Origin of the sequence: Pseudomonas sp. BF-RE-25, from assembly GCF_019956105.1 — a bacterium.
In the GTDB taxonomy this organism is placed as follows: Bacteria; Pseudomonadota; Gammaproteobacteria; order Pseudomonadales; family Pseudomonadaceae; genus Aquipseudomonas; species Aquipseudomonas migulae.
The window spans coordinates 1-48,336 of sequence record NZ_JAHBDB010000039.1 but is presented as its reverse complement, the minus strand read 5'-3'; the positions used below and the strand labels follow the sequence as shown (position 1 = coordinate 48,336).

Sequence of the window (48,336 nt, the reverse complement as noted above, 5' to 3'; positions counted from 1 at the left end):
CGCCAGCAACGCCAGCAAATTCGGATCGCGCTCCTTGGCCTTCAAAAACACCACACCAATGTGCTGCTGCAACCGATACTTTTCCTGCAACGGAATCAGCTTCACCCGGTTCTCATACACCGCTGCAATCCTTCCTGGCAGCAACGCATAACCCACCCCCGAACTGACCATGCTCAGCAGGGTGAAGATGTCGTTGACCTGCATCGCCACCTTTGGCTCGAATCCCGCCTGTTTGAACACCCGATTGCCATCCTGGTGCGTGGCGAAGCCCTGGGTCAGGGTAATGAACGTCTCGTCGCGGACTTCGGCCAGATCGACTTCCGTGCGTTGGGCAAACTTCGAATCCGCCGGGGTGGCCAGGAAAATGTCATCGGAAAACAGCGGGATCTGCTCGCAATCCGGGTCGTTCACGCTCTCGTCCAAAGACACCAGGATCGCGTCGACTTCCATGTTCTTGAGCTTGTACAACAGGTCGAAATTCGAGCCGAGGATCAGGTCGATATTGAGTTCGCTGCGGCGGATTTTCAGGCCCATGATCAGTTGCGGCACGGTCTTCACCGTCAACGAATACAACGAGCCCAGCTTGAAGCGCTCAGCCGAGAACCCGGCGGCTTCGCGGGTCAGGCGCACGGTTTCGACCACGTCCTGAATCAGCTTTTGCGCCCGTTCTTCCAGTACGTAGGCGCTTTCCAGCGGCGTCAGGTTACGGCCTTCGTGCTTGAACAGCGGGCAGCGCAGGGCACTTTCCAGGGAGTGGATCGCCCGGTGCACACTGACGTTGCTGGTCTGCAACTCGGCAGCGGCGCGAGCCAGATTGCCGGTGCGCATGAAGGCGAGGAACACCTCGAGTTTTTTCAGGGTCAACTCTTCATCGATCAGCATGGGCGTGACTCTTATTCGAATGGCTCGATTGTGCCTAATTCCTGAAGCACACGCAGACCTTTGTAGGAGCCAGCTTGCTGGCGATGGCGGCCTTGAAATTATCGTAACGCTTTAGGGCCAATCGCCGGCAAGCCGGCTCCTACAGGGTGCGAGGGTGTACTGAAGAGTTGCGCTTTTACGCTTGAGGCCTGAGCCTTGCGCAACGCTGCATTGGATTGTGAGGTGAGCAACACATGTACCACGGGGAAAGATTGAACGCCTGGACGCATCTGGTCGGGGCGGTGGCGGCGACGGTCGGGGTGGTGTGGATGCTGGTGATCGCCGGCATGGATGGCAGCCCTTGGAAAATCGTCAGCGTGGCGATTTACGGGTTTACCTTGATGGTGCTCTACAGCGCATCGACCGTTTACCACAGCGTGCGCGGGCGCAAGAAAGCGATCATGCAGAAGGTCGATCACTTTTCGATCTACCTGTTGATTGCCGGCAGCTATACACCGTTTTGTCTGGTGACTCTGCGCGGGCCGTGGGGCTGGACGTTGTTCGGGATTGTCTGGGGGCTGGCGCTGATCGGTATCCTTCAGGAGATCAAGCCGCGTTCGGAAGCGCGGATCCTGTCGATCGTGATTTACGCGGTGATGGGCTGGATCGTGCTGGTGGCGGTCAAGCCGCTATTGGCGGCGCTGGGCACGGCCGGGTTTGCCTGGCTGGCCTCGGGCGGGATTTTGTACACCGTGGGGATTATCTTTTTTGCACTGGATCATCGGTTGCGGCATGCGCACGGGATCTGGCATTTGTTCGTGATCGCGGGGAGTTTGCTGCACTTTGTGGCGATTATGTTTTACGTCCTTTAAACCACGTCGCGGCCATCGCCGGCAAGCCGGCTCCTACAGAGAACGTGTTGTGAATACGAACCCTGTAGGAGCCGGCTTGCTGGCGATGGCGTCCTAGAAGTCACCCCACAACTGCTGGGCCACCGCCAATGCCACCACCGGCGCAGTCTCGGTGCGCAAAACACGTGGCCCGAGGCGGGCGGCATGAAAACCGGCGCTCTTGGCCTGATCCACCTCAGCATCGGACAACCCACCTTCCGGCCCGATCAGAAACGCCAGCGTCGCCGGTTTGGCATGACTCACCAACGGCTCAGCCACCGGATGCAGCACCAGCTTCAACTCCGCCTCAGTCTGCTTCAACCAGTCCGCCAACAACACCGGCGGGTGAATCACTGGTACCCGTGAACGCCCGCATTGCTCGCACGCGCTGATCGCCACTTGGCGCCAGTGCATCAGGCGTTTGTCGGCGCGTTCGTCCTTCAAGCGGACTTCACAGCGGTCGCTGAAGATCGGGGTGATTTCGGTCACGCCCAGTTCGGTGGCTTTCTGAATCGCCCAGTCCATCCGCTCGCCACGGGACAAGCCCTGGCCGAGATGGATCTGCAGCGGCGATTCGATTTGCCCAGCGAAGCTTTCGTCGATCTGCACCACGACGCGCTTCTTGCCGACTTCGACCAGCTTCGCGCGAAACTCATGACCCGAACCGTCGAACAGTTGCAACGCATCACCCTCGGCCATGCGCAGCACGCGGCTGATGTAATGGGCCTGGGCCTCAGGCAACTCGTGCTCGCCAATGCTCAGGGGGGCGTCGATAAAGAAGCGGGACAGTCTCATGCGGGTTCTCTGAAAAAGGTGTTGGTCGTCTTTGTGGGAGCGAGCCTGCTCGCGATAGCATCACCGAGGATGATCAGAAAGACCTCGGCGTCTGCATCGCGAGCAGGCTCGCTCCCACATTGATCGCTGTGTGTGATCAATCAACCCGGATCACGGAAACCGGGGTGGAAATCCTGCGGCACCGACACGCTCACACTGTTGCGCGTCGCAATGTCGATCCCTTCACTGGCCACTTCCGCCAGAAAGTCGATCTGCTCCGGGGTGATCACGTACGGCGGCAGGAAATACACCACGCTGCCCAGCGGTCGAAGTAAAGCACCGCGCTCCAGCGCATGCTGGAACACCTTCAAGCCACGACGTTCCTGCCACGGATAAGCTTCCTTGGTCGCCTTGTCCTTGACCATCTCGATGGCCAGCACCATGCCGGTCTGACGCACTTCCGAGACGTTCGGATGATCGGCCAGGTGCGCGGTGGAGGAGGCCATGCGCTGGGCCAGCGCCTTGTTGTTCTCGATCACGTTGTCTTCTTCGAAGATATCCAGCGTCGCCAACGCCGCCGCGCACGCCAGCGGATTGCCGGTGTAGCTGTGCGAATGCAGGAACGCGCGCAAGGTCGGGTAGTCGTCGTAGAACGCGCTGTAGACATCTTCCGTCGTCACGCACGCCGCCAGCGGCAGGTAACCGCCGGTCAGGGCCTTGGACAGGCAGAGGAAATCCGGGCGGATGCCGGCCTGTTCGCAGGCGAACATGGTTCCGGTGCGGCCGAAGCCGACGGCGATTTCATCGTGGATCAGGTGCACGCCATAACGGTCGCAGGCTTCGCGCAGCAGTTTCAGATACACCGGGTGATACATGCGCATGCCGCCGGCGCCCTGGATCAGCGGCTCGACGATCACCGCCGCGACGGTGTCGTGATTTTCGGCCAGGGTCTGTTCCATCGCGGCGAACATGTTCCGCGAATGCTCTTCCCAGCTCATGCCTTCAGGGCGCAGGTAACAATCGGGGCTCGGCACCTTGATGGTGTCCAGCAGCAACGCCTTGTAGGTTTCGGTGAACAGCGGCACATCGCCCACCGACATCGCCGCCATGGTTTCGCCGTGGTAACTGTTGGTCAGGGTGACGAAGCGCTTCTTGTTTGGCTGGCCGCGATTGAGCCAGTAGTGAAAGCTCATTTTCAGCGCGACTTCGATGCAGGACGAACCGTTATCGGCGTAGAAGCATCGGGTCAGGCCTTCCGGCGTCATCTTCACCAGACGCTCGGACAACTCGATCACCGGCTGATGGCTGAAACCGGCGAGGATCACATGTTCCAGCTGATCGACCTGATCCTTGATGCGCTGGTTGATGCGCGGGTTGGCGTGGCCGAACACGTTGACCCACCAGGAGCTGACGGCGTCGAGGTAGCGTTTGCCTTCGAAGTCTTCCAGCCACACGCCTTCACCGCGCTTGATCGGGATCAGCGGCAGCTGTTCGTGGTCTTTCATCTGGGTGCAGGGATGCCACAACACGGCGAGATCGCGTTGCATCCACTGATTATTCAGGCCCATTTCCAGTCTCCTCGAGGCGGTCCGCGACAGGCGCGGACATACAATCGCGCAAGCCTATGCAATGCGTGGCATCGGGACAACCCATTGTGTCGAATGAGCTACTTTGTATAGGGCGATAGACGTTGCTGGCGGGCCTTTGATGGCTGACGTATTCTTCGCGGTTCTTTGAGTCGCCTGACTCGTAAAACTGCTTTTTTCTCGTGTATTTCCGGAGTTCGCTGAATGTCTGCTGGTTGGCTGCGCGCCTGTGCGCTGGTGATGTTGGGGCTGTTCAGCGTGTCTGCGCTGGCCAAGGATAAAACGGCGATCGTGATCGGCGGCGGGCTCTCGGGCCTGACGGCGGCGTACGAACTGCAAAACAAAGGCTGGCAGGTAACCCTGCTGGAAGCCAAGCCGACCCTGGGCGGTCGTTCCGGCATGGCCACCAGCGAATGGATCGGCAACGACAAGACTCAGCCGGTGTTGAACAAGTACGTATCGACCTTCAAGCTGAGCACCACGCCGGCCCCTGAATTCGTGCGCACGCCGAGCTACCTGATCGACGGCGTGTATTACACCGCCGCTGACCTGGCCACCAAAGAGCCGGCTACCGCTGACGCGCTCAAGCGTTACGAGAAGACCCTGGACGACCTGGCACGCTCGATCGAAGACCCGCTGAACCCTGCCGCTACCAGCGCGCTGCATGCCCTGGATCAGATCAACGTCTCCAACTGGCTCGACCGTTTGACGTTGCCAGCCACGGCTCGTCAATTGATCAATCAGCAAATCCGTACCCGTTATGACGAACCTTCGCGCCTGTCGTTGCTGTACTACGCACAACAGAGCCGGGTTTACCGTGGCGTGTCCGACCGTGACCTGCGCGCTTCGCGCCTGCTGGGCGGTAGCCCGGTGCTGGCACAAGCCTTCGTCAAACAGCTGAAAACCATCAAGACCAGTTCCCCGGTCTCGTCCATCACCCAGGACAAGGACGGCGTGACCGTCAAGGTCGGCAGCGTCGGCTATCAGGCTGACTACGTCGTGGTCGCGGTGCCGTTGCGCGCCCTCAACAAAATCGTGATGACCCCGGCGCTGGATGCCCAGCACATGGGCGCGATCAAAGGCACCAACTACGGTTGGCGCGACCAGATCATGCTGAAGTTCAAGACGCCGGTCTGGGAAAGCAAGGCGCGCATGTCCGGCGAGATCTACAGCAACACCGGCCTGGGCATGTTGTGGGTCGAGCCGGCGCTGAAGGGTGGCGCCAACGTGGTGATCAACCTGTCCGGCGACAACGCGCGGGTGATGCAGGCCTTCGGCGACAAGCAGATGGCCGATCAGGTGCTGATTCGCTTGCACACGTTTTATCCACAGGCGCGCGGTTCGTTCACCGGTTATGAAATCCGTCGCTACAGCACCGACCCGTCGATGGGCGGCGCTTACCTGGCCTTCGGTCCGGGCCAGATCAGCAAGTTCTGGCGCCTATGGGAACGTCCGCTGCAACGCGTAGCGTTCGCTGGCGAACATACCGACACCTTGTACCCGGGTACTCTGGAAGGTGCGTTGCGTACCGGTCAGCGTGCAGCCGGTCAGGTTGAAGACCTGGCGGCCGGCAAGTCGTTTGAACCGGCGAAGGTTGTCCCGGCAGCGACTGCTGCTGCAGCCGGCGCAGTGGCGGCGAAGAAAGGCAACTTCTTCAGCAACCTGTTCGGTGGTTCCTCGGACGACGACAAGAAGCCGGAACCCGTGAAAGCGCCAGAGCCAGTCACACCGCCAGCCCCGGCACCGGCTCCAGTAGCAGCCCCGGCCCCTGCGCCAGTGGAAGCGCCGAAACCTGCCGCCCCGGTGAAAGCCGAGCCGGCCAAGAAGGCTGCGGCCAAGGCGCCGGTGAAAAAGCCTGCGGCCGAAACCAAAAAGGCCCCGGCGAAACCGGCGGCAAAGAAAGCTGAAGCGGCGAAGAAACCAGCAGCCAAACCTGCTGCGACCCCGGTAGCTGATACCAAAGCGCAGTAAGCCTCTGGATTAAAGAAACGCGGCGCAAATGCCGCGTTTTTTTATGCCTGAAGAAAAGAATTGAATAAATCTCATGGCATTGGTGTTCTTGATCTGGACGTCATTTTTTTTCACACATTGGTCGTTAATCTTTCCTTAACTCACCGATTTCAGACTCTTGATCGTATTTCTCGATATTTCAAAGCGAAATTTTCCGCTTTAATTCGATAGATAACTCGATAGTCTTGGTCGCAATTCTCACAGGATTTGGGCATGCAGCTACGTAACTCTTCTTCCCGCTACGGTTGGGTCAGCATCTTCATGCACTGGGGCGTGGCGCTGGCGGTCTTCGGTCTGTTTGCGTTGGGCCTGTGGATGGTCGATCTCGACTACTACAGCACCTGGCGCAAAGATGCGCCGGAGCTGCACAAGAGCATTGGCCTGGTGTTGCTGGCCGTGATGGTGCTTCGGGTGCTGTGGCGCTTTATCAGCCCACCACCGCCAACGCTGGAAAGCTATGGCCGGCTGACGCGCATGGGCGCGAAGTTTGGCCATTCGTTCCTGTACCTGGGTCTGTTTGCTGTGATGATTGCCGGTTACCTGATTTCCACCGCAGATGGTGTCGGGATTCCGGTGTTTGGCCTGTTCGAAGTTCCTGCACTGGTTTCCGGACTACCGGACCAGGCAGACACCGCCGGTGAGATTCATCTGTATCTGGCATGGGTGCTGGTAATTTTTTCCGGTCTCCATGCGTTGGCAGCATTGAAGCACCACTTTATCGATCGTGATGCGACCCTTACTCGAATGCTGGGTCGCAAAGCCTGAAGTTCAACCTCGACTCCAAAGGAATAGAAAGCATGTTGAAAAAGACCCTCGCCGCTCTGGCAATCGGTTCCGCTCTGCTGTCCGCCGGTAACGTAATGGCAGCTGATTATGTCGTCGACAAGGAAGGCCAGCACGCCTTCGTTGACTTCAAGATCAGCCACCTGGGCTACAGCTTCATCACCGGTACCTTCAAGGATATCGACGGCAAGTTCAGCTTCGACGCTGCCAAGCCTGAAGACGCCAAGATCGAGTTCAATGTGAACACCGCCAGCGTCTTCACCAACAACGCCGAACGTGACAAGCACATCGCCAGCGGTGATTTCCTGAACGCGAGCAAATTCGCTAAAGCCACCTTCGTTTCCACCAGCGTCAAATCCACCGGCAAAAACGCCGCTGGCAAAGACACTGCGGACGTGGCGGGTGATCTGACCATCGCTGGCGTGACCAAGCCAGTCGTGGTCAAGGCGACTTTCCTGGGTGAAGGCAAGGATCCATGGGGCGGCTACCGTGCCGGCTTCGAAGGCACCACCAACCTCAAGCGTTCCGATTTCGGCAAGCAGAAAGACCTGGGCCCAGCGTCCGACGCGGTTGAGTTGTACGTGACGTTTGAAGGTGTCAAAGCGAAGTAATTTTCGCGCCTGACACAAAAACGCCCCCGATCTCACGATTGGGGGCGTTTTTTATTGCCTGCCAAAATCTGCACGCTAACCACAAATCCCCTGTAGGAGCCGGCTTGCTGGCGATAGCGGAGTGTCAGTCAACGCGGATGTCGACTGACACGACGCCATCGCCGGCAAGCCGGCTCCTACAGGATTGGTGGCAACCGAGCGTTCCCGCTACACGCATGGACTTGTAGGAGCCGGCTTGCCGGCGATGGCGTCCGTGAAATCGCTATCGTCGGCAAGCCAGTCTCCTACAGGTTTGTGTTGATGCATAAAAAAAATGCCCCGGATCGCGAGATCAGGGGCATTTTTCATGGCTGGGTAAAACTCAGCGGTTGCGAGTCAGCAACGCTGGTTTTTCACCGCGCGGACGGCCTGGCAATTGATCAAGCTGTTCAGGTGTCGGGAAACGATCGGTTTTCGACTCCTTGTGAATGATCTTCGGAGCCGGGCCGCGCGGGTTTTGCACGGCTGGTTCCGAACGTGACTGATCGTCACGTGCCGGGCGACGGTTGCGGCCTTCTTCGCGACGGGCCTGACCGTCACGTGGTGCACCGTTGCGTGGACCGCTGCGCTTGGCTGGCGGCGTGCCAGTGGAGGCACCGTCGCTGCTGCGTGGACCGCTTTGGCGACCCTGAGGCTTGCCGCCGGTGCGTGGAGCACCTGCGCCAGCGGCCGTGCCTTGTGCCGGAGCACCCGGACGGCGGCCACGGCCCTGGGCCGGTTTGGCTTGAGGCACGTAGTCGACGCGGTTACCGAAGTTATCGATATCGTCGTCCAGGAACTCGTCCGGAGCGCGATCAGCGGCAGCGCGTGGCGCCGGGCGCTGTTGCTCGCGGGCAGGCGTGCCTTCGCGTGGTTTCTGCTCACGTGCCGGGCGCTCGCCACGGCCGCTGGCCGCCGGTTTTTCCTTGCCGCCCTTGTCCTTGCCCTTGTCTTTACGACCGCCGCCACCGCCGCTGCCGTTCGGGCCGTCGCCGCGCGGGCCACGTGGGTTGCGCGGGTTACGTACGTCCGGACGCTCGCGCACTTCCGGTTTTTCAGCTTCCACGGCGCTGGAATCGAAGCCCATCAGGTCGCCGTCGGCGATTTTCTGCTTGGTCATGCGTTCGATGCTTTTCAGCAGTTTTTCTTCGTCCGGAGCCACCAGCGAGATCGCCTCGCCCGAGCGACCGGCACGGCCAGTACGGCCGATACGGTGCACGTAATCTTCGTCAACGTTCGGCAGTTCGAAGTTGACCACGTGTGGCAACTGGTCGATGTCGAGGCCGCGCGCGGCGATGTCGGTAGCGACCAGGATGCGCACTTCGCCGGCCTTGAAGTCGGCCAGGGCTTTGGTGCGAGCGTTCTGGCTCTTGTTACCGTGGATGGCCACGGCGCTGAGGCCATGTTTATCCAGGTATTCGGCCAGGCGGTTGGCGCCGTGCTTGGTGCGGGTGAACACCAGCACCTGTTCCCAGGCGCCCGCGGTGATCAGGTGCGCCAGCAGCGAACGCTTGTGGTTGGCTGGCAGGCGGAAAACCCGTTGCTCGATACGCTCGACCGTGGTGTTCGGCGGCGTCACTTCGATGCGTTCCGGGTTGTGCAGCAGCTTGCCGGCGAGGTCGGTGATGTCCTTGGAGAACGTCGCCGAGAACAGCAGGTTCTGACGCTTGGCCGGGAGGCGGGCCAGGACCTTCTTCACGTCATGGACAAAGCCCATGTCGAGCATGCGGTCGGCTTCGTCGAGCACGAGGATTTCCACATGTGACAAATCGACGCTGCCTTGGCCGGCGAGGTCGAGCAGGCGGCCAGGGCAGGCCACCAGCACGTCAACGCCACGGGACATGGCCTGAACCTGTGGGTTCATGCCGACGCCGCCGAAGATGCAGGCGCTGACGAACTTCAGGTCACGGGCATAGACCTTGAAGCTCTCGTGTACTTGAGCCGCGAGTTCGCGGGTAGGGGTCAGGACCAGTACGCGCGGTTGGCGCGGGCCGTGACGCTGGGATTTGTCCGGGTGACCGTTAGGGAACAACCGCTCCAGGATCGGAAGGGCGAAGCCACCGGTTTTGCCAGTACCTGTCTGAGCCGCAACCATCAGGTCGCGACCTTGCAACACGGCGGGAATGGCCCGCTGTTGCACCGGAGTAGGCTCGGTATAGCCCGCTGCCTCGATGGCGCGGACTAAAGCCTCGGAGAGACCGAGGGAAGCAAAGGACATGAGTAATCCTGTTTTAGTTAGGGCTTGGCCCAATGGGAGTCTTGCCTGGCGCGAATGGCGTTTAAGAGGACGCAATCCCGTCCGGTCCTGCTGGGCCTCGAAGGCTCGTCTGGAGCGCTCGCGCGGGCTGAAAAGCTGCGCTGTAGCGGGGTCGAGATGCCTTGAACAAGTCCGAGCGTCCGGGCGTGAGCCTGGCGGGAAGGCCGGAGTATAACAGAGCAATCACTGCGCGCCGCTTTCCTGCTGCTCAACGGTTTTTTCGCGGGCAGCGGTGGCTCCGGCAGTTTTCGTGCTGGTAGCCGGATCGGCGCCATAACGGGCACTCAGTTCGGCGTACGCGGGTTCGCGCTTGAATCGTTTGAGCTCGGCGCCGAAGCGCTGCACCAGCAAATCCATGCCCGCGTTGCGGCGCACTGCCAGGAACTGGCTCTGCTGGCTGATGACGGTCGGGTTTTCGCTGATCTGGTCGCGGATATTCAATTCGTCGAGCAAATGCTGGCCCACCCGGCGGTCGGTGATCAGCAGGTCGATCCTGCCGCGCACCAGTTTGCCGAAGTTGGCTTCATGGGTGGGCGCCGGTTCGCGCGTGAACAGCGTCGATTCACGGAAGTCCGGGCTGTACAGATAGCCCGGCGAGGTGCCTATCGTCAGGCCTTTCAGATCGTCGAGGGTGCTAAACGGGTGCGGGCGTTCGTTGGCATAGAACAGCACGAACTGGACTTCCGAGAGCGGTTCGCTGGGGTAGAGCAGGGTCGCATCGCGCTCGTCACTGTGAAAAATGTCCAGCGCGCCATCGGCCTGGCCGGTTTCAAGCATCGACAGGCAGCGTTTCCACGGCAGGAACTGCCACTCGACTTCGATCCCCAGGCGCTTGAAGACGATGGCCGTGGTTTCGTAGTCCAGGCCCAGTGATTTGCCGTTTTCCTCGTAGACATAAGGTGCCCACGGTTCAGTGACAATGCGTAGCTTCTCGCCCCGAGCGGCAAAGCTCAGGCAAGTGAAAACCAGCACGGCAATTAACTGTGGGATCAAAGGCATGGGCTTGAGATTACGACGAGAAACGGGAAAGAGCCAGAAACCGACTGCAGATGCTCTATCTCCGTGTGTTGCATCACAATAAAAGTACGTAGAAAGCAAAAAATCGCAGCCTTCGACCGCTCCTACAGGGATTAAACATGCCCGAATGTAGGAGTGGCCGAAGGCTGCGATCTTTTGATCTTGCTTTAAACGTTTATCAGCGCGGCAACTTCAGGTTGTTCCACACCGCCAGGCTCGCTTCAGCCTGGTTCAGTGTGTAGAAGTGCAGCCCTGGCGCGCCACCTTGCAGCAGGCGTTCGCACATTTCGGTGATGACTTGTTCACCAAAGCCTTGAATGCTCTGGGTGTCGTCGCCGTAGGCTTCCAGTTGCTTGCGGATCCAGCGCGGGATTTCCGCACCGCAGGCATCGGAGAAGCGCGCCAGCTTGCTGTAGTTGGTGATCGGCATGATGCCCGGCACGATCGGGATGTTCACGCCCATCGCCCGTACACGCTCGACGAAGTAGAAATAGCTGTCGGCGTTGAAGAAGTACTGGGTGATCGCGCTGTCGGCGCCAGCGTTGGCTTTGCGCACGAAGTTGGTCAGATCGTCTTCGAAATTGCGCGCTTGCGGATGCATCTCCGGGTAGGCGGCGACTTCGATGTGGAAATGATCACCGGTCTCTTCACGAATGAATTCGACCAGGTCGTTGGCGTGGCGCATTTCGCCGCTGGCCATGCCCATGCCCGAAGGCAGGTCACCGCGCAGGGCAACGATGCGCTTGATGCCGGCGGCCTTGTATTGCGCCAGCAGGCCGCGCAAGTCGGCCTTGCTGTCGCCTACGCAGGACAGATGCGGTGCGGCAGGGACTTTGACTTCGCTTTCGAGCTGCAACACGGTGTTGAGGGTTCGATCACGGGTCGAGCCGCCAGCGCCATAGGTGCAGGAGAAGAAATCGGGGTTGTACGTGGCCAGCTGACGAGCAGTGGCGAGCAGCTTTTCATGCCCAGCGTCGGTCTTCGTAGGGAAGAACTCGAAGCTGTAGCGACGGTCTTGGGACATGGTCATATCCTTGGAAACGCGTAAGGCGAACGCTGACCCTTTGTAGGAGCGAGCCTGCTCGCGAAGAGCGTGAGAGCAATGCGTTTATCCAGCCAGTACGCATTATCGTTAACGTACATCGCGAGCAGGCTCGCTCCTACAGGGGAGCAGGCGACGCGGTGCATCAGAACACCGCGCAGCCGGCCAGCGAATCAGTAGCGGTAAGCGTGCGGCTTGAACGGACCTTCAACCGTCACGCCGATGTAGTCGGCCTGGGTCTTGGTCAGTTGAGTCACGACGCCGCCGAAACCGCGGACCATTTCCAGGGCCACTTCTTCGTCGAGTTTCTTCGGCAGTACTTCAACAGTCAGGCGCTCGGCTTTCTGGGCTGGCGACAGGTCGGCGTACTTCTGACCGAACAGGAAGATCTGCGCCAGAACCTGGTTGGCGAACGAACCGTCCATGATGCGGCTTGGGTGACCGGTGGCGTTACCCAGGTTAACCAGACGGCCTTCGGCCAGCAGGATCAGGTAGTCGTCGTTCTGGGCATCGAATGCGCCAGGACCGGTACGGTGGATTTTGTGAACCTGTGGCTTCACTTCTTCCCATGCCCAGTTCTTGCGCATGAAAGCGGTGTCGATTTCGTTGTCGAAGTGGCCGATGTTGCAGACAACAGCGCGCTTCTTCAGGGCTTTGAGCATGTTCGAGTCGCAAACATTGACGTTGCCGGTGGTGGTCACGATCAGGTCGATCTTGCCCAGCAGCGCTTTGTCGATGCTTGCTTCGGTACCGGTGTTGATACCGTCGATGAACGGCGAAACCAGTTCGAAACCGTCCATGCAGGCTTGCATGGCGCAGATCGGGTCGACTTCGGAGACTTTAACGATCATGCCTTCCTGACGCAGGGACTGAGCGGAGCCCTTGCCCACGTCGCCGTAACCGATGACCAGCGCTTGCTTGCCGGACAGCAGGTGGTCGGTGCCGCGCTTGATCGCGTCGTTCAGGCTGTGACGGCAGCCGTACTTGTTGTCGTTCTTGCTCTTGGTCACCGAGTCGTTGACGTTGATGGCCGGGATTTTCAGCTCGCCCTTGGCCAGCATGTCCAGCAGGCGGTGAACGCCGGTGGTGGTTTCTTCGGTCACGCCGTGAACGCGATCCAGAACCTGTGGGTACTTGTCGTGCAGCAGCTGGGTCAGGTCGCCGCCGTCGTCGAGGATCATGTTGGCATCCCATGGCGCGCCATCTTTCAGGATGGTTTGCTCCAGGCACCACTCGTACTCTTCTTCAGTCTCGCCTTTCCAGGCGAAAACCGGGATGCCAGCAGCGGCGATAGCAGCAGCGGCCTGATCCTGAGTCGAGAAAATGTTGCAGGACGACCAGCGAACTTCGGCACCCAGGGCAACCAGGGTTTCGATCAGCACGGCAGTCTGAATGGTCATGTGGATGCAGCCGAGGATCTTGGCGCCTTTGAGCGGCTGCTCACCGACGTACTTGCGGCGCAGGCCCATCAGGGCTGGCATTTCGGATTCAGCGATGATGGTTTCGCGACGACCCCAGGCAGCCAGGGACATGTCGGCGACTTTGTAATCGTTAAAATCTGCAGGCGTGATAACAGCGCTCATGAAGAGCCTCCATTCGTAATGTATGCGAATGGGCGCCGTTGTGCGTTTAGTGTCTGGCCGTGGCCAGTCAACGCCCCATCCGAGCCTGACAGGTTGAACCTGCTGCAGCGCCCCTCGGACAGGTGGCGGGAAAACGGTAGCAATGGAACGTTACCGTTTTGAAACGGGGGCGATTATAGCGGGCTATGCTGATCTTCCAAAGCGTTTCTGTCGGTCAATGTCCGAACGGTAATCGTGACCATAGACGATGCTTAATAGAGCTCTAGTCCGGGCTCTGCCATGATGGCACCCATCATTCGGCAAGACGCTCAGGAGTGAATATGAATTTCCACACCCGCAAATGGGTAAAACCCGAAGACCTCAACCCCAACGGCACGCTGTTCGGCGGCAGTCTGTTGCGCTGGATCGACGAAGAAGCGGCGATCTACGCCATCGTCCAGTTGGGCAATCAGCGCGTGGTGACCAAGTACATTTCCGAAATCAACTTCGTCAGCGCCTCGCGCCAGGGCGACATCATCGAACTGGGCATCACCGCCACCGAGTTCGGTCGCACCTCGATCACCCTGACCTGCGAAGTGCGCAACAAGATCACCCGCAAAAGCATCCTGACGGTGGAGAAGATGGTCTTCGTCAACCTCGGTGAAGACGGCCTGCCCGCCCCACACGGCCGAACCGAGATCAAGTACGTCAAAGACCAGTTCAAGGACGAGTAATGCGAGTACCGTAGGAGCCGGCTTGCCGGCGATGGCGCCTTAAGCATCACCGCAAAAACCGAGTCGCCCCCATCGCCAGCAAGCTGGCTCCTACAGAAACCAGCCAGTGCACTGAACAGCGCCGAACCCCGCGTGTCGTACCTACATGACACGCCACCGGTTCCGGAGCTCTATGGACGCGCAAAAAGACGGCAAGACCCCGAACCTCTCGGCTGAAGAACGGCACGACGTCGAAAAAAGCCAGCCGCCACGTGCGGCTGTATTGCACGAAATCATCCGCACTCAGGGCGATCAGGAGCTCGAACGCAGCGTCGCCGCGCTATGGTGGTCGGCGCTCGCCGCCGGTCTGACCATGGGCCTGTCGCTGATGGCCATGGGGTTGCTCAACTCGCGCCTTCCGGATGGCGAGCACTTCAAGGTGATTGCCAGTTTCGGTTACTGCGCCGGGTTCCTTGCGGTCATCCTCGCCCGCCAGCAATTGTTCACCGAGAACACCCTGACGGCGGTGCTGCCGGTCATGACCAAACCCACTCTGAACAATTTCGGCCGGTTGTTGCGGCTGTGGTCGGTGGTGCTGGTGGGCAACCTTTGCGGCACCTTGCTGGTCGCGTATGTGATGTTGCACCTGCCGATTTTCGACACCAAGACCGACCTGGCCTTCCTCGATATCGGGCGCAAAGTCATGGATAACGACGCGAGCAAGATGTTCGCCAAAGGCATTGTGTCGGGCTGGATGATCGCGACCATGGTCTGGATGATCCCGTCCATGGAGAGCGCCAAGATGTGGATCATCATCCTCATCACCTACCTCATGGCGCTGGGGGATTTCACCCACATCGTCGTCGGTTCGGCCGAGGTGTCGTATCTGGTGTTTGCCGGCGAGTTGCCGTGGAAGGATTTCTGGCTGGTGTTCGCAGGTCCCACGCTGGCGGGGAACATCATCGGTGGCAGCTTTATCTTTGCGCTGTTGAGCCATGCGCAGATTCGCAGCGAAAGCGGGCCGCCGAAGCAGTCTGCGGATCGGGGGGCCGACCCGCAGAAGGTCAAAAAGTAATCAGTGATGCCCGGCCTGTGCCGCTGGCGCAGGCTCATCCCGGGTCACGTGCTTGACCAGTTTGCCGATGCTCAAGCCCTGCAACAGGATCGACGACAACACCACGATGTAGGTGATGCTCAGCAGCAAATCACGCTCCGGGCCCAATGGCAGCGCCAGGGCGAGCGCTACCGAAACACCACCGCGCAAACCACCCCAGGTCAGAATCCGGATCGTTCCGCGCGGCACTGTGCGCCAGCGCCGCAGCAGGAGGATGGCCGGTGCCACGGTCAACAGGCGCGAGAGCAGAATGGCCAGGGCCAGCAAACTTGCCGCCAATACGTGCAGCCAGTTGAACGGCAGCAGCAACAGCTCCATGCCGATCAGGGCAAACAGCAGGGCGTTGAGCATGTCGTCGAGCAGCTCCCAGAAACCGTCCAGGTACTTTCGGGTCATGTCGTTCATCGCCAGATTGCGCCCCAGATTGCCGATGATCAGGCCGGCGACCACCATCGCAATCGGTGCGGAAACATGCAGCTCCGACGCCATGGCCGAGCCGCCGATCACCAGTGCCAGGGTCAACATGACTTCGATCTGATGCTGCTCGATGCTCTTGATCATCAGATACACCAGGTAGCCAATCAGCCCACCAAACAGCACGCCGCCAATCGCTTCGTGCGCGAACAACAGGGCCGTGGCGCCTACGGTTGGGGTTTCACCGAGTTGCGCGATACCCAACAGCACGGTGAACACCACTACCGCGGTGCCATCGTTGAACAGCGATTCGCCGACAATCGTGGTTTTCAGCGGTTTGGACGCGTTGGCGGTCCGCAGCACGCCGAGCACCGCGATGGGGTCGGTCGGGGAAATCAGCGCGCCGAACAGCAGGCAATACAGAAAGCTCACATGCCAGCCGAACAGGGCAAAGATGTAATACGCGAGGCTGCCGATCACGGCGGTGGCGATCAATACGCCAAATGTTGCGAGCAGGCCGATGGGCCAGCGATAGCTGCGCAGGTCATTGAGATTGACGTGCAGCGCACCGGCGAACAGCAGAAAGGACAGCATCCAGTTCATCAGCAGATCGCCGAAGTCGATCTGGCCGATCAACTGTTGCACGCGCTCTTCGAGGCCGGGGTAACCGAGGAAACTCAGGCCCTGCAACAGCAGGGAAAACATCAGTGCGGTGACCATGACGCCAATGGTCGGGGGCAGGCCGATGAAACGGAAATTCACGTAGGTGAGCAGGGAGGTGAGGCAGATAAACGCAGCGACAAGTTCAAGCATCCGGGGTCCTTGGATGAGGGGAGAGATTGGTTTTCAGGTAGGTGCACCGAGTCGGTTTCTTCGCGGGCAAGCCTCGCTCCTACAGGATCTGCGCGATCCTGTAGGGGCGAGGCTTGCCCGCGAAGGCAATTATTCAGGCGGACACATTGACCGCAGCCGCACCGCGACGTTGCAGGTAAATGAAGAAAAGCGCTGTCAGCACCGTCAAGCCACTGACCAGTGCGCCGGTCCACGGCAAGTCCGCCAGATTCGCGCCGCTGGCGACCACCAGCCCGCCAATCCACGCGCCGGCCGCATTACCGAGATTGAAAGCGCTCTGGTTCAACGTCGAGCCGAGGTTCGGTGCTTCGTGCGCCTGATCAATGATCAGCAGTTGCAGAATCGGGCACAGGGCGAAGGCAAAGATCCCCCACAGCACCAGCGTGATCGCCGCTGGAATCACCGAGTGACTGGTCTGCGTGAACGCAGCCAGCACGACCACCACCGCCAACGCCATGCCCACCAGTGAAGGCAGCAAGCGACTGTCGGCCAGGCGGCCGCCGAGCATGCTGCCCGCCGTCAAACCGACGCCGAACAACAGCAGCATAATGGTCACGCCGTGCGGGCTGACCCCGGTGATGTCCTGCAGGATCGGTGCGATGTAGGTGAACACGCTGAACAGGCTGGTCGACGCCAGCACGCTCATGCCCAAGGCCAGCAGCACATTGACCTTGCCCAGCACCTTGAACTCGCTGGCGAGGTTGGCCTTGTCCATGGCGATGTCCTTCGGCAGCCAGACCCACTGCGCAATCGAGGCGATCACACCGATCACCGACACTGCCCAGAACGTCGAACGCCAACCGGCGTATTGGCCGAGCGCGGTGCCCAATGGGACGCCGAGCACATTGGCCAAGGTCAGGCCGGTGAACATCATGGCAATCGCCTGCGCCCGTTTGTTCGGCGCGACCAGACCGGCCGCGACCACCGAACCAATGCCGAAGAACGCCCCGTGGCACAACGCGGTAACCACTCGCGCGGCCATCAGCGTGGCGTAGTTTGGCGCCAACGCGCACAGCACGTTGCCGAGGATGAACATCAGTGTCATGCCCAGCAGGGTGGCTTTGCGCGGCATATTGGCGGTGCCGACCGCGAGGATCGGCGCGCCGAACACCACACCCAGGGCGTAACCGGTGATCAACAGGCCGGCGTGGGGAATGCTGACGGCGAGGTCGCGAGCGACGTCGGGCAGCAAACCCATGATGACGAATTCAGTGGTGCCGATGCCGAACGCGGCAACAGCGAGGGCAAGCAAGGCGAGTGGCATGCGCAAGGTCTCTGTCGGTAGTCTTGACGCTGTGATCAGGCATACGCAGGCCGACGACCGTTCTCGAAGAGAACGGGCCATGGCAGAAATTATTGGAATTAGTCTGTGCGCAACTGAGTGCGGCGTGGTCGCTTGCAGTATAAACAGCTGCTGACATATGGCGAATCAATTATCCCCCCTTGTAGGAGCCGGCTTGCTGGCGATGCAGGCGCTGCGGTCCAACAGGCGGACCGCGTCATCGTTCATCGCCAGCAAGCCGGCTCCTACAAGGGCAAGGTGATCAATGAAAGGAGTGTGCCGTGCTTGCGACGGCGTTGGTGTTGGTGGCGGCGCTGTTGCACGCGGCGTGGAACACCCTGATTAAATTCAGTGCGGAACGGTTGTTGGTCGTGGCCTGCATGGACAGCGTGGCGATGCTTTTTGTCGCGCTGATGCTGCCGTTCGTGGCGCTGCCACCGATTGAAATCTGGCCATGGATTCTCGCATCGGCCGCATTCGAATTGCTCTATCGCTATCTGCTGATTCAGGCCTATCGAGTTGGTGATCTCGGTTTGGTGTACCCGCTGATGCGTGGCTTGTCGCCGTTAGTGGTGCTGGCCTTGACGCTGATCTTTGCCGGGGAGGTGCTGACGAATCAGCAGATCTTCGGAATTCTGCTCATCCCGTTGGGCATGCTGTGCCTGCTGTGGCAGGGCGGTGGCGGTACGCGTTTGCCGTGGTCGATGCTGCCGGTGGTGGCGCTGATTGGCCTGTGCATCGGCTGCTACACCTTTATCGATGGCCAGGCGTTGCGGCGCTGGTCGCATCCGCTGGATTACCTGGTCTGGGTGACGTTGCTCAGCGCCTGGCCGTTTCCGCTGCTGGCGTTGGTGCGCAAGCGGCCGGCGTTCATGCTGTTCTGGCGTGAACAATGGCGCTTGGGATTGGCGGTCGGGTTCTGCGTGTTGTTCAGCTACGCTCTGGTGCTGTGGGCGATGCAGCTGGGGTCGATTGCAGAGGCGGCGGCATTGCGCGAGATCAGCGTGATTCTGGTGGTGCTGTTTGGCATGCGCTATCTGAAAGAACCTTTCGGTCGGCCGCGGCTCCTGGCCTGTGGGCTGGTGCTGATCGGCATGTTGGTGATGAAGTTTTGACCGGAATCCGGATTTTATAACTCGAAGAAAAGGACTGCGATATGACGGTTGCTCTGTGGTGCATTTTGATTGCGATCTTCCTGCCCTATCTCTGCGTGGGTATTGCCAAGATCAGTGGCCGTTTTGGATTGAAAGACAATCATGATCCCCGGGATTTTCTCGAGTCACTGAATGGTTTGGGCCGGCGCGCCTACGCGGCGCAATTGAACAGTTTCGAAGTGACCCCGGCGTTCGCGGCGGCGGTGATCGTGGCCCACCTGGCCGGCAACGCCGAGCTGGTGACGATCAATGTGCTGTCGGTGTTGTTCATCACCAGCCGTCTGCTGTACATCATTTGCTACCTGGCAGACTGGGCGATTCTGCGGTCGCTGGTGTGGTTTGTGGGGATGGGGTTGATCGTGAGTTTCTTTGTGATTTCGGTCTGACATATCTGCGGTGTTTTTACTGACCCCTTCGCGGGCAAGCCTCGCTCCTACAGAGATCTGCGGCGAGCACACAATGTGTGATCGACAGCAATCCTTGTAGGAGCGAGGCTTGCCCGCGAAAGCTATCTATCTGCCGCCACAGTAATTAAGGGTTGGCTTTAACCGCATCAGCCACCTGAGGCACTTGCGGCAAGGCCGCGCCTTTGGGCCAAAGCATCCAGATCTGCCCCTGCTGCTTCATGTCGCCAGCCAGTTGCCCCGCCGCTTCGCCGGTACCCCAGAACAAATCCGCACGGACTTCGCCGGCAATCGCGCCGCCAGTGTCTTGAGCTGCCACCGGACGAACCAGTGCAGTGCCGTCCGGCCGCGTTGTGGATAACCATAACAGGCTGCCCAGCGGAATCACTTTGCGATCCACTGCCGCGCTGTAACCCGCCGTCAGCGGTACGTTCAGCGAGCCGCGAGGGCCTTCATTGCTGTCCGGGTTGCGGGTGAAGAACACATAGCTCGGGTTACTGCCGAGCAGTTCCGGAATGCGCGCCGGATTGGCCTTGGCCCAGTCGCTGATTGCGCCCATGGTCACGTCTTCTTTCTTCAGTTCGCCTTGCTCTACCAGCCAGCGGCCGATGGGGCGATACGGATGGCCGTTCTGGTCGGCATACGCAATGCGCAACTGGCGACCATCGTCGAGCTGAATGCGACCGGAACCCTGGATTTGCAGGAATTGCAGGTTCATCGGGTCGGTCAGCCACGCCACGACCGGCGCCTTGACCCCTTTGGTTTCGATGGTTGCTGCATCGTCGTAAGGCTTGAGCACGCGACCTTCGAGCCGTCCGCGCAGGCGTTTGCCTTTGAGCTCCGGGTAGATGCTGTCCAGAGAGACGATGATCATGTCCTCTGGAACCCCATACACCGGGATGTTCGCCACGGCAGTTTGGGTCAGGCTGCCGGGGTAGACCGGCTCGTAGTAACCGGTGATCAAGCCGTTGGGATTGTCGTTGGCGGCGCGCAGGCCGTAGACGTCGAGGTTCTGTTTGAGGAAGCCGCGAATGTCACTGGCGGTTTGCGGCACGGTGCTGGCAGCGGCACAGGTCGAGCCCCAGATCGGGTCGGCCTTGAGTCGGGTGCAGGCGCTGCGCCATGAACCGAAACCGGCGACCAGGTCGTTATCGGACACCGTCGGCAAGGCTTCCCAGGTGGCGCTGGAATAAGTCGCCAGCGCGTGGGTCTTGGGTTTGTTGTTGTCACCGCCGGTGCAGCCTGCGAGCACGGCCACCATCGGGAGGGTCCAGGCGAGGCGGTGACGCCATGCCTTGAAACGGCTGTTCATGGAGTAATTCCTTTGTCGGTTGCCTGAGTGCTCCATGCGCTCAAACAACCCGTATTGATAATAGGGCTATTGGTCTTTGCCGATGACGCGAGGATACTGGCCGCCGTTTCCCGTGACCTGAAGCCACCATGACTCTTAAAAGACTTTCCGTTGTATTGCTGGCCTGCCTGACCTTGTCCGCGTGCGGCGGTGTCGATCCGAATTCTCCATTGGGCCAGCGCAAGGCAATCTTCAAACAAATGCTCAAGACCGGCGAAGATCTGGGTGGCATGTTGCGCGGCCGCATTCCATTCGACGGCCCGAAATTCGCTGACGGCGCGGTGAAACTCGATGCGTTGTCCCAGGAACCGTGGAAGCATTTTCCGCAGGTGCGCGAGGAAGATCACACCAGCGCCAAGGGCGACGTTTGGCAGAAACAGGCACGCTTTCAGGAAATGGCCCGCACCCTTGAAGCCGCCACCGGTGAATTGGTGATTGCCAGCAAGGTTCAGCCATACAAGGCCAGCAACCTGGGGCCGGCGGTGCAGAAGGTCGAAGATGCCTGCAGTGCGTGCCATAAAGAGTTTCGGGATCATTGATTTGCAGCGCTCTTGCTGACGCTTTCGCGAGCAGGCTCGCTCCCACATTGGAATGCATTCACCTGTGGGAGCGAGCCTGCTCGCGAAGCTCCCTGAAGAACGCTACAAATTCCTGACTTTACCTTTTCTTATTTATCCAGCTCGTCGAGCGCGTCTTGTAGCTCTTTGCGCGACTCGGCCAGTTTGTCTTTGCGCTTGTTGATCTTCTCCGGGTCGCCTTTCTTCATGGCTTTGTCGAGGTCGGCCTGGCGCTGGCTGACTTCATGCTTGGCGTCGAGGACCTTGTTTTCCCGCTCCTTCTTCAGCGAAGCGTCGGTGCAATGCGCAGTGACTTCGCTCAGTGCCGTTTCCAGGCCTGCCTGCTGTTCGGCGTTGCCATGAGATTTGGCCAGTTCGATCTGGTTGATGATGCCCTGTTTCTTGGCGGCACAACCGGTCAGCCCCGGGGCCTCTTCGACGGCCATCAGTGGCGCGGCCATCACGCTGCAAAGGGTCAGCAGGGCGAGCGGTGAAAGAAATTTCATAAAAGCTCCATGTGCAGGTGCAATCGGGTCGATAGGGCGATGGGCGTTTGAGCTCGTCGGCCTCTTTGGGTTCCCGGGCGGGCGAGCATCTGCGGTTGCTAAAAACCGTCGATCCCCGCCGCACGTAATGTGTCGCTCAAGGCCAGGACCTGCGGGTCGCGGAAAAATGCGCTCAATTGCGCCGCGCGTCCCGGGCCGATGCCGGCTTCGGCCTGCCATTGTTCGGTGTTTCGTTGTGCCAGTTCCTGCCAGGAGTCGGCGAGGTTTGCCTGGCCGGTCGGTGGTAAACCCAGGGCTTTGAGCCAACGAGCAAAAGGGCGTTGGCGGGCACTGTTGAAACTGTTTAGAAGACGAGTACTGCTGCGCTCGCCGAAGCCGTTAATGTTAGCAAGCTCTTGAGCATCGAGGGTCAACCAATCCAGCAGGCCGTTCAGGTGGCCTGTTTCGAAAAGTTTCTCCCACGTTCCCGGGCCGACATGAGGCATGGCCAACCCTTGCTTGCCACTGAGCCAGGTCAGTCGCGCGAGAAACTGGCTTTCACAGCCTGGCGTCGGTTGCCAACAACTCAAATGATGAAAGTCGGTTGCCAGCGGCGCGTTCAAGGCTGGGCGTTCGGCGGCGCGTAATACGACGCCGTCGAGCCGGGGAATGGTCAGCCCCGCGAGGCTGATTGACACCTGATCACCGGGGCGGATGTCCAGCTCCTCCCAGCGCCGCAGTGAGCTGACGCTGACACGCTTGATCTGCCGGTCATCGAGCGTCACCGGTTTCAAGTCCAGCACGGGTGTGATCCGTCCGGTGCGACCGACCTTGAAGTCGACTTTGCGTACTTCGGCCAACGCCTGGACAAAGGGGTATTTCCAGGCGACGGCCCAGTACGGTGTTTTTGCCTGCCAACGCTCGGCCGAAGGCCGTTGGCTCTGGCGCAGGACCACACCGTCACTGGCAAAGGGCAGGGGCGAGCGGTACCAGTGATCGCGCCAGCGTTCGGCATCGGCAAACGTCTGTACCGGCTGACTGTAAGGCGCGATGCTCGGCAAACCCAGCTCATCCAGAGCGGCGATGCGAGCAGGCAAACCGGCCGGGCCTTGTGGCCAGTCCCAGATAAACAGGCCAATGCCGGTGGCCTGCTCAGGGTTGAGTTCCTTGCGCGCCATCAAGCCGGCCACGGTGGCGCGGGCATTGAGGCTTCCGGCCTTGACTTGCACATGGTCGGCCAGTCGCCAATAGAGTTCGCCTTGCACCAGCAGGTCCAGCGGTTGCGACAGTTGCCGGGGGATGGCGGGGATCAGTCGCGCCGAGGCCGTCCAGTCTTGCCCGTTTATTCCGTCGCCGCGACTGATTGCCTGGTGCAGTGCGCCCTTGCGGTAAATCAGCGTCACCGCCACACCATCGACTTTGGGTTGTACCCAGAGGTCCTTGCGATCGCGTATCCAGGTTTCGGCTGCACGACCATCTCGCACTTTTTCCAGGCCTGTGTGGGCAATGGGGTGGGCAATTTTGCCGCCAGCCGTGCGTAATGGTTCGGGCGTCAGGCCCAAGTCAAAGCAACTGCGCCATTCGGTGAGGCGAGCGAGGGCTTGATCGTAAAGTTCGTCGGCAACCAGCGAGCGGCCATGGCGGTGATAACTGTCATCCCAGGTGTCGATTTGTTTTTGCAGGGTGGTGATTTCTTCCAGAGCCCTGTCGGGTGGCCAGTCGGGGCAGTCGGCTGCGGTTGTAGTGAGGCAAAAAAAGCTCAGAAAAAAAACAGAAAACAGGCGCAGAAGCATCGTGAGCGTCCTTGCTCAAGGGGAGTGCTTGAAGGCTAGTCAGTATTTGCTGGCAGGGGCGGTGGGTGTTTTGCCTGGTGTTTCCGGGGGACTGGGCTGGCCTCTTCGCGAGCAGGCTCGCTCCTACAGGGAAATGCATTCCAATGTAGGAGCGAGCCTGCTCGCGATGGGGGCGACTCGGTCTCAAAGGCAAGACAATAAAAAGCCCCGCACGGCGAACCGTGCAGGGCTTTTGGTACCGCCGGGGAGGTCTTACAGGCCGGCAGCCGAACGCAGGTCGTCGGCGCGGTCGGTTTTTTCCCAGGTGAACGTGGTGAAGGTGTCTTCGCCCACGGTCTTGGTCGCCGGGGTGCGACCGAAGTGGCCGTACGCTGCGGTTTCCTGGTACATCGGGTGCAGCAGGTCAAGCATGGTGGTGATTGCGTATGGACGCAGGTCGAACACTTCGCGAACCAGTTTGACGATTTTGTCGTCGCTGATTTTGCCGGTGCCGAAGGTGTTCAACGAGATCGAAGTCGGCTGGGCAACACCGATCGCGTAGGAAACCTGAATCTCGCAACGCTCGGCCAGGCCGGCAGCGACGATGTTCTTCGCCACGTAACGACCGGCGTAGGCCGCGGAACGGTCAACCTTCGATGGATCTTTACCGGAGAACGCGCCGCCGCCGTGACGGGCCATGCCGCCGTAGCTGTCGACGATGATCTTGCGACCGGTCAGACCGCAGTCACCCACTGGGCCGCCAATGATGAACTGGCCAGTCGGGTTGATGTGGAACTGGGTGTCTTTGGTCAGCAGTTCGGCAGGCAGCACGTGCTTGACGATCAGCTCCATCACGCCTTCGCGCAGGTCTTTGTACGACACTTCGGGGTTGTGCTGGGTCGACAGTACAACAGCGTCGATACCGACAACCTTGCCGCCTTCGTAACGGCAAGTCACTTGCGACTTGGCGTCCGGGCGCAGCCAAGGCAGCAGGCCGGATTTACGGGCTTCGGCCTGGCGTTGAACCAGCTGATGCGAGAAGGTGATCGGTGCTGGCATCAGCACGTCGGTTTCGTTGCTGGCGTAGCCGAACATCAGGCCCTGGTCGCCGGCGCCCTGATCTTCAGGCTTGGCACGGTCAACGCCCTGGTTGATGTCAGGGGACTGCTTGCCGATGATGTTCATCACACCGCAAGTGGCGCCGTCGAAGCCGACATCGGAGCTGTTGTAGCCGATGTCCAGAATGACGTTACGCACGATTTCTTCCAGGTCGACCCAGGCCGACGTGGTGACTTCACCTGCGATGATTGCCACGCCGGTTTTTACCAGCGTTTCGCACGCCACACGGGCGAACTTGTCTTCAGCAATGATGGCGTCCAGCACCGCATCGGAAATCTGGTCGGCGATTTTGTCCGGATGCCCTTCAGACACGGACTCGGAGGTGAAGAGGGAGTATTCGCTCATCTCGATTTTTTCCTGAATTTACCGATGGTGAGTGTCGCCAGTTGGCCGCTGAAAGTGGCGGACCTGAATCTGGAAACCATTACGTAAGCCTACATAGAGGCTTTCCCCGGGAACGAGTCCCGCAGCGGTGGCCCAACGGGCCAGATCGTCCTGTTCAAACCCCAACCAGAGATCACCGCAGGCCTCCCTGGCCCAACTCTGGTTGTGGCTACATAACTCTGTCACAAGCAGGCTACCGCCCGGTTGCAGCAATTTGGCCATGTGCTTGAGCGCATCGGCCGGCGCGGCAAAGTGGTGCAGCACCATGTTCAGTACAACGCAATCGGCCTTGAGGCTTACGCCATTCAATGCATCGGCCAGTTGCAGGCTGACGTTAGCCAGCGTTTCACGTTCGCAGACCTGTCGCGCCAGTTCGAGCATCGCCTGGCTGTTGTCCAGCGCGGTGACGTGAGTGAAACGGCGCGCCAGTTCCGGCAGAAAAGCACCGTCGCCAGGGCCGACTTCTATGGCCGTGGCGCCTTCACTGAAGCTCAGTTTGTCGAGCAAGGCCACCACGCTTTCGCGGTACTGCGGCAGGCCGGCAATCAGGTCTTGCTGGGCGCGAAACTTCTCCGCGACCCGTGAGAAAAAGTCTTGGCTGGCCGCTGCGCGTTGCCCGTGGACCTGACCGATCCGCGACTGCACATCGGCAGGCAGGGTCAGGTTGTCCACTTCTTCGAGCAGCGCGGCGTGCAACTTGCCGCCAAGCAGGTCGGTGTGGGGCAGGGCGCGACGGTAGAAAATCGCGTTGCCTTCACGGCGTGTCGCCACCAGGTCGGCCTGGGCCAGTACCTTGAGGTGATGACTCATGCCCGACTGGCCGATACCGAAGATCTGCGCCAGTTCCAGCACGCCAAACGAATCGTTGGCCAGCGCGCGCAATACATTCAGCCGCAGAGGATCGCCACCGGCCTTGCACAGGGCCGCCAGCTCATCGCACTCGTCATGTTGAATGGAAGGCACGCGTAAATTCATAGGGCCAGCAGTCTAGTGACGGTCAGAAAGTACCGCAAGAGCAATATCAAAAAGTTTTGATATTGCTCGATGGGTGGCACTTCTGATGACTTGTTCCGCTCTACAAACGAATAGCAGAAAGGTTTCACCAGCCGAAACCGTCTTTATCCATTGGAAAAACGCCTTCAGATGACTATCTGTCATTGCCGCGAGGCATGCCTGTGAGGGAAAATGCTCGCCTTTTTTCCGTTTCGTTTTATTCAAACCCTAGGAGATCAGCGATGCCCAGCCGTCGTGAGCGTGCCAACGCCATTCGTGCCCTCAGCATGGATGCCGTGCAAAAAGCCAACAGCGGCCATCCCGGTGCCCCGATGGGTATGGCGGATATCGCCGAAGTACTTTGGCGTGACTACCTGAAGCACAACCCGAGCAATCCATCGTTCGCCGACCGTGACCGCTTCGTGCTGTCCAACGGCCACGGCTCGATGCTGATCTACTCGCTGCTGCACCTGACCGGCTACGACCTGTCGATCGATGACCTGAAGCAATTCCGTCAACTGCACAGCCGCACCCCGGGTCACCCGGAGCTCGGCTACACCCCGGGCGTTGAAACCACCACCGGTCCACTGGGCCAGGGTCTGGCCAACGCCGTGGGTTTTGCCCTGGCTGAAAAAGTCCTGGCGGCGCAGTTCAACCGTCCGGGCCACAACATCGTTGACCACCACACCTACGTGTTCCTGGGTGATGGCTGCATGATGGAAGGCATTTCCCACGAAGTCGGCTCGCTCGCCGGTACTTTGGGCCTGGGCAAGCTGATCGCCTTCTACGATGACAACGGCATCTCCATCGACGGCGAAGTCGAAGGCTGGTTCACCGATGACACGCCGAAGCGTTTCGAAGCCTACAACTGGCAGGTGATCCGCAACGTCGACGGTCATGATCCTGAAGAGATCAAGATCGCCATCGAGACCGCTCGCAAAAGCGCGCAGCCAACCCTGATCTGCTGCAAGACCACCATCGGTTTCGGTTCGCCGAACAAGCAAGGTAAAGAAGACTGCCACGGCGCCCCATTGGGTGACGCGGAAATCGCACTGACCCGTACTGCGTTGAAGTGGAACCACGGTCCGTTCGAAATCCCGGCCGACATCTACGCCGAGTGGGACGCCAAGGAAGCCGGCCGCGCTGCCGAAGCCGAGTGGGACCAGCGTTTCGCTGCCTACTCCGCCGCTTTCCCGACCGAAGCGAACGAACTGATTCGTCGTCTGAGCGGTGATCTGCCGGCCGACTTCACCGAAAAAGCCGATGCTTATATCGCTGAAGTCGCTGCCAAAGGCGAAACCATCGCCAGCCGTAAAGCCAGCCAGAACGCTCTCAACGCGTTCGGCCCGCTGCTGCCTGAGTTCCTCGGCGGCTCCGCTGACCTGGCCGGTTCCAACCTGACCCTGTGGAAAGGCTGCAAAGGCGTCACGGCTGAAGACGCCAGCGGCAACTACATGTACTACGGCGTACGCGAGTTCGGCATGACCGCCATCATGAACGGCGTTGCCTTGCACGGCGGCCTGGTGCCTTACGGCGCGACCTTCCTGATGTTCATGGAATACGCCCGCAACGCTGTGCGCATGTCGGCCTTGATGAAGCAGCGCGTGATCCACGTCTACACCCACGACTCCATCGGTCTGGGCGAAGACGGCCCGACTCACCAGCCTATCGAGCAACTGGCCAGCCTGCGCTGCACGCCAAACCTCGACACCTGGCGTCCTGCCGACGCCGTGGAATCGGCGGTGAGCTGGAAGTGCGCGCTGGAGCGCAAGGACGGTCCTTCGGCCTTGATCTTCTCGCGTCAGAACCTGCAGCACCAAACCCGCAACGCGATTCAGATCGAAGAGATCTCCCGTGGCGGTTACGTGTTGAAGGACTGTGCAGGCGAGCCTGAGCTGATCCTGATCGCCACCGGTTCCGAAGTCGGCCTGGCGGTTCAGGCTTATGACAAGCTGACCGAGCAGGGTCGCAAAGTGCGCGTCGTTTCGATGCCGTGCACCAGCGTGTTCGATGCCCAGGACGCCGGCTACAAGCAAGCGGTCCTGCCGTTGCAGGTCAGCGCCCGTATCGCCATCGAAGCCTCTCACGCGGACTACTGGTACAAGTACGTGGGCCTGGAAGGTCGCGTCATCGGCATGACCACCTACGGCGAGTCGGCGCCTGCGCCAGCCTTGTTCGAAGAGTTCGGCTTCACCCTGGAAAACATCCTGGGTCAGGCTGAAGAGCTGCTGGAAGACTAAGCACGACGCGGTGGTCTCATGACCACCGCAATCCCCTGTAGGAGCTGGCTTGCCAGCGATGGCGCCCGGTCAGGCAACATTTATGTTGAAGCTGATGACGTCATCGCTGGCAAGCCAGCTCCTACAAGGGTTGTGTTGAATATAAGAATGACGTCTGGCTGCGAATTATCGAGAACCCCATGCCTCAACCGCGTCCCTACAAAGTTGCACTCAACGGCTACGGCCGGATTGGTCGTTGCGTCTTGCGTGCGTTGTTTGAGCGAGGCTCGGCGGCCGGGTTTGAAATTGTCGCGATCAACGATCTGGCCGACATGGCCAGCATCGAATACCTGACACGCTTCGACTCCACGCACGGGCGTTTTCCCGGCGAGGTGAAGGTCGACGGCGATTGTCTGCATATTAATGGCGACTGCGTGAAGGTCCTGCGCAGTGCCACCCCCGAAGGCATCGATTGGGCGTCCCTGGGCGTCGATCTGGTGCTGGAGTGCTCCGGCGCTTACCACACCCGTGAAGACGGTCAGCGTTTCCTCGACGCCGGCGCGCCACGCGTGCTGTTTTCCCAGCCGATGGCCAGCGAGGCGGATGTCGACGCCACCATTGTCTACGGCGTGAACCAGGATTGCCTGACCGGCGACGAGCTGCTGGTGTCCAACGCATCCTGCACCACCAACTGCGGCGTGCCGCTGTTGCGCCTGCTGGATCAGGCCATCGGCCTGGAATACGTGTCGATCACCACCATCCACTCGGCGATGAACGATCAGCCGGTGATCGATGCCTATCACCACGAAGACCTGCGCCGCACGCGTTCGGCGTTTCAGTCGGTGATTCCGGTGTCCACTGGTCTGGCGCGTGGCATCGAGCGCCTGTTGCCGGAACTTGCCGGGCGAATTCAGGCCAAAGCCGTGCGGGTGCCGACAGTGAACGTGTCTTGCCTCGATATTACGATGCAGACCGTGAGCGATACCGACGCCACCGAGGTCAACCGGATTCTGCGCGAGGCTGCCACCAGCGGCCCGCTCAAAGGCCTGCTGGCCTACACCGAGCTGCCCCACGCAAGCTGTGATTTCAACCATGACCCACATTCGGCGATCGTTGATGCCAGTCAGACCCGAGTTTCCGGCCCACGGCTGGTGAACATCCTGGCCTGGTTCGACAACGAATGGGGTTTTGCCAACCGAATGCTGGACGTTGCAGAACACTATCTGCAAACAGCAACTTCAAAAAAACCGTAGGAAGTGCGACCCATGACCGTGTTGAAGATGTCCGACCTCGATCTGCAAGGTAAGCGCGTATTGATCCGCGAAGACCTCAACGTCCCAGTCAAGGACGGTGTTGTCACCAGCGATGCGCGAATCCTGGCCTCGCTGCCGACCATCAAGCTGGCCCTGGAAAAAGGCGCGGCCGTGATGGTCTGCTCGCACCTTGGCCGTCCGACTGAAGGCGAGTTTTCGGCCGAGAACAGCCTCAAGCCTGTCGCTGACTACCTGAGCAAGGCCCTGGGCCGCGAAGTGCCGCTGGTTGCCGATTACCTGGGCGGCGTTGACGTCAAGGCCGGCGACATCGTGCTGTTCGAAAACGTGCGCTTCAACAAGGGCGAGAAAAAGAACGCTGACGAACTGGCCCAGCAATACGCCGCCCTGTGCGACGTGTTCGTGATGGACGCCTTCGGCACCGCTCACCGCGCCGAGGGTTCGACCCACGGCGTGGCCAAGTTCGCCAAAGTCGCGGCCGCGGGCCCGTTGCTGGCCGCTGAACTGGACGCACTGGGCAAAGCCCTGGGCGCTCCAGCTCAACCAATGGCTGCCATCGTTGCCGGTTCCAAGGTGTCGACCAAGCTCGACGTACTGAACAGCCTGAGCCAGATCTGCAACCAACTGATCGTTGGCGGCGGCATTGCCAACACCTTCCTGGCCGCAGCCGGTCACCCGGTCGGCAAGTCCCTGTACGAACCAGACCTGCTGGACACCGCTCGCGCCATCGCCGCCAAAGTCAGCGTGCCGCTGCCGGTCGACGTGGTGGTCGCCAAGGAATTCGCTGAAAGCGCCGCTGCGACCGTCAAGCTGATCGCCGACGTTGCGGCAGACGACATGATCCTGGACATCGGCCCACAGACCGCGGCGAATTTCGCCGAGTTGCTGAAGTCGTCCAAGACCATCCTGTGGAACGGCCCGGTCGGCGTGTTCGAATTCGACCAGTTCGGTAACGGCACCAAAGTCTTGGCCCAGGCCATCGCCGAAAGCTCGGCATTCTCCATCGCGGGCGGCGGTGACACCCTGGCGGCCATTGATAAATATGGCGTTGCGGATCAGATCTCCTACATTTCTACCGGCGGCGGCGCATTCCTCGAATTCGTCGAAGGCAAAGTGTTGCCGGCCGTAGAAGTCCTGGAAAGTCGGGCCAAGGCCTGAGGTCGCTGATTTGACCAGGCAAAGGAGTGTTCAGATGGTCAAGACGCTAGCGTTGTTGATCGTCGCCGGTTCACTGGCGGCTTGCGGGAGTAACCCGAAGGCCGCACCGGAACCTGCGCCGCAATCGGTGCAAAAAAGCTGCTACCAGGCTGACTGGCAAGCGGAAACCAACCCGGTGCTCAACAAGCGTTCCGGGCCTGATGGCCTGGACAAATACGAAACACAGACCCCCGCCAAGGAACATGGTTGTCCTTGACGGGTCTGACTCCTTACTCAGGGCTGGCAGCGTGCGCCGTCAGTCGAGGAACACGGATGAAAGGTTTTATCGCCATTACGGCGCTGGTGCTGCTGGCAGGTTGCTCGAATTTTGACCTGTTCAAGCCGGCCCAATCGACGGACAGCTGGGCCACCTGGACCTGCGACAGCCAGGCCAAAGTGGTCTGGCGCTACACTGACGACAGCCACAAGGCCGTCGACGTGCGCCTCGGCGGGGCCGATCAGGTCTATCGCCTGAAGCTTGAGCCGGGCGCCGAAGGTTCGCTGTACAGCAACGACATGCTGGCGTTTCACATAAAAGGTGAGGAAGGCCTGGTTTACTGGGTCGCCACCAACGATTTGATCGGCCGCGGTTGTAAAGCCGAATAACAACGGCCGACGCAACTTCTGTAGGAGCTGGCTTGCCAGCGATGAGGCCCTTGAGGCGTGTGGTGTCTTCGCGGACGCCATCGCCGGCAAGCCGGCTCCTACAGGGGGATGTGCAGGTCAGTAGCGTAATACCGAATTCGCAGGCCGGGCTGACCCCCGATCTGCAATAACTTGAATAGCCGCCGCCGCTCCGGCAGGCTGGCACGATTAACGACCCAAACCGGGAGAGACACACACAATGGCACTTATCAGCATGCGCCAGATGCTGGACCACGCAGCCGAGTTCGGCTACGGCGTTCCAGCCTTCAACGTCAACAACCTTGAGCAGATGCGCGCCATCATGGAAGCCGCTGACAAGACTGACTCCCCGGTGATCGTCCAGGCGTCGGCCGGTGCTCGCAAATACGCCGGCGCACCGTTCCTGCGTCACCTGATCCTGGCCGCCATCGAAGAATTCCCGCACATCCCGGTGTGCATGCACCAGGACCACGGCACCAGCCCTGACGTCTGCCAGCGCTCCATCCAGCTGGGCTTCAGCTCGGTCATGATGGACGGCTCCCTGGGCGAAGACGGCAAGACGCCGACCGACTACGACTACAACGTCCGTGTTACCCAACAAACCGTTGCCATGGCTCACGCCTGCGGCGTTTCGGTAGAAGGCGAGCTGGGCTGCCTGGGTTCGCTGGAAACCGGCATGGCCGGTGAAGAAGATGGCATCGGCGCTGAAGGCGTTCTGGATCACAGCCAGATGCTGACCGACCCGGAAGAAGCTGCCGACTTCGTCAAACGCACTCAAGTCGACGCCCTGGCCATCGCCATCGGCACCAGCCACGGCGCGTACAAGTTCACCAAGCCGCCTACCGGCGACGTGCTGGCCATCGACCGCATCAAAGAAATCCACAAACGCATCCCGAACACCCACCTGGTAATGCACGGTTCGTCTTCGGTTCCGCAAGAGTGGCTGGCGATCATCAACCAGTACGGCGGCGACATCAAAGAAACCTACGGCGTACCGGTTGAAGAAATCGTCGAAGGCATCAAGCACGGCGTGCGCAAGGTCAACATCGACACTGACCTGCGTCTGGCATCCACCGGTGCGATGCGTCGCCTGATGGCCACCAACCCGAGTGAATTCGACCCGCGTAAGTTCTTCGGCGCGACCGTCACTGCGATGCGTGACGTGTGTATCGCTCGCTACGAAGCTTTCGGTACTGCCGGCAACGCTTCGAAAATCAAAGCGATTTCGCTGGAAGGGATGTATCAGCGTTATCTGAAAGGTGAGTTGAACGCCAAGGTTAACTAAGCCTTCAGCGTTTGAATTGCACAAAAAACCCGCCGAGAGGCGGGTTTTTTTATGGGCGATGACTCTTGGTTGAATGCGGTCATTGTAGGAGTGAGCCTGCTCGCGATGGCGGGGTGCCAGGCGACTTCAACGTTGAATGACACTCCGCCATCGCGAGCAGGCTCGCTCCCACAGGTTCAGCCGTGATTCACATCACTTATCGTGATCAATATCCAGTTTGCTAAATGTCACTTTACCGCCTTCACTGGTGTACCCGGTGTTGTCCTGCACATACACCCCGGCCTTGAAGTACAGCGGTTTGACCCGCCACGTGGCGCTGATGTTGGTGTCCCACTGATAACCCGCGGCACTGATGCCCAGCGCACCGCCAGGGCTGAGGTGGATGAGGTAGGAGAACTCCTGATCCAGTTTCACGCCGGTGGCGATGGTGATTACCCGGCCTTCGTCGTCATCGGGGTGCATGCGCACTTTGGCGACGATGTTGCCGGTCTTGGTGGTGGTCTTGTACTGATACTCGACCTTCACCATGGGTTTCTGGCTTTTGTAGGCGTGGATCTGGCCGATGACGATTTTGCCGGAACTCGGCACCTGGTTCACCGCCAGGGTGGCGCGCAGGGAATTGTCGGCGTCCGGGTAGTACCAGTTTTTCAGGGTGCCGTTGCTGTAGGTTTCCCGTAGTTCGGTGCGCGGATATTTCGCGTTTTCGGTTTTTGTGCCGGTTACCGGGGCCCAGAAAAACAGGGTGCCGGTGTCGGAGTGGAAGTATTGATCCTTGAACCCATTCACCAGTTTGGCCGTTTCAACGGTGTACGGCGGGTTACCGACGGGAACGCTGAGGTTCCAGGATGCGAGATCGATCATAGGCAAAGCTTCCACGAATTTTTGCGGCACGGACGTACCAGAAGCTCTAGCACGCGCCTTTGAGGGCGGTCTTTATAAGCGTAGAAGGCTATTTTGTTAACGTCTGTCTGACAAATGGATGACGTCAAAATCCTGTTAAAAGGCCATCTTTCCCGGTTTTAGCGGGCTGTAGAGGCGACCGTTAGTCGGGCAATGAACCCTTTAGTTAAATGATGGCGTACTGATATCTTCTGCTTTCGCGAATCCCGGTCTAGAGTGAAGACGTAACATTTGTCCGGTTTTCACGAGAAACCGGCCTGACGCCCCGACATAGAGAAGCAGCATGGAATGCGCGCAACCCACGCCAGCCGAAGGCAGCTCAACCCTTTTAATCGTCGATGATTACCCTGAAAACCTGATCAGCATGCGCGCGTTGCTGCAGCGCCAGGACTGGCAGGTGATCACTGCTGCGTCCGGTTTCGAAGCTCTCGGCCTTCTGCTCGAACACGATATCGATCTGGTGCTGCTGGATGTGCAGATGCCGGGCATGGATGGCTTTGAAGTGGCGCGCCTGATGCGCGGCAGTCAGCGCACCCGTCTCACGCCGATCATTTTCCTCACCGCCAACGAACAGTCCCAGGATGCCGTGATCAAGGGCTATGCCAGTGGAGCGGTGGATTACCTGTTCAAACCGTTCGACCCGCAGATTCTCAAGCCCAAAGTCCAGGCGCTGCTGGAGCATCAGCGCAATCGTCGGGCGTTGCAGCGCCTGAGCCACGATCTGGAGGTCGCACGCGCCTTCAACGCCTCGGTGCTGGACAACGCCGCCGAAGGCATCCTGGTGGTCGGCGAGGACGGTCTGATTCGCTTTGCCAACCCGGCGATGTCGCGACTGCTCAACGCCACGGTGCAAGACCTGCAAGGCAAAGAGTTTCTGGATTACCTGCAAAAGCCGCATATTGCGGTCTGGGCCGATTCCGAACTGCTGGCCGGTTACAAGCGCGGCGAAACCCTGCGCCTGCACGATGCGCTATTGCGTACGGCGCCGGGCCAGCAGGTGCCTGTCGCACTTTCATGCGCGCCATTGCCAACCGAGCAACACGCGATGGTGGTGACGGTGCTCGACATGTCGGTGGTGCGTCATCTGCATCAGCAGCTGGAATTTCAGGCGGTGACCGACCCGTTGACCGGCCTGCTCAATCGCCGTGGTTTCTATCAGACCGTGGAAAACCTGCTGCTGCGCGGTGAGCGTAACGACAGCGCCTGGGTGTTGCTGTACCTCGACCTCGACGGTTTTAAACGGGTCAACGATTCCCTTGGTCACGATGCCGGCGATCGCGTGTTGCGCTGGGTGTCCGAACAATTGAAGGCTTGCTTGCGACCCTTCGACATTCTGGCGCGCATGGGCGGCGATGAATTCACGGCGCTGCTCGATCTTGAGTTCCCCGAGCAAGCGGCCAAGATTGCCGAGAAACTGATTGAGCGGGTGTCGATCTGTCAGCAGATCGATGGGCTGGATATCGCCCTCGGCGCCAGTATCGGCATTGCCACGTATCCGGATTGCGGGGCCAATCTCGATGGTTTGCTGCGAGCGTCCGACATCGCCATGTACGAAGCCAAGCGTGCCGGGCGTCAGCAATATCGCTTCTATGACCATGACATGAACGGTCGGGCGCGCTCACGGCTGATGCTCGAAGAAAGTGTGCGCACCGCCATCGAAAACCGCGATTTCAATCTGGTGTATCAACCGCAGGTGGCCATTGCCGGAGGGCAGATTCGCGGGTTCGAAGCCCTGCTGCGCTGGCAGCATCCGAGCGTTGGCGACGTGCCGCCGGGGCTGTTTTTGCCGTTGCTGGAAGAGGCGCGGTTGATCAGTCGTCTGGGCAGCTGGATTTATCATCGCGGCGCCGGGCAACGCAAAGCTTGGGAAACCTTGTTTGCCGAAGACTTGGTGCTGGGCGTCAGCTTGAGCAGTACACAGTTCGGCATGCCCAACCTGGTCACCGAGTTGCGTCAGGTGCTGGAGCGCCATGGCTTGCAGGCGCGGCATCTGGAGGTCGAGGTCACGGAAGAGGCCTTGATGCACAACCCCGATGAAACTCGCAAACAACTGCGGCTGCTGCGCAATCTGGGGGTGCGGGTGGCGCTGGATGATTTCGGCTCCGGGCCGTGCTCGTTGTCGCATCTGCGGGACCTGGAACTGGACACGCTCAAGCTTGACCGGCATGTGATCGCCCGGTTGCCGGACTCCTCGCGGGATGCGGCGTTGGTGCGCAATGTGATCGACCTGTGCAAGCAGTACGGAATGCTGGTGATCGCCGAAGGCGTGGAAACCGTCGCGCAATATGAATGGTTGCAAGCCAATGGTTGCGAGTACGTGCAAGGTTTCCTGGTGGCGCGGCCGATGATAGCCGAGGACGTCGGCGACTTTGTGCGGCCGTTCGACTGGAGCACGTTGATCGACTGAATTCGCTACACTGGCGGCCTTTCAGTAATTGATGTTGCCTATCCCGATGACCGCGTTGAAATACCTTCAGGCCTATCCCGTAGAGTTGCAGAACCAGGTGCGCGGGCTGATCACCGAAGGTCGGCTGGGCGATTACCTGGACAAACGCTACCCGCAAAAGCACGACGTGCAGAGTGACAAGGCGCTGTATGCCTATGCCCTGGACCTCAAGCAGGAATACCTGCGTAACGCCCCGGCCATCGACAAAGTGTTGTTCGACAACCGTCTGGACCTGACCCACCGCGCCCTCGGCCTGCACACCACGATCTCGCGGGTGCAGGGCGGTAAACTCAAGGCCAAGAAAGAAATTCGCGTGGCCTCGCTGTTCAAGGAAGCGCCTTGCGAGTTTCTGAAAATGATCGTGGTGCATGAGTTGGCGCACTTCAAGGAATCGGATCACAACAAGGCGTTCTACAAGCTGTGCGAACACATGTTGCCGGGGTATCACCAGGTCGAATTCGATTTGCGGGTGTACCTGACGTGGCGGGAAATGCAGTAGCCAAGGAGTGTGTGGATGGACGTGAGCAAGACCAAGAGCAGTTTCTATCGCCGTTTATACGTGGCGTACCTGATCGACAGTGGGCTGGCCAGCAGCGTCCCGGCATTGACCGACGTGACCGGCATGCCCCGGCGCACGGCGCAGGACACCATTGCGGCGTTGGCGGATCTGGATATCGTTTGCGAGTTCGAGCAGGAAGAGGGCGCGCGCAACCATGCGGGGCGTTATCGGATTCGCGAGTGGGGAGCGATTGACCGGGGATGGATCGAGCGGAATTTGCGGCAGATTAAAGCGGTGTTGGAGTATCCCTAGCTCCTGCGGTGTTTGATCGGACGCCTTCGCGGGCAAGCCTCGCTCCTACAAGGGCAGAGCAAATCCTGTAGGAGCGAGGCTTGCCCGCGAAGAGGCCCTCAAGAACGACGCATCCCGATATGCGGAATGCCATCTTCCACGTATTCCTCACCCGCCACGACAAACCCGTACCGCCCGTAATACCCCTGCAAATGCGCCTGGGCCGACAGATAAACCGGCACATCAGGCCAACGCTTCGCAGCCTGCTTCAACGCCAGGGCGATCAGCTCATGACCCAACCCTTTGCCGCGCGCCTGCGGGGCGGTAAGCACCCGGCCGATCACCACGTCGCCGCCCTGTAATTCCGGGTCGAGCAAACGCAGGTACGCCACCAGCCGATCGCCGTCCCAGGCCATCAAGTGGCAGGTGTCACCCTCCAGATCCTGGCCGTCCACGTCCTGATAGACGCATTTCTGCTCCACAACGAAAACCTCTGAGCGCAGCTGCAGAATGGCGTACAGCTGCTCTTTGCCCAGATCACTGTGGTGCTTGCAGATCCAATCGATTGTCATCTTCACATTCCGTTGACCTAGTCGCTCCGATACTAATCGCCTCGGCGAAAGATGTCTTTATGGCAGAGAAATCTGTGACAAAGGCCAAAATGCCATCATTCAATTCGCGCGGCGTTGTCTTCTTTGTGTAATCTGGGCTGAAGCGCTGTGCAGTGGCTTCGATGAGCTAATGTTGGTACCTGGGTTTCGCCGGTACGGGGCCTTGGAGTTTTGGCTGAAAACACGTCGGGCAGCCGCCCGCTAAGGATTTTCGAGCATGCCGCGATTGCATCGAGCTTTGGCCTTGATCGGATTGCTGTTGCTGACTCAGAGCGCGGCAGCGGAAAAGCTGCGACTGGTAGCCGATGCCTGGCCACCCTTTACTGACGCGACGCTGCTCAATGGCGGCCTGGCGACGGACATTGTCAGCACCGCGCTGGCGCGAGCCGGCTATGCCAGTGACTTTGAACAGGTGCCTTGGGCACGCGCCCTGATGGGTGTGGGCGAAGGCCGTTACGATGTGCTGGTGAACGCCTGGTATACCGAAGAGCGCACCAGGCTCGGCCGGTTTTCCGGCGAGTACCTGCTCAACCGCGTGCGCTTTCTCAAGCGCAAGGACGCACCGATCGAATACAACAACCTGCAGCAACTGCACACTTACCCGATTGCAGTGGTACGCGGTTACGCCTATTCACCGGCGTTCGATGAGGACGCCTCGCTGCAGAAGGTCCCGGTGCACAGCTTCGCCATGGCCGTGCGCATGGTCGCTGCCGATAGGGTCAAGCTGACGCTGGAAGACGAATACGTCGCGCGTTATTACCTGGCCCGGGAGTCCGCCAAGGTGCGCAATGCCGTGGAGTTCCTGCCCAAGCCGTTGAGCGAGAACAGCCTGCACATTCTGGTCAGCCTGAAAAATCCGCACCATGAAGAGATCGTGGCCAGTTTCGACCGTGAGATTGCGGAGATGAAAGCGGATGGCAGTTATGAGCAGTTGATGAAGCAGCACGGGATGTAGTTTTTGCGGTGTTGCTGATGGCCTCTTCGCTGGCAAGCCTAGCTCCTACAGGTATCGCGAACCCTGTAGGAGCGTGGCTTGCCCGCGAAGAGGCCGGCCCACTCACCACACCTCTCAATCCTCGCCGGTGTCCTTGATCAAATGCGCCGCCAACGTCCGTAGCGGCCCCAACTGCCGGCAGATCAACGCCAACTGCGTCTGCACCAGCCGCTGCCCTTCATCGATTTCATCCGGCATCTGTTCCAGCTCATTGGCCAGTGCCTCTTCCTCATCACTCTGAATCGCAATCGGCAGTTTGCTCGCCAACCCTTGAGCGATTTCATCGATGCTCGCCGCCAGTTTCACGCCGGCCCCTTCGATCAATTGCTCGCGCACGTCCGCCGGCAGTTGGGTTTCACGGTGCGCACCCAGTCCTGACAAATAGCTGAGCAAGGTGTGCGACAACACCAGGAAGCGGAACCCTACATCTGCCTCCTTACGGAAATGCCCCGGCTCCATCAGCATGTTGGCGAGCGTCGTCGAGAGCGCCGCGTCGGCGTTGTGCGCGTTGCGCCGGGCCAGGCGATAAGCCAGGTCGTCGCTCTTGCCGGCGGCGTATTGCTGCATGATCTGGCGCAGGTAAATGCTGTTGCAGGTGAGGGTGTTGGCCAGCACTTTGTTCAAGCGTCGGCCCTGCCAGTCCGGCAGGAACAGGAACACCGCCAGGCCGGCGATCAGGCTGCCGAGCAAGGTATCGAACAGTCGCGGCAGGAACAGGCCGTAACCGTCGCCGACCTGGTTGAAGCAGAACAGCACCATCAGCGTGATCGCGGCCGTGGCCAGGGTGTAGCGGGTGGTGCGGTTGATAAAGAACACCACGCCGGCGGCGATGGCGAAGCACGACTGGATCAGCGGATTCGGGAACAGATCGAACAGCGCCCACGCCACGGTCAGGCCGATGGCGGTGCCGATGATCCGCTGACCGAGCTTGCGGCGGGTTGCGCCGTAGTTTGGTTGGCAGACGAACAGCGTGGTGAGGATGATCCAGTAACCCTGCGACGGGTGAATCAAATGCACCATGCCGTAGCCGATGCTCAATGCCAGGGGCAAACGCAGGGCATGGCGAAACAGCAGCGAGGTCGGCGTCAGCTGCGTGCGCAAGCGAATCCACACATCCTTGAGGCTGCGTGGCGAACGGTCGAGCAGGCTGCTGTCGGTGGCGTCGGCGAGGGCGTCGGGGTTGCTCGCATCGCTGAGCAAACGGTCGAGGGTGCCGAGGTTGGCGGCCAGGGCGCGCAAGGAGCGCAGCAGTCCGCGCCAGGCCGGGTTGCTCTGGACACGCAGGTGTTCAAGGGACGCATGCAAGTCGCTGAGGGCTTCGGCAAAGCTGGCGTCATAGATGAATGGCTGACGCATCTGGATCGATTCCGCCAGCGCTCGGCAAGCCTTGCCCTGTTGGCGCAGCAGGCGCTGACAGCGGAACAGCACGTCGCTGTGGAAAAAGGCGTCGGCCAGCGCGTTGTACGGATAGTGCGAGGAGCTGGCGCGCTCGTGGATGTCCTGAGCGAGGAAGTAGAGCTTCAGGTAACGGCTGACTTTCGAGCCCGGTCGACCGTTGCCGACCCGGTGCAGAATGATTTCCTTGGCAGCATTCAGGGCTGCCACGACCCGACCGTTTTGCTGGGCCAGTTCCAGTCGGCGCGCTTCCACGTCCATCTGCCGGATCGGCTCGAACAGCGAAGATTTCAACTTCAGGTAAAAGCCCAGTTCGCGGAACAACCGCGCCAGGCTCTGTTGCACCGGCTGGTTGGAAAACATCGCCTGCCACAACACCGAAAGCAAACCGTACCAGGCCGCGCCGGCCACCAGCAGCACCGGTTCGTGCCAGAAGTCGGTCACTGCGCCGCCGCGCTGGTCCACGCCGATCATGGTGTAGACCGACAGAATCAACGTCGCCGAGGCAATTGCGCCATAACGTTCGCCGAGCGCACCGAGCATGGTCAGGCAGAAAGCGGCCAATGCGAAAGCGATGATGAACAGGACGGGGTAGGGGAAGAGCAGTTCGACGGACAGGGCCGCGATGATGAAGCAAACCAGCGTTACGGCCAGTGAATTGAGGCGGCCCTGCCAGCTGTCGTCGGTTTCGGCCAGGGCGCTGGCGATGATCCCCAGGAACAACGGGATCAGCAGCCCCATTTCATCCTGATACCAACACAGCGCCATGCTGCCGGTCAGGGCGATGAACACCCGTACGCTGTAACTGAATTTATCCAGCGCCCAGAGGCGACGCAGGGACTGACGAAAAGGGGTCGATGGCATGAAGTGCGAGGGCCTTCCGAGGCAATGACGCTAAATTGAGCCAGTAATGACGCCGACGCAATGGCGCCGATCACATCTGACAGCAAAATCTGTTCCTTTATCGAACCACCCATAACCAATGTGGGAGCGAGCCTGCTCGCGATAACGGCCTGACAGTCGACATCAATGTCGAATATACCGGCCTCATCGCGAGCAGGCTCGCTCCCACAGGTTATTGGTTGTGTCAGACGAATTGCGCAGCGGCGTACCCGGAGGCCCAGGCCCACTGGAAGTTGAAACCGCCCAGATGCCCGGTCACGTCGAGCACTTCGCCGATGAAGTACAGCCCGGGGCTTTTCAGCGACTCCATGGTCTTGGACGAGACTTCGTTGGTGTCGACGCCGCCCAAGGTCACTTCGGCGGTGCGGTAGCCTTCGGTCCCGGCCGGCACCACTTTCCAGCTCGCCAGCTTCTCGGCGATGTCGGCAATTTCCGCGTGGGTGTATTGCTTCATCGGTTTGGAGACGAACCAGTTGTCCGCCAGCAGGTTGGCCATCTTCTTGGTGAAGATTTCACCGAGCAGGGTTTTCAACTCGCTGTTCGGACGTTCGGCCTGCTGCTGTTGCAGCCAGCTCGGCACATCGTGATCCGGCATCAGGTTGATCTCTACCGGGTCGCCGGATTCCCAGAACGAGGAAATCTGCAAAATCGCCGGACCGCTAAGGCCGCGATGGGTAAACAGGATGTTCTCGCGAAAGCTCTGATCGTTGCAGCTCACCAGGCAATCCACCGACGTACCGGACAGTTCGGTGCAAAGCTCTTTGAGCTGATCAGTGATGGTGAAGGGCACCAGGCCGGCGCGGGTCGGCAGCAGTTCGTGGCCAAACTGCTTCGCGACCTGGTAACCGAAACCGGTGGCACCGAGCGTCGGGATCGACAGGCCGCCCGTGGCGATCACCAAGGATTCACAGGTGATCTGGCCCAGTGTGGTGTCCAGCAGATAGCCGCTTTCCAGCTTCTCGATGGTCTGGATCGACGTGTCCAGGTGCAGGCTGGCGCCAACCTGATCGCACTCGTTGAGCAGCATTTCGAGGATGTCGCTGGATTTGTTATCGCAGAACAGTTGGCCGAGTTTCTTCTCGTGGTACGGCACGCCGTGCTTGGCGACCATGCCGATGAAATCCCACTGCGTGTAGCGCGCCAGTGCGGATTTGCAGAAGTGTTCGTTCTGCGAGAGAAAATTGCCCGGTTCGGTGTACATGTTGGTGAAATTGCAGCGGCCACCGCCCGACATCAGGATTTTCTTGCCGGCCTTGTTCGCGTGGTCGAGCAACATCACCTTGCGCCCGCGCCCGGCGGCGGTCAGCGCACACATCAACCCTGCGGCGCCAGCGCCAATGATCACGACTTCGGTAGAGCGCAAAACGGTGTCCTCTTAATGTTCACCACAAAACAAACTGTGGGAGCGAGCCTGCTCGCGATAGCGGGGTGTCAGACAACTAAATGTCATCTGATACTCCGCTATCGCGAGCAGGCTCGCTCCCACAGGGGGATGTGCGTTGTTCTTACAAGATACGAACGCGCAGCGAGCGGCCTTTGATCTTGCCGTCGTTCAGACGTTGCACTGCCTGCTTGGCAACTGCGCGTTCCACGGCCACGAACGCCTGGAAGTCGAAAATCGCGATCTTGCCAACCTGCGCGCCCGGAATCCCGGCATCGCCAGTCAATGCACCCAGAATATCGCCCGGACGCACTTTGTCTTTACGGCCAGCGCCGATGACCAGCGTGCTCATTTGCGGCAGCAACGGACCACCGCCCTGGGACTTGAGGTTGTCCAGCTGATCCCAGCTCAACGGCGACTTCTGCAGTTGCTCGATGGCCTGGGCGCGGTGCGCTTCGGACGGGGCGACCAGGCTGATCGCGATGCCTTTTTCACCGGCGCGGCCAGTACGGCCAACGCGGTGAATGTGGATTTCCGAATCACGCGCCAGTTCGACGTTGATCACCATGTCCAGCGCATCGATGTCCAGGCCGCGGGCGGCGACGTCGGTGGCAACCAGTACCGAAGTACTGCGGTTGGCAAACATCGTCAGCACCTGGTCACGATCACGTTGTTCCAGATCGCCGTGCAGGCCGACAGCGGAGATGCCTTTGGCGGTCAGGTGATCGACGGTTTCCTGAACCTGCTGCTTGGTGAAGCAGAAGGCCACGCAAGAGGCCGGGCGGTGATGCGCGAGGACTTTGACCACGGCGTCCATGCGCTCTTCCGGAGAGATCTCGTAGAAGCGCTGCTCGATCTGCGTGTCGTCGTGGAACGCCTCGGCCTTCACTTGCTGCGGGTTGCGCATGAACTTGGAGGCCAACTGCTTGATGCCCACCGGGTAAGTGGCGGAGAACAGCAGGGTCTGACGACGTTCCGGGCACTGGGCGATGATTTCTTCGATGGAGTCGTAGAAACCCATGTCGAGCATGCGGTCGGCTTCATCGAGGATCAGCGTGTTCAGGCCATGAAGCACCAGCGAACCTTTGCGCAGGTGCTGCTGGATGCGGCCCGGAGTGCCGACGATGATGTGCGCGCCGTGCTCCAGCGAGCCGATCTGCGGACCGAACGACACGCCGCCGCACAAGGTCAGGACCTTGATGTTGTCTTCGGCGCGGGCCAGACGACGGATTTCCTTGGCGACCTGGTCAGCCAGTTCACGCGTTGGGCAAATGACCAGCGCCTGGCAGCCGAAGAAACGCGGATTGATCGGGTTCAGCAGGCCGATGCCGAAGGCCGCAGTCTTGCCGCTGCCGGTCTTGGCCTGGGCGATCAGGTCCATCCCCTTGAGGATCACCGGCAAGCTTTGCGCCTGGATCGGCGTCATCTGGGCATAACCGAGGGAGTCGAGGTTAGCCAGCATGGCGGCGGACAGCGGCAAAGTATTAAAAGCGGTGGCGATGGTGGTCACGGGACTGGCCTGCAAAACAAAATGTCGCGCAGTGTACCAGTCCCATGGCCATTGGCCCTAAGGTTCGATGTGTTCTTCCGGACGCTTGACGCGCCGTCCGTCTTCTCTCGACAGCTGCGAAAAGATCGTCGCGGCCAGCATCGCCATGATTCCGACGGTCACAAACGTGAGTTGGAACGCGCCCAGCACCGTGTCCACGCCGTCGTTTCCGATCTCTGCCGTGAACCCGCCAAGCAGCGCACCGGCACATGCAACGCCCAGGCTCAGGGACAATTGCGCGACCACCGACAGCAGGCTGTTGCCGCTGCTGGCGCTGGCGTCATCGAGGTCGATCAGGGTCACGGTGTTCATCGCGGTGAACTGCAACGAGTTGATCGCGCCGAGAATCGCCAGCATGCCCAGCAGCAGCCAGTACGGCGTCTGCTCGCTGACCAGGCCCATGCTTGCCAGCATCAGCCCCAGCGCCAGGGTGTTGCCGGTCAGCACAATGCGATAACCCAGGCGCTCGATCAGTGGCCGCGCCACCGACTTGGCGACCATCGCCGCCGCTGCCAGCGGCAACATGCTCATCCCCGCCTGCGACGGCGAGTAGCCTAGCGCCACTTGCAGCAACAACGGCACGAGGAAGGGCAGTGCGCCGCTGCCGAGACGGGCGAACAGGTTGCCGAGGATGCCGACGGCGAACGTGCGGGTCTTGAACAGCGACGGCGCGAACAGCGGATTGTCGATGTGCCCGGCCCGTAGCCAGTACGCCGCCAGGCACGCCATGCCACCGAACAGCAGCAACATCACGCGCAGGTGCGGCAGGTGCAGTTCGCCGAGGCCTTCCATGGCGATGGTGATCAGCACCATCGCTGCGCCAAACAGCAAAAAACCGAGGCTGTCGAACCGCGTGCGTTCAGTGCCGCGCAGGTCGGGGATGAATTTCCATACGGCGTAGCAACCGACGACGCCAACCGGCAGGTTGATCAGGAAGATCCAGTGCCACGTCAGGTATTCCACCATCCAGCCGCCCATGGTCGGGCCGATCAAGGGGCCGAGCAGGCCGGGAATGGTAATGAAGCCCATGATCCGCACCAGTTCCGAGCGCGGATAGGCCCGCAGCACCACCAGCCGCCCGACCGGCAGCATCAGCGCACCGCCCAGGCCCTGAATCACCCGGGCGCCGATCAGCATGCTCAGGCTGCTCGACAAGGCGCAGAGCAACGAGCCGAAACTGAACAGCAGGATCGCACCGAAGAAGATTTTCTTGGTGCCGAAGCGGTCGGCGATCCAGCCCGAGGCGGGGATCAGCAACGCGACGGTGAGCATGTAGGCGATGATCACGCCCTGCATGCGCAGCGGGTCTTCCGCCAGATCGCGGGCCATGGCCGGCAGGGCGGTGTTGAGGATGGTCCCGTCGAGGGACTGCATGAAGAAGGCAATGGCGACGACCCACGGCAACCAGCGGGCGGTGACAGCGTCGAGAGGCGGGCGGTTGGGCATGGGACCTCAGGTTTTGAGTCGCAGAAATTTCGGTGTTTCCCCAATCCCTGTAGGAGCTGGCTTGCCAGCGATGGCGGACTGTCAGCCGACAATGATGTTGGATTTGCCGGCCTCATCGCTGGCAAGCCAGCTCCTACAGGTTTTGCGTCGTTACGGGTTTTGCGGGGTTACAGGGTCAAGGTCAGTTTGCTGATCAGCGCGCCCGGCAACAGTGCCGATGCCGTGGCCCGCTGGCTGTAAGTGCTCGCCGACAGCAACAACTCGCGCTCTTCGGTCAACGCTTCCAGCTGCGAACCCAGCAAACTGTAAGCACTGTCATCAAAACGCATGGTGCTGACCGGTGCCTGTATCTCGCCATTCTCGACCCAGAACGTCGCAAACCGCGTCATGCCGGTCATGCGTGCCATCGGTTGGTCCGAGTAATTCAGGTACCAGAGGTTGCTGATGTACAAACCCGTGCCCAGTTGCTTGAGGATCTCGGCATCGGCAAGCGCGCCTGGCGCCATGTTCAGTGCGGTCGGCGATTCACCGCCACCGGCGCCGTTGGCCGTCAGGCCGTATTCGGCGGCACTGCGAGAGTCGACCAATTGCGCATCGGCCTTACCTTCGACGATCAGTTTCAGGTCACTGCGTGGATAACCCTCCTCGGAAAATGCCGGGCTCAACGAACCGCTGACTTGCTCGTCAAGGGACACCAGCGGACTGAACGAGTGGTCACCCGCGTAGAGCTTCTGCAACGGACTGCTCTTGCTGGCAATCGACTGCGCCGAAAAGCCACCCCAGGACAACATGCCCATGATTTCTTCCAGCGCGGCCGGTGCCAGGTAAGCGCGATACTGACCCGGTGCCAACGTACGCAATGGCCGACCCAGAAACTCAAGCTGCTCACGCGCCTGCTGGAAGCGCCGGGAAAAACCTTCGCTGTTCCAGTCATGCCCGGCGTAGCTGGCTTTCACCGCCTGGCCGTTTGCATGAAACAGGCTGAAGTCGAAGTTGAAGCTGTTGGCCTGATGCCAGCCGAACGCGCCTGAAGAACTGGCGAAACCGCGACTGATCGGGCCGGCGGCGTAGAAACCCACCAGATCCAGCCCTTCGGCGGCCCGGGTGATTTCGGCGACCACTTGCTCGGTGTCCGGCAGCGGATGCTCCTGCACATTCTTGCTCTGCCAGCCGGTGTAGTTGAGCAGCAAGTACGGGTCCTGCGGCAGCAGCGGCAGGGTGTCGCGCAACTGTTGCAGGCCTTCGGCCAGACGCTGGGAGTCAACGTGAGCATCGCCCGACAGCGTGATGTCGAGGTCAGCGTGGCGGCCGTCGTTGATCAGTTTGAGACCGACGCTCGCCTGTTGCACCTGCCCGGCCTGCCGCACCTTGGCATGATTGAAACGCACGAAGGCCGACGACTCGGCGGCGTAGCTGAGGGTGAATTGCTCCGGTTCGCGAATTGCCTCGCGCAACCCGTTGACCAAGGCCTTGAACGAATCAGCCTGACTTTTTGAAGTGCTCATCAGGCGTCTCCCCCAAATACATCCACGTTGCTGAACACGCAGGCCGGTGATGCATGGCCGACACGGATCACCTGATTCGGTTCGCCCTTGCCGCAGTTCGGCGTGCCCAGAATCTTGAAGGTGCTGGCGTCGCCAACGGCGCTGAGGCTTTTCCAGAACTGCGCGGAAATCGCCCGGTAGTTCGGGTTCTTCACCACGCCTTTGAGTTCGCCGTTTTCGATCAACTGGCCCCATTCGCAGCCAAACTGGAACTTGTTGCGCGCATCGTCGATGGACCAGGAACGGTTGGTGCTCATCAAAATACCGTGCTCGATGTTGCCGATCAGTTGTTCCAGCGGCTGGTCGCCGGGCTCGATATTGAGGTTGGCCATGCGGTCTATCGGTGGGCGGTTCCAGCCGCAGGCACGGCTGTTGGCAACGCCGTCCATGCCGGCGCGGAACTGCGAAAGTGCGCCGCCCAATGGACGCAGGAGCAAGCCCTGCTTGATCAGGAATTGCTTACTCGCGGCAGTGCCGTCGTCGTCATGACCGTAGCTGGCGAGCTGCTCGGGAATGTCCGGGTCGAAGGTGACGTTCAGCAGTTTCGAACCGTACTGCAAATGGCCAAAGTCTTCGGCCTTGACGAAACTGGTGCCAGCGTAATTGCGCTCGTCACCGAGGATGCGATCGAGTTCCAGCGGGTGACCGATGGATTCGTGGATCTGCAGCATCATCTGATCGGGCATCAGCAACAGGTCGCGCGGGCCTTGCGGCGTGTTCGGCGCGAGCAGCAATTGCAATGCTTGATCGGCAACTTTTGGACCGGCGCCGATCAGGCCGCAACGGCTGATGACATCAGCACTGCCTTGCTGACCGAAGTTCTCGCGGCCGAGGCTGCGGGTCTGGCTGTCGTTGCCGTCGTAGGCCGTGACATCGAGGCCCGGATAGACGAAACGCTGGGCCTGGCGCAGTTCGGCGCCGGCGCTGTTGAGGTAGATCTGCTCGACATGGGTGATGCCGATGCTGACCTGCCAGTTCACCAGTCGCTCGTCCTTGGGCACCGCCGCGGATTCGGCGCCGAGCAGTTGGTAGCAATCGCTCAGGGACGGGAAGGGCTGGTCGAGGTTCGGCGAAAAATAGTCGGCGCGGTCGCTGGAAACGGCTTGCTCACGAAGGTCGAGCAGCGCGTGAGGCTTGAGCAGGCGAGCTTGTTGCTCGGCTCGGTCCAGCGCCGATTGCAGGCCTTGCGGCGACAGGTCGTTGGTCGCGGCGTAGGCTTCAACGCCGTTGACACGAACGGTCAGCATCGCGCCTTCGTCACGACTCAGGCTCGGAGGTTCGGCAACGTTCTTGCGCACCGACAGGTACTGGCCGGACTCGCGCACGTATCGCAGAGAAAAGAATTCAGCGCCCGTGCGCAAGGCAGCAAAGCGCTGCTTGAGCTGGGGGTGGAAATCGAACATTCGGAAACCTCCTTGGTCTGGAGTGACGATGCAGCGGTGTTGCGAAGGGGGGGTGAAACGTTTGCGTGGCGCTAGATTAGGCTTGCGCGGGGAGGGATATCAAGGGCGGAGCGGTGTGGCAAGAAATTACCGGGAGAGGTGTGGTGTTTGGTCTGTCCCCTTCGCGGGCAAGCCTCGCTCCTACAGGGTTGGTGTCGATCACGAATTTTCGGTACACCGCCAACCCTGTAGGAGCGAGGCTTGCCCGCGAAGGGCGCGCCTCGGTATTACGCCTTACTAAGCAGTAGGGCTCACATCCCGCAACGGCTTGCCTTTCACCGGAGCATCACCGGCCACGTAGTAGCTGGCAGTGCTGCGCGGCAATGGCTTGCGA

42 protein-coding genes and 1 riboswitch are annotated in these 48,336 nt (G+C 60.2%); of the genes, 19 read left to right on the top strand and 23 right to left on the bottom strand.

Annotated features, from left to right (window positions below; genetic code table 11):
- On the bottom strand, positions 1–882 hold an 882-nt coding region (locus KGB24_RS18575; RefSeq protein ID WP_223474836.1), incomplete at its 3' end, for a LysR substrate-binding domain-containing protein.
- 233 nt (positions 883–1,115) lie between these two features.
- Between KGB24_RS18575 and trhA the strand changes: the two genes are divergently transcribed.
- Entirely contained in the window at positions 1,116–1,733 is a 618-nt protein-coding gene (gene trhA, locus KGB24_RS18570) for a PAQR family membrane homeostasis protein TrhA (protein WP_008033324.1), read from the top strand.
- Between the two features lie 93 nt (positions 1,734–1,826).
- On the opposite strand, the gene KGB24_RS18565 is transcribed toward trhA, so the two are convergent.
- Together KGB24_RS18565 and KGB24_RS18560 are read right to left on the bottom strand one after the other, a co-directional pair.
- Positions 1,827–2,546, bottom strand: a complete 720-nt coding sequence (locus KGB24_RS18565) for a 16S rRNA (uracil(1498)-N(3))-methyltransferase (protein WP_223414032.1) — start codon at positions 2,544–2,546, stop codon at positions 1,827–1,829.
- 140 nt (positions 2,547–2,686) lie between these two features.
- A complete protein-coding gene (locus tag KGB24_RS18560) occupies positions 2,687–4,093 on the bottom strand; it encodes an adenosylmethionine--8-amino-7-oxononanoate transaminase (RefSeq protein WP_008033322.1) in 1,407 nt (468 codons plus the stop codon).
- Between the two features lie 222 nt (positions 4,094–4,315).
- On the opposite strand from KGB24_RS18560, the gene KGB24_RS18555 reads away from it, so the two are divergent.
- The 3 genes from KGB24_RS18555 (at position 4,316) to KGB24_RS18545 (ending at position 7,515) form a co-directional block, all read left to right on the top strand.
- Complete coding sequence (locus KGB24_RS18555; RefSeq protein ID WP_223414033.1) at positions 4,316–6,082, top strand: flavin monoamine oxidase family protein; 1,767 nt, start codon at positions 4,316–4,318, stop codon at positions 6,080–6,082.
- A gap of 252 nt (positions 6,083–6,334) precedes the next feature.
- On the top strand, positions 6,335–6,886 hold the full coding sequence (locus KGB24_RS18550) for a cytochrome b (RefSeq protein WP_008033319.1): 552 nt from the start codon (positions 6,335–6,337) through the stop codon (positions 6,884–6,886).
- Between the two features lie 32 nt (positions 6,887–6,918).
- Positions 6,919–7,515, top strand: a complete 597-nt coding sequence (locus tag KGB24_RS18545) for a YceI family protein (protein ID WP_008033318.1) — start codon at positions 6,919–6,921, stop codon at positions 7,513–7,515.
- 361 nt (positions 7,516–7,876) lie between these two features.
- Here the strand turns inward: KGB24_RS18545 and KGB24_RS18540 are convergent, their stop codons facing one another.
- The 4 genes from KGB24_RS18540 to ahcY form a co-directional block, all read right to left on the bottom strand.
- Positions 7,877–9,751, bottom strand: coding sequence for a DEAD/DEAH box helicase (locus KGB24_RS18540; RefSeq protein WP_192227562.1), 1,875 nt, complete (start codon positions 9,749–9,751; stop codon positions 7,877–7,879).
- A 222-nt stretch (positions 9,752–9,973) separates the two neighbouring features.
- Entirely contained in the window at positions 9,974–10,789 is an 816-nt protein-coding gene (locus KGB24_RS18535) for a substrate-binding periplasmic protein (RefSeq protein WP_008033316.1), read from the bottom strand.
- A gap of 196 nt (positions 10,790–10,985) precedes the next feature.
- A complete protein-coding gene (metF, locus tag KGB24_RS18530) occupies positions 10,986–11,831 on the bottom strand; it encodes a methylenetetrahydrofolate reductase [NAD(P)H] (protein WP_008033314.1) in 846 nt (281 codons plus the stop codon).
- 191 nt (positions 11,832–12,022) lie between these two features.
- Complete coding sequence (gene ahcY, locus KGB24_RS18525) at positions 12,023–13,432, bottom strand: adenosylhomocysteinase (protein ID WP_008033313.1); 1,410 nt, start codon at positions 13,430–13,432, stop codon at positions 12,023–12,025.
- 23 nt (positions 13,433–13,455) lie between these two features.
- A riboswitch (S-adenosyl-L-homocysteine riboswitch) is annotated at positions 13,456–13,554 on the bottom strand.
- Between the two features lie 198 nt (positions 13,555–13,752).
- On the opposite strand from ahcY, the gene KGB24_RS18520 reads away from it, so the two are divergent.
- Both KGB24_RS18520 and KGB24_RS18515 read left to right on the top strand, forming a co-directional pair.
- Positions 13,753–14,145, top strand: coding sequence for an acyl-CoA thioesterase (locus KGB24_RS18520; protein ID WP_008033312.1), 393 nt, complete (start codon positions 13,753–13,755; stop codon positions 14,143–14,145).
- Between the two features lie 172 nt (positions 14,146–14,317).
- Positions 14,318–15,199, top strand: coding sequence for a formate/nitrite transporter family protein (locus KGB24_RS18515; protein WP_223414034.1), 882 nt, complete (start codon positions 14,318–14,320; stop codon positions 15,197–15,199).
- On the opposite strand, the gene KGB24_RS18510 is transcribed toward KGB24_RS18515, so the two are convergent.
- Both KGB24_RS18510 and KGB24_RS18505 read right to left on the bottom strand, forming a co-directional pair.
- Entirely contained in the window at positions 15,200–16,465 is a 1,266-nt protein-coding gene (locus tag KGB24_RS18510) for a cation:proton antiporter (RefSeq protein WP_207284864.1), read from the bottom strand.
- 133 nt (positions 16,466–16,598) lie between these two features.
- Positions 16,599–17,768, bottom strand: coding sequence for an MFS transporter (locus tag KGB24_RS18505; protein WP_223414035.1), 1,170 nt, complete (start codon positions 17,766–17,768; stop codon positions 16,599–16,601).
- 299 nt (positions 17,769–18,067) lie between these two features.
- On the opposite strand from KGB24_RS18505, the gene KGB24_RS18500 reads away from it, so the two are divergent.
- Both KGB24_RS18500 and KGB24_RS18495 read left to right on the top strand, forming a co-directional pair.
- Positions 18,068–18,901 (top strand): EamA family transporter, encoded by an 834-nt coding sequence (locus tag KGB24_RS18500; protein ID WP_008033307.1) that lies wholly within the window; start codon positions 18,068–18,070, stop codon positions 18,899–18,901.
- A gap of 41 nt (positions 18,902–18,942) precedes the next feature.
- Positions 18,943–19,326, top strand: coding sequence for an MAPEG family protein (locus KGB24_RS18495; RefSeq protein ID WP_192416738.1), 384 nt, complete (start codon positions 18,943–18,945; stop codon positions 19,324–19,326).
- A 145-nt stretch (positions 19,327–19,471) separates the two neighbouring features.
- On the opposite strand, the gene KGB24_RS18490 is transcribed toward KGB24_RS18495, so the two are convergent.
- Positions 19,472–20,656, bottom strand: a complete 1,185-nt coding sequence (locus KGB24_RS18490) for a murein transglycosylase A (RefSeq protein ID WP_223414037.1) — start codon at positions 20,654–20,656, stop codon at positions 19,472–19,474.
- Positions 20,657–20,784: 128 nt separating this feature from the next.
- Here KGB24_RS18490 and KGB24_RS18485 point away from each other — a divergent pair, with 128 nt between their 5' ends.
- The gene (locus tag KGB24_RS18485) at positions 20,785–21,234 is read left to right on the top strand and encodes a c-type cytochrome (RefSeq protein WP_008033302.1); all 450 of its coding nucleotides are present in this window, start codon (positions 20,785–20,787) and stop codon (positions 21,232–21,234) included.
- A 128-nt stretch (positions 21,235–21,362) separates the two neighbouring features.
- Here the strand turns inward: KGB24_RS18485 and KGB24_RS18480 are convergent, their stop codons facing one another.
- From KGB24_RS18480 to KGB24_RS18465, 4 genes are all read right to left on the bottom strand, one after another.
- The gene (locus tag KGB24_RS18480; RefSeq protein WP_223414039.1) at positions 21,363–21,758 is read right to left on the bottom strand and encodes a DUF1090 domain-containing protein; all 396 of its coding nucleotides are present in this window, start codon (positions 21,756–21,758) and stop codon (positions 21,363–21,365) included.
- A gap of 98 nt (positions 21,759–21,856) precedes the next feature.
- Positions 21,857–23,530 (bottom strand): NAD-dependent DNA ligase LigB, encoded by a 1,674-nt coding sequence (gene ligB, locus KGB24_RS18475; protein ID WP_223414040.1) that lies wholly within the window; start codon positions 23,528–23,530, stop codon positions 21,857–21,859.
- A 252-nt stretch (positions 23,531–23,782) separates the two neighbouring features.
- On the bottom strand, positions 23,783–24,973 hold the full coding sequence (gene metK / locus KGB24_RS18470) for a methionine adenosyltransferase (protein ID WP_008033298.1): 1,191 nt from the start codon (positions 24,971–24,973) through the stop codon (positions 23,783–23,785).
- Positions 24,974–24,991: 18 nt separating this feature from the next.
- Positions 24,992–25,987 (bottom strand): ArsR/SmtB family transcription factor, encoded by a 996-nt coding sequence (locus tag KGB24_RS18465; protein WP_008033297.1) that lies wholly within the window; start codon positions 25,985–25,987, stop codon positions 24,992–24,994.
- A 260-nt stretch (positions 25,988–26,247) separates the two neighbouring features.
- On the opposite strand from KGB24_RS18465, the gene tkt reads away from it, so the two are divergent.
- The 6 genes from tkt (at position 26,248) to fba (ending at position 32,601) form a co-directional block, all read left to right on the top strand.
- Positions 26,248–28,245 carry a transketolase gene (gene tkt / locus KGB24_RS18460; RefSeq protein WP_223414041.1) on the top strand — a complete coding sequence of 666 codons (1,998 nt, stop codon included), beginning with the start codon at positions 26,248–26,250 and terminating at the stop codon, positions 28,243–28,245.
- Positions 28,246–28,424: 179 nt separating this feature from the next.
- Positions 28,425–29,477 (top strand): erythrose-4-phosphate dehydrogenase, encoded by a 1,053-nt coding sequence (gene epd / locus KGB24_RS18455; protein WP_008033294.1) that lies wholly within the window; start codon positions 28,425–28,427, stop codon positions 29,475–29,477.
- A 12-nt stretch (positions 29,478–29,489) separates the two neighbouring features.
- Positions 29,490–30,653 (top strand): phosphoglycerate kinase, encoded by a 1,164-nt coding sequence (locus KGB24_RS18450; RefSeq protein ID WP_223414042.1) that lies wholly within the window; start codon positions 29,490–29,492, stop codon positions 30,651–30,653.
- A gap of 34 nt (positions 30,654–30,687) precedes the next feature.
- On the top strand, positions 30,688–30,909 hold the full coding sequence (locus KGB24_RS18445) for a hypothetical protein (protein ID WP_008033291.1): 222 nt from the start codon (positions 30,688–30,690) through the stop codon (positions 30,907–30,909).
- A 56-nt stretch (positions 30,910–30,965) separates the two neighbouring features.
- Positions 30,966–31,298 carry an MliC family protein gene (locus KGB24_RS18440; protein ID WP_008045002.1) on the top strand — a complete coding sequence of 111 codons (333 nt, stop codon included), beginning with the start codon at positions 30,966–30,968 and terminating at the stop codon, positions 31,296–31,298.
- A gap of 238 nt (positions 31,299–31,536) precedes the next feature.
- Positions 31,537–32,601: a class II fructose-bisphosphate aldolase gene (fba, locus tag KGB24_RS18435; protein WP_007981624.1), complete on the top strand. Its 1,065-nt coding sequence runs from the start codon at positions 31,537–31,539 to the stop codon at positions 32,599–32,601.
- 192 nt (positions 32,602–32,793) lie between these two features.
- Here the strand turns inward: fba and KGB24_RS18430 are convergent, their stop codons facing one another.
- Entirely contained in the window at positions 32,794–33,462 is a 669-nt protein-coding gene (locus tag KGB24_RS18430) for a polysaccharide lyase family 7 protein (RefSeq protein ID WP_223414043.1), read from the bottom strand.
- A gap of 322 nt (positions 33,463–33,784) precedes the next feature.
- Here KGB24_RS18430 and KGB24_RS18425 point away from each other — a divergent pair, with 322 nt between their 5' ends.
- Genes KGB24_RS18425 through KGB24_RS18415 form a run of 3 tightly spaced genes read left to right on the top strand, consistent with a single transcriptional unit; the run spans position 33,785 to position 36,758 of the window.
- Positions 33,785–35,908, top strand: a complete 2,124-nt coding sequence (locus KGB24_RS18425; RefSeq protein ID WP_008033288.1) for a putative bifunctional diguanylate cyclase/phosphodiesterase — start codon at positions 33,785–33,787, stop codon at positions 35,906–35,908.
- Positions 35,909–35,954: 46 nt separating this feature from the next.
- Positions 35,955–36,446: a YgjP-like metallopeptidase domain-containing protein gene (locus tag KGB24_RS18420; RefSeq protein WP_223414044.1), complete on the top strand. Its 492-nt coding sequence runs from the start codon at positions 35,955–35,957 to the stop codon at positions 36,444–36,446.
- Between the two features lie 15 nt (positions 36,447–36,461).
- Positions 36,462–36,758: a helix-turn-helix domain-containing protein gene (locus KGB24_RS18415; RefSeq protein WP_008033286.1), complete on the top strand. Its 297-nt coding sequence runs from the start codon at positions 36,462–36,464 to the stop codon at positions 36,756–36,758.
- Between the two features lie 98 nt (positions 36,759–36,856).
- Here KGB24_RS18415 and KGB24_RS18410 read toward each other — a convergent pair whose 3' ends face one another.
- Positions 36,857–37,309 (bottom strand): GNAT family N-acetyltransferase, encoded by a 453-nt coding sequence (locus KGB24_RS18410; RefSeq protein WP_008033285.1) that lies wholly within the window; start codon positions 37,307–37,309, stop codon positions 36,857–36,859.
- Between the two features lie 256 nt (positions 37,310–37,565).
- Here KGB24_RS18410 and KGB24_RS18405 point away from each other — a divergent pair, with 256 nt between their 5' ends.
- Positions 37,566–38,303 (top strand): substrate-binding periplasmic protein, encoded by a 738-nt coding sequence (locus tag KGB24_RS18405; protein WP_008033284.1) that lies wholly within the window; start codon positions 37,566–37,568, stop codon positions 38,301–38,303.
- A 114-nt stretch (positions 38,304–38,417) separates the two neighbouring features.
- Here the strand turns inward: KGB24_RS18405 and yccS are convergent, their stop codons facing one another.
- From yccS to KGB24_RS29440, 7 genes are all read right to left on the bottom strand, one after another.
- Complete coding sequence (gene yccS, locus KGB24_RS18400; protein ID WP_223414045.1) at positions 38,418–40,601, bottom strand: YccS family putative transporter; 2,184 nt, start codon at positions 40,599–40,601, stop codon at positions 38,418–38,420.
- Between the two features lie 223 nt (positions 40,602–40,824).
- Positions 40,825–42,003, bottom strand: a complete 1,179-nt coding sequence (locus tag KGB24_RS18395) for an NAD(P)/FAD-dependent oxidoreductase (RefSeq protein ID WP_223414047.1) — start codon at positions 42,001–42,003, stop codon at positions 40,825–40,827.
- A gap of 142 nt (positions 42,004–42,145) precedes the next feature.
- Entirely contained in the window at positions 42,146–43,483 is a 1,338-nt protein-coding gene (dbpA, locus tag KGB24_RS18390) for an ATP-dependent RNA helicase DbpA (protein WP_230427581.1), read from the bottom strand.
- Positions 43,484–43,588: 105 nt separating this feature from the next.
- A complete protein-coding gene (gene mdtD / locus KGB24_RS18385) occupies positions 43,589–45,016 on the bottom strand; it encodes a multidrug transporter subunit MdtD (protein ID WP_223413605.1) in 1,428 nt (475 codons plus the stop codon).
- 167 nt (positions 45,017–45,183) lie between these two features.
- A complete protein-coding gene (locus KGB24_RS18380; RefSeq protein WP_223413606.1) occupies positions 45,184–46,521 on the bottom strand; it encodes a TldD/PmbA family protein in 1,338 nt (445 codons plus the stop codon).
- Positions 46,521–47,963: a TldD/PmbA family protein gene (locus tag KGB24_RS18375; RefSeq protein WP_223413607.1), complete on the bottom strand. Its 1,443-nt coding sequence runs from the start codon at positions 47,961–47,963 to the stop codon at positions 46,521–46,523. The genes KGB24_RS18380 and KGB24_RS18375 overlap by 1 nt, the downstream gene beginning before the upstream one ends.
- A 276-nt stretch (positions 47,964–48,239) precedes the next feature.
- Positions 48,240–48,336, bottom strand: a 97-nt coding sequence (locus KGB24_RS29440; protein WP_411741943.1) for a hypothetical protein, incomplete at its 5' end; no start/stop codon positions are given.

Coding starts and splice junctions, on each gene's coding strand:
- KGB24_RS18505 (WP_223414035.1), bottom strand. CDS start 17,768: ATGCCACTCGCCTTGCTTGCCCTCGCTGTTGCCGCGTTCGGCATCGGC.
- KGB24_RS18430 (WP_223414043.1), bottom strand. CDS start 33,462: ATGATCGATCTCGCATCCTGGAACCTCAGCGTTCCCGTCGGTAACCCG.
- KGB24_RS18550 (WP_008033319.1), top strand. CDS start 6,335: ATGCAGCTACGTAACTCTTCTTCCCGCTACGGTTGGGTCAGCATCTTC.
- metF (WP_008033314.1), bottom strand. CDS start 11,831: ATGTCCCAAGACCGTCGCTACAGCTTCGAGTTCTTCCCTACGAAGACC.
- KGB24_RS18375 (WP_223413607.1), bottom strand. CDS start 47,963: ATGTTCGATTTCCACCCCCAGCTCAAGCAGCGCTTTGCTGCCTTGCGC.
- ligB (WP_223414040.1), bottom strand. CDS start 23,530: ATGCTTCTGCGCCTGTTTTCTGTTTTTTTTCTGAGCTTTTTTTGCCTC.
- KGB24_RS18555 (WP_223414033.1), top strand. CDS start 4,316: ATGTCTGCTGGTTGGCTGCGCGCCTGTGCGCTGGTGATGTTGGGGCTG.
- KGB24_RS18450 (WP_223414042.1), top strand. CDS start 29,490: ATGACCGTGTTGAAGATGTCCGACCTCGATCTGCAAGGTAAGCGCGTA.
- KGB24_RS18410 (WP_008033285.1), bottom strand. CDS start 37,309: ATGACAATCGATTGGATCTGCAAGCACCACAGTGATCTGGGCAAAGAG.
- trhA (WP_008033324.1), top strand. CDS start 1,116: ATGTACCACGGGGAAAGATTGAACGCCTGGACGCATCTGGTCGGGGCG.
- KGB24_RS18425 (WP_008033288.1), top strand. CDS start 33,785: ATGGAATGCGCGCAACCCACGCCAGCCGAAGGCAGCTCAACCCTTTTA.
- KGB24_RS18480 (WP_223414039.1), bottom strand. CDS start 21,758: ATGAAATTTCTTTCACCGCTCGCCCTGCTGACCCTTTGCAGCGTGATG.
- fba (WP_007981624.1), top strand. CDS start 31,537: ATGGCACTTATCAGCATGCGCCAGATGCTGGACCACGCAGCCGAGTTC.
- KGB24_RS18495 (WP_192416738.1), top strand. CDS start 18,943: ATGACGGTTGCTCTGTGGTGCATTTTGATTGCGATCTTCCTGCCCTAT.
- dbpA (WP_230427581.1), bottom strand. CDS start 43,483: ATGCTGGCTAACCTCGACTCCCTCGGTTATGCCCAGATGACGCCGATC.
- mdtD (WP_223413605.1), bottom strand. CDS start 45,016: ATGCCCAACCGCCCGCCTCTCGACGCTGTCACCGCCCGCTGGTTGCCG.
- KGB24_RS18415 (WP_008033286.1), top strand. CDS start 36,462: ATGGACGTGAGCAAGACCAAGAGCAGTTTCTATCGCCGTTTATACGTG.
- KGB24_RS18380 (WP_223413606.1), bottom strand. CDS start 46,521: ATGAGCACTTCAAAAAGTCAGGCTGATTCGTTCAAGGCCTTGGTCAAC.
- KGB24_RS18515 (WP_223414034.1), top strand. CDS start 14,318: ATGGACGCGCAAAAAGACGGCAAGACCCCGAACCTCTCGGCTGAAGAA.
- KGB24_RS18535 (WP_008033316.1), bottom strand. CDS start 10,789: ATGCCTTTGATCCCACAGTTAATTGCCGTGCTGGTTTTCACTTGCCTG.
- KGB24_RS18490 (WP_223414037.1), bottom strand. CDS start 20,656: ATGAACAGCCGTTTCAAGGCATGGCGTCACCGCCTCGCCTGGACCCTC.
- KGB24_RS18560 (WP_008033322.1), bottom strand. CDS start 4,093: ATGGGCCTGAATAATCAGTGGATGCAACGCGATCTCGCCGTGTTGTGG.
- KGB24_RS18485 (WP_008033302.1), top strand. CDS start 20,785: ATGACTCTTAAAAGACTTTCCGTTGTATTGCTGGCCTGCCTGACCTTG.
- ahcY (WP_008033313.1), bottom strand. CDS start 13,432: ATGAGCGCTGTTATCACGCCTGCAGATTTTAACGATTACAAAGTCGCC.
- metK (WP_008033298.1), bottom strand. CDS start 24,973: ATGAGCGAATACTCCCTCTTCACCTCCGAGTCCGTGTCTGAAGGGCAT.
- epd (WP_008033294.1), top strand. CDS start 28,425: ATGCCTCAACCGCGTCCCTACAAAGTTGCACTCAACGGCTACGGCCGG.
- KGB24_RS18545 (WP_008033318.1), top strand. CDS start 6,919: ATGTTGAAAAAGACCCTCGCCGCTCTGGCAATCGGTTCCGCTCTGCTG.
- KGB24_RS18440 (WP_008045002.1), top strand. CDS start 30,966: ATGAAAGGTTTTATCGCCATTACGGCGCTGGTGCTGCTGGCAGGTTGC.
- KGB24_RS18465 (WP_008033297.1), bottom strand. CDS start 25,987: ATGAATTTACGCGTGCCTTCCATTCAACATGACGAGTGCGATGAGCTG.
- KGB24_RS18445 (WP_008033291.1), top strand. CDS start 30,688: ATGGTCAAGACGCTAGCGTTGTTGATCGTCGCCGGTTCACTGGCGGCT.
- yccS (WP_223414045.1), bottom strand. CDS start 40,601: ATGCCATCGACCCCTTTTCGTCAGTCCCTGCGTCGCCTCTGGGCGCTG.
- tkt (WP_223414041.1), top strand. CDS start 26,248: ATGCCCAGCCGTCGTGAGCGTGCCAACGCCATTCGTGCCCTCAGCATG.
- KGB24_RS18510 (WP_207284864.1), bottom strand. CDS start 16,465: ATGCTTGAACTTGTCGCTGCGTTTATCTGCCTCACCTCCCTGCTCACC.
- KGB24_RS18565 (WP_223414032.1), bottom strand. CDS start 2,546: ATGAGACTGTCCCGCTTCTTTATCGACGCCCCCCTGAGCATTGGCGAG.
- KGB24_RS18405 (WP_008033284.1), top strand. CDS start 37,566: ATGCCGCGATTGCATCGAGCTTTGGCCTTGATCGGATTGCTGTTGCTG.
- KGB24_RS18520 (WP_008033312.1), top strand. CDS start 13,753: ATGAATTTCCACACCCGCAAATGGGTAAAACCCGAAGACCTCAACCCC.
- KGB24_RS18540 (WP_192227562.1), bottom strand. CDS start 9,751: ATGTCCTTTGCTTCCCTCGGTCTCTCCGAGGCTTTAGTCCGCGCCATC.
- KGB24_RS18420 (WP_223414044.1), top strand. CDS start 35,955: ATGACCGCGTTGAAATACCTTCAGGCCTATCCCGTAGAGTTGCAGAAC.